We start from the raw sequence: 42,788 nt of genomic DNA on the forward strand, positions 1-42,788 counted from the left end.
AACCGCAACAGCGTGGAGACGTCCCGCTCATCCGGATGCTCCCGCGCCACGGCGGACACTGTGTCGCCGGCCTGCTTCGCCGAGTAGCCCAGTCCGGTCAACGCCTCCGTCACCTGTGCGCGCCAGTCGTCGCCGCCGCCGCGAGCGGCATCCGTGGGTGCGCTCCCCGTGCCCGGGGCGGCGTGGCCGACCTTGTCGCGCAGTTCGAGGACGAGGCGCTCGGCCGACTTCGCACCGATGCCCGGCACGCGAGTCAGAGCCTTCGTATCCCCCTCGGACAGCGCCTTGCGCAGATCATCCGGACCCATGACGGAGAGCATGGCAAGGGCGATGCGCGGTCCCACACCGGAGACGCTCTGCACCGTCTCGAACATGTCGCGCTCGTCGACAGATCCGAAACCGTAGAGGGTGAGGGCGTCCTCGCGGACCACGAGGGTGGTCGCCAAGAGCAGCTGCGACCCGGTCCGGGACGCCGCGGCGGTCGCCGGCGTGGTGTGCACGAGAAGACCCACCCCGCCCACTCCGAGTACCACGCGGTCGAGCGCCGCATGCTCGACGACACCTGCGAGTGAGGCGATCATCGCCCGGCTGCCAGACGCTCTAGCCGCTCGCTCGCCCCACCGCGCCAGGCGTGGCACACCGCGAGCGCGAGAGCGTCCGCAGCGTCGGCCGGCCGGGGCGGCTCCTCGAGGCCGAGGATGCGCTGCACCATCGCCGTGACCTGACGTTTGTCGGCCCGACCCGAGCCGGTGACGGCCGCCTTGACCTCGGTCGGGGTGTGGAACGCGACCGGAAGCCCGGCGCGAGCCGCGACGAGGATGGCGATGGCGCTCGCGTGCGCAGTCGTCATCACCGACGCGACGTTCACGTCGGCGAACACCCGCTCGACGGCGACCCGGTCGGGTGTGAACCGCTCGAGCCAGACCTGGAGCTGCTCCTCGAGGTAGAGGAGCCGCTCCCCTGGCTCGGCGTCGCGTGGTGTGCGCACCACACCGACGGCCACCATGGTGGCTCGGCCGGGCCGGGCGTCGACGACCCCGAGACCACATCGGGTCAGTCCGGGGTCGACACCGAGGACGCGCATACGGGCGACACCACCTTGGTCGAGGAGACGGACTGCACGGACGGGCTAGAACACCTGTTCGGACGACACGCTAGCCCGACACGACGGTTGCGCAGCGCCCAACACGCCGGGTCGATCGGATCGGTCGGCTCGCGGCTTCGTCTGCCGACCGCCGCCGCAGGTCAGTCCTCGTCGTCCAGCTGGGCGAGGACCTCGTCGGGGATGTCGCCGTTGGCGAACACGTTCTGGACGTCATCGGAGTCTTCGAGGGCGTCGATGACCCTGATCATCCTGCGGGCACCCTCGAGATCGAGCGGAACCTGCAGGCTCGGAACCCAGGAGGCCTCGGCTGAGTCGTACTCGACTCCGGCGTCCTGGAGGGCGGTCCGCACGGCGACGACGTCGCTGGCCTCCGAGACCACCTCCCACGTCTCCCCATTGTCTCCGATCTCCTCGGCACCGGCCTCGAGGACGACCTCGAGCAGCCCGTCCTCGTCAGGCGCTGCCTCCTTCGGGACGATCACGACACCCTTGCGGTTGAAGAGGTAGGAGACGGAACCGGGATCGGCGAGTGTGCCGCCGTTGCGGGTGAGCGCGGTACGCACCTCGGCGGCCGCGCGGTTGCGGTTGTCCGTGAGGCACTCGATGAGGATGGCCACACCTCCGGGGGCGTAGCCCTCGTACGTGATGGTCTCCCAGTCCGACCCTCCGGCTTCGGCACCGGAGCCACGCTTGACCGCGCGGTCGATGTTGTCGTTGGGGACCGAGGACTTCTTGGCCTTCTGGATGGCGTCGTAGAGAGTGGGGTTGCCCGCCGGGTCGCCACCACCCGTTCTGGCAGCCACCTCGATGTTCTTGATGAGCTTGGCGAACAGCTTGCCTCGCTTGGCGTCGATCGCAGCCTTCTTGTGCTTGGTCGTCGCCCACTTGGAGTGGCCGCTCATCACTACCTACCTTCGCGCGTCGTCGTGCGTGCGCCGGGCCCGTGCGTTCCGTCCCGGCCAGAGCCGACTGCCGATCCTACCGGCAGGCCCGACACGGTCCCACCACCGTCGCCCCTGTGGTCAGCGGCTGCCGACGAGGTCGTCGACGAACATCCGGTGGACCCGGAGGTCGCCGGTGACCTCCGGGTGGAACGACGTCGCAAGGAGCCGACCCGCGCGGACGGCGACCGGATGGGAGACACCGTCGCGCTCGACGCTCGCGAGAACCTCGACCGAGTCACCGTGGTGCTCGACCCAGGGTGCGCGGATGAAGACCGCCCGCACGGGGTCGGACCCGAGACAGTCGATGACCAGGTCGGCCTCGAAGGAGTCGACCTGCCGTCCGAACGCGTTGCGTCGGACCGTGATGTCGAGTCCACCGAGGGTCCTCTGGTCCGCGCGCCCCCCGACGAGCCGGTCGGCGAGCATGATCATTCCCGCGCAGCTCCCGAAAACCGGCAGACCGGAGCGGATCGCCGAGGTGAGCGGCGCATACAGCCCGAATGCTCGCACGAGCTTGTCCATGACGGTCGACTCCCCCCCAGGGATGACCAGTCCGGCAATTCCCTCGAGGTCGCCGGGCCGGCGAACCGCGCGGGGCTCGGCCCCGACCGCGACGAGCGCGGCGGAGTGCTCGCGAACGTCGCCCTGAACCGCGAGGACGCCGATCTGCGGCCTGCCGGCTACCACCCGCGCTCGGCGAGGCGGTGGGGCACGGGGATCGAGTCCACGCTGATCCCGACCATGGCCTCGCCCAGCCCACGGGAGACCGCGGCGATCACGTCGGGGTCGTCGTAGAAGGTCGTGGCCCGCACGATCGCCTCTGCCCGTTGGGCCGGGTTGCCCGACTTGAAGATTCCGGACCCGACGAAGACGCCCTCGGCTCCGAGCTGCATCATCATCGCGGCGTCGGCCGGCGTCGCGATCCCGCCTGCCGTGAACAGGACGACCGGCAGACGGCCGGCCTGCGCGACCTCACTGACCAGGTCGTACGGCGCCTGCAGCTCCTTGGCCGCGACGTAGAGCTCGTCCTCCGGCAGCGACTGGAGCCGACGGATCTCCTGCCGGATCCGGCGCATGTGGGTCGTCGCGTTGGAGACGTCGCCGGTCCCGGCCTCGCCCTTCGAGCGGATCATCGCTGCGCCCTCGGTGATACGGCGCAGCGCCTCACCGAGGTTGGTGGCGCCGCAGACGAAGGGGACCGTGAAGGCCCACTTGTCGATGTGGTGCTCGTAGTCCGCCGGCGTGAGCACCTCGGACTCGTCGATGTAGTCCACGCCGAGGCTCTGTAGGACCTGGGCCTCGACGAAGTGACCGATCCGAGCCTTCGCCATGACGGGGATCGAGACCGCCTCGATGATCCCGTCGATCATGTCGGGGTCGCTCATCCGCGAGACTCCCCCCTCGGCCCGGATGTCAGCGGGGACGCGTTCGAGAGCCATCACGGCGACGGCGCCAGCATCCTCGGCGATCTTCGCCTGCTCGGGCGTGACGACATCCATGATGACGCCACCCTTGAGCATGTCGGCCATCCCGCGCTTGACGCGGTTCGTGCCCGTGCCGGTGGTGGCGGAGCCGGGAGTGCCGGAACCGGGCGCCGCCGGGTCGGTGGTCGCGAAGCCGGGCGAGGATGGTCCCGCGGAGGCGGTCTGCGGGTCGGTGTGGGTGCTCATGCGATGAAGTGTAGGTCTGAGCAGACTCAGGCCTGGTAGCGCACCTCGTCGTCGAACTCGACGGTCTCGGGAAGGGGTGCCCGGCCCGCGAGCCGGAAGAGCCGGACGGTTCCCTTTCGACGCACGCGCTGGACCTCGGTGACGGCCTGGTTGTGGAACCTGCGGGCCAGCTGGACCCGAAGTGCCGTCGCCTCGATCCGTCCGAGCACCTCCTCCGCCGCCACCCCGCCGCGCACCCGCACGTCCGCGAGGGTCTCCGCGGTCAGGGCGACCGAGAAGGCCTCGGTCAGGTTGGACTCCGCCGCCTCCCGGCCGCTGAAGGTCTGGCCGTGCAGGAGGTCGGACCCGTGCCGCTCACCAGCACGCTCCGCACCGGCCCGCTCCAGCGAGTGGGACGCGGCGTCGACGAGGAGGAGGGACGTGGCCGGGTCCAGCAGACCGGACGTGCCGAGCTCGAGGGCGGACTCCGCGCGACGGATGACCTGCGCATCGAGCGCCGCCAGAGATCCCTCGACCTTGGCGTGAAGCCTGTCGAGCCTGGCCGCGGAGTAGGTGAGGTACCACGCCAGGAGGACGAACCCGACGAGGGCGAGCGCGACCCACGTGATCGTCTCCATCATCCGCGACCACCCTCGGAACGGCGGCGGGGCCGAACGATCCGGGACCACAGCCCGGTCTCCTCGACATCGGCGGCGGCGTCCGCGGTCTGCGTCACCGTCTCGTAGACGGCCAGGATCTGGGCCGCGACGACCGGCCAGTCGTACCTCCGGGCCCGCTGCTGCCCGGCGGAGCGGAGTCGGGCTCGCTCCGCGTCGTCGCCGAGCAGCCCGAGCACGGCGGCGGCGCACGAGTCGGGGTCCCCGGTCGTGAACAGGCGGCCGTTGGCCTGGCCGTCGAGGACGGCGGTGAAGGCGGCGAGGTCGCTCGCCACGACGGGGGCGCCGGCAGCCATCGCCTCGACGAGCACGATGCCGAAGCTCTCACCTCCGGTGTGCGGTGCCACGTAGGCGTCGACCGAGGCGAACAGAGCGGCTTTGTCCTCGTCGCTGATCAGACCGAGGAACGTGCAGGCCGCGCCGACCTGCGGGCTCATACGCTCCCGGGCAGCGGCCACGTCTCCGGGACCGGCGATGAGCAGGCGCGCCCTGGGCCGGTCGCGGAGGATGCGCTCCATGGCCGCGCTGATGACGGGTAGACCCTTGCGCGGTTCGTCGATCCGACCGAGGAACGCCAGGGTGGGCGCGCTGGGTGTCCCGCGCCACTCGTCCCGGGCCTCGGCCCGGGCGAAGTCGTCGACGCACACGCCATTGGGGATCACCACCGCGTCCCCACCCAAGTGCGAGGTGACGGTCCGGCGGGCCGCCTCGGAGACGGCGATGCGTCCGACGATCTTCTCGAGCGAGGGACGCAGGAGGGGGTAGGCCGCCTGCATCGCTCTCGAACGCAGGTTGGACGTGTGGAAGGTCGCGACCACGGGGGCGTCCGTGGCCCAGAGGGTGAGAACCGAGACGCTCGGGGTCACCGGCTCGTGGATGTGCACGACGTCGAAGTCCCCCTGCTCCAGCCACCGCGTGGTGCGCGCCGAGGTCACGGGCCCGAAGGTCAGCCGGGCTACCGACCCGTTGTATCGCACCGGCACCGCCCGTCCCGACGAGGTGAGATAGGCCGGCAGGTCCAGATCGTCGTCCGCAGGTGCGAGCACCTCGACCTCGTGACCGAGTCCGAGGAGGTACTCGGTGAGGTCCCGGACGTGGAACTGCACCCCGCCCGGGACGTCGAACGAGTAGGGGCAGACCATCCCGACCTTCATCGGGCCGGTCTCACGTGCGGGCCGCTCACGATGCGACCCTCGCAGGGTCGAGGTGGCGAACGAACACCCGCTGCATCATGTGCCAGTCGACCGTGTGCATCCGCACCTCGTCGCCCAGGACGGCGGCGCACGACGCCGTCATCGCCTGCACCGCGCGGTGCCTGGACTCCCCCGCCGGCGCCGGAACACGGTCGTGGAACGTGATGACACTGCGCCACCCGCCGGGGCCGTCCGGGGCCGGCTCGTAGTGGATCGAGACCGGGTGCAAGCTGCTCCCGGTGTCGTAGGCGAGGGCGGCCGGACCGATCGCGACCCGGCTGCGATCACCGGCGAAGTCGACCTCGAGACCGCGCCGCGTGAGGTCCCTGTCCGCGAGCAACGGGATGACGACGGGTTCGGCGGCCGCCTCCCGGAGGAGCTCGTAGACGTCGCCACCCCCGGTCAGGGGGATGATGCGCATCCCGAGCCGTTGGCGGAAGTCCAGGAACTCCTCGAAGACCGGTTCAGGTCGCAGCCGCTCGGCGACGGTGACGACCGGCCCGAGGTGCCGTGTGGCCCAGGCGCCCGCCATGTCCCAGTTGCCGAGGTGCCCGAGGAAGCACACGACGGCGCGGCCCTCGTCCAGCGCGCCGCGAACCGGTCCGTCGCCGACGACCCGGACCGCCCGGGTGAGCGCGTCCGGCTCGAGCTCGGGCAGCCGGAAGGCCTCGCACCAGTACCTCAAGTAGGACCGGGCACCCGCGCGAACGAGCCGGTCGAGCTCCTCGTCGCCGAGATCCGGATGAACCGTGCGGTAGTTGTCGCGTAGCCGACGCACGGATCCTCCGTCCTGACGCACCATGGCATCGGCGATCCGGTCGAATACCGCGTATGCGGTGCGCTCCGGGAGCAGTCGGACCGCCTTCCACCCGAGCCGGTACCCAGCGACGACGATCGCGTCCTGGGCCCGGTGGCGCGCGCCGGTCATACCCGCTCGGAGAGCGTCTGCCGTCGCACCTCGAGCATGCGCTGGACGATCGTGACCAGACTGGCCAGGGCGAGCAGCGCGAGCACGACCGTCAGCAGGATCTCGGGGGCGCCGAGGCCGACGAACCCGGTGGCCGCGAGGACGAGCACGAGTCGCTCGGCCCGCTCCGCGATGCCGACGTTGGCCGTCAGGCCCAACCCTTCAGCGCGTGCCCGGGCGTACGACACGACCATGCCCAGGATGAGGCAGGCCAGCGCGAGACCGGCCATGATCGCGTTGTCGCCCGACCCGGCGTACCACAGCACCAGACCGCCGAAGATCGCGGCGTCGGCGATCCTGTCGAGGGTGCTGTCGAGGAACGCGCCCCAGCGCGTGGAGCGGTCGTTCATCCGCGCCATGATTCCGTCGAGCGTGTCGAAGAACACGAACGCCGTGATGACGAGTGTGCCCGTCAGGAACTCCCGGCGCGGGTAGAACGCAAGGGAGCCGAAGCAGACACCGAGGGTGCCGACGATCGTCACGACGTCGGGGCTCACCCCGAGTTTGATGAGGAGCCTCGCGACCGGCGTCAGGAGCCGGGTGACGAAGGCGCGCGCGTACTTGTTCAGCATGACGCTGGTCAGCCTAGCGGCCACCCGTAGGATCGACGCCATGACGACCCCTGAGCGGGACGCGCCCTCCGCCCCGCCGGAGTCCGTCGACGCCAGGGATCTGGCCGGTGTGGCGGACGGCTTCGAGCGGCTGTGGACGCCACACCGGATCGCCTATATCCGCGCGGAGCGTCCGACGTCGGATCCGGGGGACGGCTGCCCCTTCTGCGTGGCGCCGACCCGCGCGGACGGGGACGGGCTCATCGTGCACCGCGGTGAGTGGTGCTACGTCGTGATGAACCTCTTCCCCTACAACCCCGGTCACATCCTCGTGTGTCCCTACCGACACGTCTCGCTCTATGTCGACCTGACCGACGAGGAGACGCGCGAGTTCACCGCTCTGACCAAGGCCGGACTCGTGGCCCTGCAGAGCTCCTCACAGCCGGCCGGCTTCAACATCGGGATGAACCAGGGCGAGATCGCCGGCGCCGGCGTGGCGGCTCATCTGCACCAGCACATCGTCCCCCGGTGGGGCGGGGATGCGAACTTCCTCCCGATCATCGCGCGGACCAAGGCGGTCCCCATGCTCATCGAGGACGTTCGACGTCAGCTCATCGAGGCCTGGCCGACGTAGGCCGACGTGGGACGCCCTCAGGGGTTCGCTGACCGGTCTACACCTGGGCCTTGGCGTCGATGGCCTCGCTCACCTTGGCCACAGCGGCGTCGACGGCGACGCCGTTCTCCTGGGAACCATCCCGGTAGCGGAAGGACACCGTCCCGGCCGCCTGGTCCTCACCACCCGCGATGAGGATGAAGGGCACCTTGGACCGGCTCGCGTTGCGGATCTTCTTGGGGAACCGGTCGTCGGAGGCGTCGAGCTCGACGCGGATGCCATGCGCCGACATCCGGTCCAGCACGTCCTGCAGGTAGGGCTCGTACTCCTCCGCCACGGGAACACCCAGGACCTGCACCGGCGAGAGCCAGGGCGGGAACGCCCCCGCGTAGTGCTCGACGAGCACCCCCATGAAGCGCTCTATCGACCCGAACTTCGCGGAGTGGATCATGACCGGTTGCTTCCGCGCACCGTCGGAGTCCTGGTACTCGAGGCCGAAGCGCTCCGGTTGGTTGAAGTCGTACTGGATCGTGGACATCTGCCAGGTTCGGCCGATCGCGTCGCGAGCCTGGACCGACACCTTGGGGCCGTAGAAGGCGGCCCCGCCCGGGTCCGGGACGAGCTCGAGCCCGGACCCGACGCACACGTCCTCGAGGACCCTGGTCGCCACGGCCCACTGCTCGTCGGTGCCGATGAACTTGTCCTTCTTCTCACCGGTCTCGTCGCGGGTCGACAATTCGAGGTAGAAGTCGTCGAGGCCGAAGTCGCGAAGCAGCGAGAGGACGAAGTCCAGCAGGTGCTTGATCTCGGCCGGCGCCTGCTCGGGGGTGACGTACGAGTGCGAGTCGTCCATCTCGAGACCGCGCACGCGGGTCAGCCCGTGGACCACCCCGGACTTCTCGTAGCGATAGACCGACCCGAACTCGAACAACCGCATCGGCAGGTCGCGGTAGCTGCGCCCGCGCGACCGGAAGATGAGGTTGTGCATGGGGCAGTTCATCGCCTTGAGGTAGTAGTCGCTGCCCTCGAGCTCCATCGGCGGGAACATCGTGTCCGCGTAGTACGGCAGGTGTCCGGAGGTGTGGAACAGCCCCTCCTTGGTGATGTGCGGCGTCCCGACGTACTCGAACCCCTCGTCGATGTGCCGCTGGCGCGCGTAGTCCTCCATCTCGCGCTTGATCACGCCACCCCGAGGGTGGAAGACGGGCAGACCCGAGCCGAGCTCGTCGGGGAAGGAGTACAGGTCGAGCTCGGCACCGATCCGACGGTGGTCCCGACGCTCGGCCTCGGCGAGTCGCGCGAGGTAGGCCGTCAGGTCCGCCTTGCTCGGCCACGCCGTGCCGTAGATGCGCTGCAGCTGCGGGTTCTTCTCGGAGCCGCGCCAGTATGCGGCTGCCGAGCGCATCACCTTGAAAGCGTTGCCGATGAGCTTGGTCGACGGGATGTGCGGGCCGCGGCACAGGTCTCCCCAGGCGACGGTACCGTCCTTGCGCACGTTGTCGTAGATCGTCAGCTGGGCTCCGCCCACTTCGACGGACGCACCTTCTGCGGCATCCTCCGATGCCCCGCCCTTGAGGCCGATGAGCTCGCACTTGTACGGCTCGTGGGTCAGCTCGGCGAGGGCCTCCGAATCGCTGACCTCGCGCCGGACGAACGTCTGACCCTCGTTGATGATGCGCTGCATCGCCTTCTCGATGGCCTTGAGGTCCTCGGGATGGAATGGGACCTCGACGTCGAAGTCGTAGTAGAAGCCGTCGCGGACCGGGGGTCCGATGCCCAACCGGGCGTTCGGGTGCAGCTGCTGGACCGCCTGGGCGAGCACGTGGGCGCAGGAGTGCCGCAGGACGTTGAGTCCGTCCTCGCTGTCGATGGCGACCGGCTCGACCTCGTCACCGTCTGCGAGCGCGTGGGCCAGGTCGACGAGCTCGCCCCCCACGCGCGCCACCACGATCTCCCGGCGTCCCTCGAAGAGCTCGGCCGCGGTCGTCCCGGCCGGCACCGATCGCGCGCTGTCGGCGACGTGGACGGTGATCTCGGCGGACATGGTGCGGTTCTCCTCGCGTCGGGCGACATGACGGTATGCGGCGCACACCGGCCCCCAGCGTAGTCACCCGGGGCCGGGGTGCCGAACCCGTTATCGGCCGCGGTCGGTCCCGGGGGTCAGGCTGAAGTGCCCTGTCTCCCGCCAGTGCCCAAGCCGGTCGACCGTGCGGTCGAGATAGCCGCGCGCCTGCGCCCGGAGGTGCTCGGTGGTGCTTAGGAGGAGGTCGTTGGCGAGGAGGAGCTGACGCGAGGCGACCAGTGCCTCGAACACTGCAGGGGCGACGTCTGGGAGCGACCGGACGTCGCCGTACCCCCCTCGAAGCCGCTCCTCCACCCGAGGAGCGGAACCGCGCAGGTAGAAGGTCGCGATGGCCAGGTCGAGGGCCGGGCTGGCGATGCCGCAGTCGTCGAAGTCGAAGACGGCCAGCTCATCCCGGTGCCACTTGAGGTTGCCACCGTGCAGGTCGCCGTGGACGACGACGGGTGGGCAGTCCCGCTCGGCGGTCAGGATCGCGTCTCGGCACCGGCGCAGGGACCACCGGACCAGGTCGGCCTCCCTGGAGTCCGCAGGAAACGCGTGGCTGAGCCGGTCGTCGTCCCCGAAGAACGGGTCCGTGAAGCTCGACAACCGGCCTCCTGGGGGAAGAGCCCAGCGTTCGGCATGGGCGTGCATGGCCGCCATCGCCCGTCCCATCGCGCGAGCCTGGATCGGGTCGCACTCCCCTACGTCCTCGCCGTCGAGCCAGCTCGCCGCCACGACCACGAACTCCCCGTGTCGGGTCGGCACCATCGTGTGGTCCGCTCCTGCGACCGTTCGCAGCGGAACCGGAAGTCGCAGTGAGGTCTCGGCCGCCAGCGCCCGCATCCAGGCGTGCTGTGCGCGGATGTGCTCCGGCGAGCTGAACGAGTTCGTGTTGACCCGGACCGCGAACCGGTGACCGTCCGAGCCGTCCACCCGGAACGTGGTGTTGAACTCGTGCCGGACCAGTTCGATCCCGCGGACCTCGAGCCCGAAGTGGCCCGCGCCCGTTCGGGCCACCTCACGCAAGAGGTCGACCTGCTCGCCCGAGGCGAGCGACGCATACCCCTCCTCCGGGGTGCGCCTCACCCGTCGCGGCCCTGCCAGGTGCACACGCAGGCCTCGTTGCCGTCGGCGTCAGCGAGCACCCAGAACCGTGGCGCGTCAGCGTCCGAGACAAGGGTGCCCCCTCCCGCGAGCGCGGCCTCGACCCGCGCCTCCGCCTCGTCGTGCGACACGGTGACGTCCAGGTGGATCCGGTTGCGCTGCTCGCGCGGCTCGTCGAGCCGCTGGAACCACAGTGACGGGAGCCGGCCCTCGGGGTCCGAGGCCGCATCCTCCCCGTCGGGGACGAACCCGAGGACGGCAGCCCAGAACGGGATGATCCGGGCAGCGTCCATGGTGTCGACCGCGATCTCGAGCTCGGTGAGCCGCGGGTGCTCGACCGTGCCCCCGTGGTCGGCGACGAGTGGTGTCACCGCGGCCGCGAAGCGAAGGTCGCGGTCGGTGAGGCCCCCCACGTCGTGGCTCGCGACCGCAAGGACGACTCGTCCCCAGCGCAGGTCGATGTCGGGATGGTGCTGCTGCTCCTCGGCGACCGCGCCGACGGCGTCGACGAAGCGCAGCGCCGAGGCGAAGTCGGGGAAGGCCACCGAGAGCATCAGGCGCCCGAGGAGGAGCCGCCACTGGGGCGCGCCCTCCTGGGCCTGTGCGCGGGTCAGGCTCTGGCTCATCTCGCCACTGTAGAACCGGTGGGCCGGTCCGGTCTTCGGAGCGGTCCTCGAACGTGGGAGGGGCGGCGCCGACGGTCTCCCGTCGACGCCGCCCCGTCAGGTGGCTGCCGTCCGGCCTACGGCGTCGCCTCCGCGAGCTCCGAGCTCGTGGACGCGGATCCCGCGGCGGCATCCGGGGCTGCCCAGAAGATGGCGGTGGCCGCCTGGCTCAGGCCGCCCTTCGGGTGCGTCCGGAAGAACACCGAGGTGCCGAAGACCAGCGCCCTGGCCCCGTTGGCGGATTCCGCGGAGATGACCGACGCGTTCCCACCGGCCTCAAGCGGACCGTTGGTCGAGTTGGTCGCCCGCCAGTGCCCGGCGAGCAGCGGGTTGCCGGCAGCGTAGGACTGCTCGACCTTCGTCCCCTCGCCGAGGTCGACGAACGAGACCGCCGGGTAGACGAACGCCGAGTCCTGCGGGTGCGCCGCGAAGACCGAGTCGGCCGGGGTGTCGACAGCCACGATGCCGTTGCCGTCGCCGTTCCCGGATCTGGCGGTCGCCGTGAGCAGCCCGAAAGACCTGGCAGCGGTCAGGGCGCTGGAGCCGCGCCCGATGATCGAGTTGCCTTCGCCGACCCATTCCTCGACCGCATCGCGACCGGCGGACTGGGAGGAGCCGAAGCTCAATCCGCCGCCGAGCCACAGGACGTCGAGGTCGTCCAGGACGCTCGGGTCCGCCGTGATGATCGAGGTCGAGAGCGGAGTCGCATCCGTGAACCCCAGTTGGGCGAGGGACTCGCGATCGTCCTGGTTGCCGGTGTATCCGAGGCGGATGTCCTCGAGAAGCTTCGCTTCCCCGCCCTGGACCGCCGCGGCCTGCGCGGTCGACGAGCTGCGGAAGGCGATGTCGAGGTCGAGCGCGACATCGATCGCGAGCCTGTGCGACTGCGGCGCGACGACCGCTTCCCCGCTGTCCAGGAGCCACACCATGGCGTCCTCGTCGAGCAGGCGGTTCAGGGCCCGGAAGTCCTCGACTCCGGCGACATCGAAGGTGACGTACTGGGCGCGGGCCGGGATGGCCGCCTGCCGCGTCGGCGCGCTGACCAGCTTGGTGCCGTTGATCGGCGCGTCCGTCGTCAGGCCCACCTTGTCCACCGTCGCTCCCCACAGGTAGGAGTACGACCAGGCCGAGATGTCGTACATCAGGGGAACCTTGTCCGAGATGTCCGTGCCGAGATCGAGCAGGGTGTTCGCCAGCGCCCGCTTGGCCTGGTGCATGTCGACGACGTAGGAGCCGCGCGGGTATGTCGTGTCCCCGACTCGGGTGTCGCGGTTGAGCGTGCGCACCTCGATGTCATGGAACAGCAGCTGCTCGACGAGCCGGGTGGCGTCGCTGACCGACCGCTGACCGTCACCCACCGGGATGACATACGCACGCGGCAGGGTGACCGGGTCCTGGTTGTCGGCGACGTCCCACAGCGGCTTCCACTGCTCCGGGCCCGGCACCGAGGCGATGGTCTCGAGCGTCAGCGAGGACTTGGGCTTGCCCTCGACCCCGCGACGGAAGAACTCGATCTGGTTCGCGAGGATGTCGTCGCTGTTCTCCGAGACGTAGTCGACGATGCTCCGGATCGTCTGCTCGGCGACGGCCGTGTTGACGGCGGCACGCTCCGGTGTCTGGACGCTGCCGACGCCCTGGACGTTGACCCGCCGCAGCGGCAGCTCGACGGTGTTGGCGAGGGCGCCGTAGTACGCGGCGTACTGCGCCGTGAAGATCGGCGGGTAGTCGTCCCACCCGGTGGGGGTGTCGCGGTACGGGATGCGGATGCCCCCGGCCGACGACAGCGGGTTGTCCGGGATGGCGGCCGCCACGACGTCCTCCTCGACCTGCAGGGCGGCTGCGTAGGCGTGCGGGATGAAGAGGTCGTACTCGTAGTTCTCACCGTGCGGAGGACCGCAGGGCTCCACCTGGAGGATTCCCGTGTACCCGTGGAGGTCCGCCTGGTACAGCGGCAGGATCGACTGCGTGCTGCGGACGAAGGACGCCGCCTCGGGGTTGACGTTGGTGATCATGTCGCGGTTCGCGTCGAACCCGAGCGAGGTGGCCCGGGTGCCAAGGACACGACCGTCGGGGTTGAGGCTGACGGAGAAGTACAGGCGGTGTGTGGTCAGCAGGTCGCTCACCTCGGACCAGGGTGCCGAGACGAGGTCCTCGATGTAGTTCAGCGAGGCGTCGGTCCCCTCCCACTCATTGCCGTGGATGTTCGCGGAGAACCAGATCGGCTTCTTGTACCCCGCCTTCAGGCGGGCATCGCGGGAGGCCTTGGCCGGCTCGGTCTGGATCATCTCGCGCCAGGCGGTCTGGCGTCGCGTCTCGGCTGCCGTCTCCGGGGCGGTGACGGTGATGAGGTAGAGGTCCTTGCCGAGGGTCGACTCGCCGACCAGCTGGACCGAGACCCGGTCGCTCTCGGCCATCAGCTCGTTGAGCCGGGGAGCGATGTCGGCATACCCGATGAGGTCCGCGACGTAGGACCGGTCGGTCTCGTCCTCGGGAAAGACCTCGAGCGTCGGCTGGAACGGATACGACGAGGGCATGTCGAGCCCCGAGACGAGTGGGACCTCGGGGCGTGGGCCGCGGGCCTCCCGGCGCTCGGCGGCGTTGATGTTGAGCTCCGGCCCGCGGCCCTGGCTGGTCTCGGGCGGTCCGCCCGGTGGTTCGCCTGGCGCCGGTTCGGAGACCGCTGTCGGCGACATGATGAGCGCCGCCGCGAGGGCGGCGGCGGTCGTCGCGAACCAGCGGGAGGCATGACGTGACTGCATGGGACCTCCTGATGTGGAGCCGGGATGAGAGTCCGACCCGACTCCGCCTGATGATGGTGGCCGAAACCTAGCAGCCATCACCCCATGGCGGGGCGGATCCCGACCGAGATAGTTCCGGACACTGAACGATCCGCGTCCTCCCCTGAGCTGCCTTGTCCCGCACACTTTCGGCGGACCGACATGCGAAGGTGATGCCATGCGCACCGCTTCCTACGGAACCTGGCCCTCGCCGATCACCCCGGCCTCCCTCACCGAGGGACAGGTTCGGATCGACGAGGTGCGGATCGACGGGCCCCACACGTGGTGGCTCGAGTCGCGACCGTGGGAGGGAGGGCGTTCGGCGCTGGTCCGGCATGACTCACGCACCGGCGAGCGCCACGACGTCCTCGCACCCCCGTGGAACGTGCGCTCTCGGGTCCACGAGTACGGCGGCGGCGCCTACGCGGTCGGCGACGGCGTGCTGGTCTTCTCCGACTTCTCCTCCGGCAGGCTGTTCCGCGTCAGCACGCACGAGCGCGCCACACCCCTCGAGCCGAGCCCGATCACCCCGGATGTCGCTGTGCGGTACGGAGGGCTCGTGCTGCACGACCACCATGTCTACGGAGTGAGAGAGGACCATCGCAGGGAGGGCGAACCGGTCAACGAGCTCGTCCGGCTCACCGTCGACGGGCCGAACGACGACTGCGGGCAGGTCCTCGCCAGCGGCACCGACTTCGTCTCGCGGCCGGCGGTCTCCCCCGACGGCACCGAGATCGCCTGGATCGCCTGGGACCACCCGAACATGCCCTGGGACTCGACGACTCTCATGGTCGCCGAGGTCACCCATGACGGCCTCGAGCACGTCAGAGCACTGGCGGGCGGCGAGGGGATCTCAGTCGCGCAGCCGCAGTTCGCCGGCGATGGCACCCTCTTCTTCGTCTCCGACGAGGGCGGGTACTGGAACCTCCACCGCCGCGACGGCACCATGACACGGCCGCTCCACAGCCTGGAGGCGGACATCGCCCAGCCCCAGTGGGTGCTCGGCATGGTCGACTACGCGCTGCGGCCCGATGGTTGCGTCCTCGTCAGGCACTGGGTCGACGAGATCGCCCGACTCGGGCTACTCGATCCCGCGACGGGGCGGCTGACCGCGATCGAGGACGAGGGCTCTATGTTCGAACACCTCCAGGCGGCGGGTGACGACCTCGCCTACCGACGGCTGCTCCCCGACCGCCTTCCGGAGGTGGTGCGCGGGCCTATCGACGGTCCCCGCACGGTCATCGGCCGGTCGGCCGAGGACGAGCCTGACCCCGAGCTGGTCTCCGTTCCGGAGCCGTGGACCTGGACCAACTCCTCCGGTGAGGAGGCGCACGGCCTGCTCTACCGACCCCGCACCCCGGATTACCGCGCACCGGACGGCGAGCTGCCGCCGCTCCTGGTCAGCGTGCACGGCGGTCCCACGAGCAGGGCCGAGGCGGCCTACTCCTCGCAGACCCAGTTCTGGACGACCCGAGGGTTCGCGGTCCTCGACGTCAACCACGGCGGCAGCACCGGGTATGGCCGGGCCTACCGGGAGCGGCTGCGCGGTCAGTGGGGTGTCGTCGACATCGACGACTGCATCACCGGGGCGGCCTCACTGGCCGAGGCCGGGATCGTCGACGGCGACCGGCTCGCCATCCACGGCGGCTCAGCGGGCGGCTACACGGTCCTGCGCGCCCTCACGACCTGCACCCTGTTCAGCGCCGGCACGAGCTACTTCGGCATCAGCGACCTCACCGGCCTGCTCGTCGACGACCACAAGTTCGAGTCCCGATACACGTTCGGCCTGGTCGCACCGTGGCCGGAGGGTCGGGAGGTGTATGCGGAGCGCTCGCCCCTGCACCACGTCGAGTCCCTGCACGGTGAGCTCCTCCTGCTCCAGGGAGCCGACGACATCGTGGTCCCGTTGAGCCAGGCGCAGCAGATGGCCGATGCGATGACGGCGGCCGGCAAGGACGTCGAGCTCGTCGTCTACCCGGGCGAGGGGCACGGCTTCCGCTCCGCCGAGGCGATGGTCGACTGCCTCGAGCGTGAGCTCGCGCACTACCTGCACGCTTTCGGGCTCACTGCCGACGCGCCGGGGTCCGACCAAGGGTGATCGACGTCGTCGAAGCGACCATCGCCGGGCTGCGCAGTGCCTTGGAGTCGGGCCGCGCGACGTGCGTGGAGATCGTGCGGGCGCACCTGGCCAGGATCGAGGCCTACGACCGGCCGGGGACGCCGACGGCACTGAACGCCGTGGTGGTCGACAACCCGGACGCGATCGAGGAGGCTCGGGCGGCGGACGAGCGCCGCGGCGCCGGCCACGTGCGTGGCCCGCTCGACGGCATACCCTTCACGGCCAAGGACAGCTTCCTCATGCGGGGCCTGACGGCGGCTGCGGGCAGCCCGGCCTTCGCAGGTCTGGTCGCCCAGCGTGATGCGTTCGCCGTCGGGCGACTCCGGGCGGCCGGCGCCATCTGCCTCGGCCTGACGAACATGCCGCCGATGGCCAACGGCGGCATGCAGCGAGGCCTGTACGGACGGGCCGAGAGTCCATACACCCCCGCCTACCTCACCGCTCCGTTCGTCTCGGGGTCGTCCAACGGTTCGGGCACGGCGACGGCTGCGTCCTTCGCGGTGTTCGGCCTCGGCGAGGAGACCTGGTCCAGCGGTCGGGGGCCGGCCTCGCACAACGCGCTCTGTGCATACACCCCCTCCCGTGGCCTGATCTCGGTGCGGGGCAACTGGCCGCTCGTGCCCACCATGGACGTCGTCGTCCCCCACACCCGCACGATGACGGACCTCCTCGAGGTGCTCGACGTCGTCGTCGCCGACGACCCAGACACCCGCGGCGACCTGTGGCGGACCCAGCAGTGGGTGCCGCTCCCCCGCGCCTCGCGGATCCGCCCCGAGTCGTATGCGGTGCTCGCCTGCCCCGACCGGCCCACCGCGGTGCGTCGGCTGGCCGGGCGCCGCCTCGGCGTGCCCCGGATGTACATCGGCGCGGACCCGGACGCCGGCACCGGCGTGGGGATCGGCGGACCGACCGGCCGGCGCATCGAGACCCGGCCGTCCGTGCTGGAGCTGTGGCAGGCCATGCGGCGTGACCTCGAGGAGGCGGGAGCGCGGGTCGTCGAGGTCGACTTCCCGGCGGTCAGCAACTACGAGGGCGACCGGGCCGGTGCACCCACGATCCGGTCCCGCGGCCTGGTGCCGCCGGCTTTCCTCGACGAGGAGCTCCTCTCGCTGTCCGCCTGGGCCTGGGAGGACTTCCTGGCCGCCAACGGTGACCCTGCACTCAGCACGCTCGCCGGCGTCGACGGGAGTCTCATCTGCCCTGTGCCGAACGGGGCAGTCACCGGCTTCGCCAGCGGCGCCGGCGACGACATCTCGAGCTATCCGGGGTGGGTTCGCGACCATCCGGGCTGGAGCTGGGACGACCTGCCCGAGCTCGCCGACGGCCTGCGCGGCCTCGAGCGGACTCGCACGGTCGACGTCGAGGGGTGGATGGACGGGCTGGGGCTCGATGCCGTCGTCTTCCCCGCCGTCGCCGACGTGGCGCCCGCCGACGCCGACGTCGAGATGGACTCGGCTCGGCTCGCCTGGCGCAACGGAGTGTGGGTGGCCAACGGCAACCTCGCGATCCGACACCTCGGCATCCCCACGGTGACGGTGCCGATGGGCACGATGGCCGACACCGGAATGCCGGCCGGCCTCACCGTCGCAGGGCGGGCCTACGACGACGCGGCCCTGCTACGCCTGGCCGCGGCCGTCGAGGCGCTGCGGCCCCGTCGCACTGCGCCTCCGAGGACCCCACCTCTGCGCTGAGGCGCCTCAGCCGACCTCGAGGGTGAGGACGAGGTGCTCGGTCTCGGGGTTGCGCGCCGATCGGAGCCCTGCGGTGCGCGACCCGTCGTCGCCCCTGTCGACGACGAGCTCGACGGAGCCCGGCAGGAGCACGGGCTTGCGGAACCACACGTGCGAGGTCGACGGGCCGTCCGCAGCGGGCCCCAGGGCGGCCATCGTGCGCGCGTAGGTCCACATGCCGTGCGCGATCGCACGGGGGAACCCCATGGCTTTGGCGGTGAGCGGGTACAGGTGGATGGGATTGACGTCGCCGCTCACACCGGCGTACGTGCGGCCGAGGTCACCCGGCAGACGCCATCGGGAAGCGGGCGGCCCCTGTGGCATGGCCGGAGCAGCAGTGCCCGGCTCGGCGTCCGGTGTCGAGCGGCCGCGGGAGAGGTAGGTCGAGCGCCCGTGCCAGACCGGCTCACCGTCGCAGTGCGCCTCCGTGACCAGGTCGACGACGGTGCCCTTCGGGTGCGGTCGGAGGTCCTCGGCGTGGACCGCGATCGTCAGCGGGTCGTCGGCGGTGAGCCGCTGGCGGACGGTGATGACGTTCTCGAGGTGGACCAGGCCGGCGAGGGGCAGCGGGAACCCGCGCCGGGCCATCAGCTCCGCCTGGAGCGGGAAGCCGAGGACGTGCGGATAGGTGTGCGGCAATGTGTCGCCCACCGGCATGCCGCAGACCCCCTGGTAGTCGGCGAGGTCGTCCCGGTCGACAGCCAGGTCCGAGAGCTCGAGGACGGTCTCGGGCAGGGGACCCTCTCCGGAGCGGCCGCGAGCGGTGAGCACGGCCTTGAGGAAGGTAGCCGCCAGCGAGGGTGGCGCGGCGAGGGTCTCGACCGCCTGCGCGGAGGTGGCGCTCATGCTCCGAGCCACCCCTGGCCGCAGACCCGGACCACGTTGCCGTTCACCGCGGCGCTGGCGTCCTGGGCGAAGTAGGCGATCGTCTCGGCCACGTCGATGGGCAGCCCGCCCTGGGACAGCGAGTTGACCCTGCGTCCCAGCTCGCGGGTCGCCACCGGCATCCGGGCCGTCATCTCCGTCTCGATGAACCCCGGCGCGACCGCGTTGACGGTGATCCTCCGCGCGGCGAGGTCCTCCTCGTGCGCCATCGTCTCGACGACGCCGATGATGCCGGCCTTGGACGCGGCATAGTTCGCCTGACCACGGTTGCCGGCGATCCCGGAGGTGGAGGAGACGAGGACGATGTGCCCGCCGTCGCGCACGCCGCCCTCCCCGAGCAGGGCCTCGTTCATCCGCAGGATGGAGAGGAGGTTGACGTCGAGGACCGAGCGCCAGCGGTCCTCGTCGGTGTTGACGAGGAGCTTGTCGCGGGTGATGCCGGCGTTGTGGACGACGATGTCGATGCCGCCGAAGCGTGCGCAGTGCTCGACGATCCGGGCGCCGGCGTCCTCGGCCGTCACATCGAGCTGCAGGGCCGTGCCGCCGATCCGGTTGGCGACCTTCGCGAGTGCGTCGCCGGCCGACGGGACGTCGACGCAGACGACCTTGGCGCCGTCCCGCGCCATGACGTCCGCGATCGCGGCGCCGATACCCCGGGCCGCTCCGGTGACGACCGCGACCTTGCCCTCCAGGGGCCGGTCCCAGGAGTCGGGGACGGGTGCAGCCGTGGCGCCGGTGGCGCCGACGGTGAAGACCTGCCCGGAGACGTATGCGCTGCGTCCCGAGAGCAGAAAGCGGATCGTCGACTCGATGGCGCCGTCCGCACCGTCGGAGACGAGGACGAGGTTGGCGGTGCCGCCGCCGCGCAGCTCCTTGCCCACCGAGCGCGTGATGCCCTCGAGGGCGCGGCGGACCGCGCCCAGAGCGGGGTCCTTGTGCCCGTCGAACGGCGGGCGGCCGAGCACGATGACCCGGCCATGCTTGCCGAGCGCCTTCAGGCCCGGCGCGAGGACGGCCCGCGCGGACTCGAGGTCGGCGGGTGTGCGCACCTCGGACAGGTCGAGGATGACGGCGCCGAGCCGGTGCTGACCGGGGTCGGAGAGGACCTGCACGTTGTGCGTCGAGAGGACGGCGCCGATCTTGACGGCGAGCGGCGCGGCGCCGTGGCCGCCCAGCAGAACCGGCCCGGGAACGATCGGCGCGCCGGGCTCGTAGCGCCGCAGCTCGGTGGGCTTGGGCAGTCCGAGGGCGCCGGCGATACGGGCGCCGATCGGCGAGTTGACGAGGGAGCTGTAGGTGTCGGACATCAGGTTCTCTTCCGTTGGTGTGCTGTGCGTGAAGACCCGGCGGTTCCGCTCACGCAGGTCTGGCTCAGGTAGGTCTGGCTCAGGCGCCTTCGAGGATGGCGACGACGCCTTGACCACCGGCAGCGCAGATTGACACGAGTCCTCGGCTCCCAGGCCCCTGGGCGTGGAGTGTCTTGGCGAGCGTCGCGACGATGCGGCCGCCGGTCGCGGCGAACGGGTGGCCAGCCGCCAGCGATGAGCCGTGTACGTTGAGCCGGCTGCGGTCGATGGAGCCCAGCGGGGCGTCGAGACCGAGGCGGTCGCGGCAGAAGTCCGGGTCCTCCCAGGCCTTGAGGGTCGAGAGGACCGTCGCGGCAAAGGCCTCGTGGATCTCGTAGTAGTCGAAGTCCTGAAGGGTCAGCCCGTTGCGAGCGAGCAGGCGGGGCACCGCGTAGGCGGGCGCCATGAGCAGTCCCTCGTCTCCGTGGACGTAGTCGACCGCCGCCGTCTCGCCGTCGACGAACCAGGCCTGGGGGGCGAGGCCGCGCTCGGCCGCCCACTCCTCGGTGCCGAGGAGCACCGTGGAGGCGCCGTCCGTCAGAGGCGTCGAGTTGCCGGCGGTCAGCGTGGCGCCCTCACCCTTGCCGAACACCGGCTTGAGCGCGCCGAGCTTGTCGATGGAGGACTCGGGGCGCAGGTTCTGGTCCTTGCCGAGGCCGAGGAAGCCGGTCATGAGGTCGTCGAAGAAGCCCTCGTCGTAGGCGCGAGCGAGGTTCTGGTGGCTCGCGAGGGCCAGCTCGTCCTGCTCCTCGCGGCTGATGCCCCAGGTCTGCGCGGTGATGGCCATGTGCTCACCCATCGACAGCCCCGTCCGCGGCTCGCTGTTCTGCGGCTGCGCCGGCACGAGGTCGGACGGGCGGATGCCGGCCAGGGCCTTGGCCCGGGTCGCGGGGGTCTTGGCGAAGCTCGCGGCGAGGATCGACTTGCGCAGCCGTTCGCTCAGCACGAGGGGCGCGTCGGAGGAGGTGTCCACTCCCCCGGCGACGCCGACGTCGATCTGGCCGAGGGCGACCTTGTTGGCGATGTAGATCGCCGCTTGAAGCCCGGTCCCGCACGCCTGCTGCAGGTCGCAGGCCGGGGTCGCGTGGTCGAGCGAGGAGCCGAGCACGGTCTCGCGGGTGAGGTTGAAATCGCGGCTGTGCTTGACGACCGCACCGGCGGCCACCTCCCCGAGCCGCTCACCCGCCAGGCCGTACCGAGCGATCAGGCCCTCGAGGGCAGCGGTGAGCATGTCCTGGTTGGACGCCTTGGCATAGGCCCCTCCCTGTCGTGCAAACGGTATGCGGTTGCCGCCGATGACGGCGACCTTGCGGACGGTGGTGGTCACGTCGGTCTCCTTAGGTCACGTGCACAATCGGTGCGTCGGCGCGAGAAGGCGACCGCGGCCGCGTGAGGGCACGGAGCAGCGACGTCGTGCGCGCGAGGGATGGTGGTTGCTCCGAAGGTATCAGGTACCGGCAGTACCTGCTAACGTCGTCGACGTGAGCGCGACCACACCCGCCGCGGGTGCCGACGAGGCCCAGGTGACCACGGTCGACGGGCGCAGCCGGCGCTGGGACGAGCACCGCGCAGCCCGGCGGCAGGAGCTCGTCGACGCCACGCTCCGCGCGATCCGCGTCCACGGTGCCAAGGTGGGGATGGACGACATCGCCGCCGTTGCCGGCACGTCCAAGACGGTCTTCTACAGACACTTCACCGACCGGTCCGGACTGTACGCCGCGGTCTCCGCGCGCGTGGACGCGAACATCATGCGCGATGTCACCTCGGCTGCGGGTGACCGCAGCGGGTCCCACCACGGAGGGCGCGCCGTCATCGCGGCGGCGATCGACGCATACCTGCGAATGGTCGAGGAGGAGCCCGAGATCTACCGGTTCGTCGTCACCGCTCCCCTGCTCGAGCGGGGCGCCGTCGGTGACCCCAGCGCACCCGTCAGCGCTCACATCGCCGAGCAGATCAGCGCGCTTCTCGACGCCACCCTGGCTGCGGGCGTCAGCGAGCCGGTGCGCTCGCGCGTCTGGGCGCACGGAGTGGTCGGCATGGTCCGGGCCGCAGCGGACGACTGGCTCACCCGTGGCGGTGCGCACTCAGGGCTGGACCGGACCGAGCTCGCCGATCTCCTCACCGACCTCGCCTGGTCGGGCCTGTCCGGCGCCTGGTCCTGATGCGAGAGGTGGAGGGCGTCAGCCGGCGGTGACCGAGGGCGACGCTGGCGTATCAGCCGAGCCCGGCGGCACTCTTATGTGATGAGAGCTCCGCTGGTGCGGGGTCGACCACAGAGGAGGACACCATGAACACGAAGCCATGGAAGACGGCCGGATCGGGAACGGTCTCGCCGGCCGTGGCGGGGATCCAGTACCTCCTGCGAGCCCGCGGCCACCTCGTGACGCCGGACGGTTCCTACGGGCCGGCGACGATGGCTGCGGTCACGGCCTTCCAGTCCGCCGCAGGTCTGTCGGCCGACGGTGTGGTCGGACCCCAGACCTGGCCGGCGCTCGTCATCACGACGCGCGACGGATCGACCGGTGACGCCGTCCGTGCCGTCCAGCAGTTCGGGCTCATCCCCTCCCCCGGCCTGGAGCCGTTGGTCGTGGACGGTTCCTACGGGCCGGCCACCACGGACCGGGTTAGGCAGTTCCAGCGGTCGTGGGGGCTGGGGCTCGACGGCATCACCGGCCCGGAGACGTGGTCGTTTCTCAGCACCCTCGCACCCGGCCCGCGGCCGTGGCCGTTGGTCAAGCAAGGAGCCACCCAGGCCACGAACTGGCGGGTGCTCGCCGCCCAGCGCCTCCTGCGCGCGAGAGGCGCGACGATCGTTGCAGACGGCGACTTCGGAGCGGCCAGCGGCGCGGCGGTCCAGGCGTTCCAGCACACCTTGCGAACCACGGAGATCGGCTCCACCCTGGGCCAGTTGGACTGGCCTTCCCTGATTCTCACCGTTCGCACCGGTGACCATGGCGAGGCGGTCAAGGCCCTCCAGACCCTGCTCCCGGGAGGCCTCACCGTCGACGGCTCCTTCGGCCCCGCGACCGAGGCGGCCGTCCGTGAGTTCCAGTCGATGTTCGCTCCACCTGTCGACGGAGTCGTCGGACCGGTCACCTGGCACGCTCTCACCCAGCCCATCTTCGACTGACCGGCTGCCGTGTGAAACGCCGGCCTGCCGCCCTGAGGAGGCTCGAGGAGGACGGGAGACCACTCCACACGCCGCCGCTGCGTTCCGCGACGGCAATCGCTGGAGACCCGAGACCCGCATACCCGGGAGGGGCCACCCTGATGACCTGAGGGGCACATCGCCTGCGGACGGTCTCGCTGCGCCCTCCGAACGGAGAGCGCCGGAGAGGCTTCAGGAGTAATGTCCGAAGCTACGGTTCACGATGTGGGGAGGTCGGAATGGGTGTGGTGTCCTCAGTGGCAGGGCGGCTGGCCGCCGGCGCCGCGGGTGGTGCGGCAGGGACGTTGGCGATGGACCTGGTCTGGTACGCCCGCTACCGCCGCGGTGGCGGCACCCAGGGATTCGCAGACTGGGAGACCGCCGCGGGAACGACCTCGTACGACGACGCCCCGGCTCCCGGTCAGGTCGCTCGAAAGCTGAGTGTCGCTGTGCTCGGGCGGGAACCGTCTCCGTCGTCGGCCCGCGCGATGACGAACGTCATGCACTGGGCGACCGGAGTGCAGTGGGGGGTGGCCGGGGGCTTGGCGGCGCCCCTTGTACGCCGCGTCGGCCCGATACCGGGAGGTGTTGGACTTGCCTCCGTCGCCTTCGGTACCGCGTACGTCGTCCTTCCCCTGCTCGGGGTCTATAAGCCGATCTGGGAGTACGACCGCAAGGTGATCCTGCAGGACGCGACCGCCCATCTGGTGTACGGCATCACCGGGGCGATAGTGATCTCCGCGGTCGCTCCCCGCTGAACGCGGCGGAGGGCCGGCGTCCATGGGGCCGGATCTGCAGGTGCGAGCTCGACGACCCAGAGCGAGTCACTTGGCCGGCCGCGGCTCCACGGCGCGAGGAGCGCCGCCCCACAGAGCACCAAGACACGGAGGCAGCGTCTGACCCGCACGTGACACCGCATCCGATCAGCGGCGGTTCCCCGCGACCTGACCACACATCAAGAAACGGAGATCAGGGCTCGCGGTTCGAGATCGACGCGTTGCACTGTCGCCCCTGGCCTTTGGAGTCAAGGGAGGATCCGACGTCTTCCTCATCCTTGAGCGCGGCACGCGGCGACGAGCGGACTAGGAGATCAGGATCTTCGACGGGTCATTGGTTCACTAGACCCTTCGTACTCCCCCACTGCTCTCGGCTACTCCGGTGAGCGTCACAGCGCCCACAAAGGGCTACTGCTGGAATGGGTTGATGAGGGCAAGCCCGGAGACGATGGCGAAGTCATCGATATTGCGGGTGGCCAGTTCATGGCCGCCGGACCGGCAGATGCCGGCGATCTGAGCGTCGGCCAGAGACATGGGCCGCCCGGCGGCCTGGGCGGCTACCAGGATCGCGGCGGTCTCTTGAGCTGCAGGCAGGTCGTAGACCACAACGGCGTCGGCGAAGGTGTCCACCAGGTCGTGCCACTGGCCCTCGAGTTCTCGTCGCCGCCGCCCGGCCGGGAGGAGCCCGAGGCCTCGTTCGATCTCCTCCACGGTCACAACACAGATGCTCAGGTCAGCCGGCGCGACGGTGCGCGCCCAGGCTATGACCACCGGATCGGGGTCGTCCCGCATGAACTCGGACACCACGTTGGTGTCAGCGATGATCACGACAGGTCCACCGGCCGGGGCTGGTCGGTCCGAGCCGGAACCTCGAGCTCGACGCCCCCTGCCTTCGCCATTGACGCGTGCAGCGAGAGGAGGAAGTTGTGCTCGGGGACGTTGACCGCAGCGTCGAGGATCGCGCGGACCTCGGCCTCGACCGAGCGGCCGTGTTCCGCCGCTCGCCCCCGGAGCCGGGCATGCGTGCGTTCATCGAGTTGCCTGATCGTCAAGGTACTCATCACTCACCTCCTAGTGACAGCAATGCTAGCACTCCGTGGTCCACGAGTCACAGCCCCGCAAGTCGGCGTGGTGGGTTAGGTCGTGATGTTGACGGCGTGCGTTGTTGTGGTGTGGGCGCGTTGCTGTCGGGCCATGAGGATTGATGCGGCGATGAGCCAGAGGGGCAGGAGGAGGTAGGTGACGAAGCCGCCGGGTGGGATGCCGGCGGTGCCGAGGGCGCCGAGGGCGCCGAAAATGATGGTGGGGATGGTGAACCACTTCGGCAGCAGGGCCCCGCGGTGTCCGCCGAGCCCGGTCGCGATGAATGCGGTGGCCAGGCCGATGCCCATTCCGGCCCAGCCGAAGAAGTGCACGTAGCTCAGGGCCTTTAGTGCCGCGTCGTCCGCGGCGACCGCGGCGCCGTTGATCAGGCCCCAGTTCCAGGTGACCATCTGCGAGATGCCGGCCACGACCACGAGCCAGCCGCCATAGGCGATGTGCGAGAAGGTCGCCTCGCCGGGTTCGCCCGAGCGCAGCAGGTTGCGCACGGCCGTGGCGAAGATCAGCAGGCTCATGCCCATCAGGACCAGGCATGCCACGCTTGCGTAGTTGGTCGCGAGGTTGTCGCGGACGACGCTGGTGGTGGCTGCTCCTGGCGCGTCACGGGTTGTGGTCCTCTGCAGCGCTGACTGGCCGATCCAGCACAGGCCGGCGACCGCGCCGCTGTATGGCAGGAGGCTCTCGAATGTGTTGCGCGGCATGGTCTGTTCCCTCGCGTTCGTGTACCGGCGTCTCTCACCGGCGGGACAACCTTCGACCGTGACCAGACCCAGCCGCATGATGCAGCCGTCCCGCTCGGGTCGGGAACAGTTCCCGGGAAGGCTGACGGCTGCGGGCACTGCCGCCACAATGGCGACATGGTCTATGGAGCCGTCGCGGTGGGCGCTGGGGTCCCGCTCGCCTTGGGGATTCTCCTGGCGTTGCGCAGTGCCCAGCGTCGGATCGCGTGGCTGCTGCTCGCACATGGCGTATCGGTCGGGTTGCTGCTGGGTGCCTCTCGGACCACGGGCACAGGCACGAGCGCGCAAGCGCTCGATCAGCTGGCGCAAGGCGGCTGGATTCTCCTCTTCCTGTGGCTGGTGCTGTTGGCCTACCTGGTGCCAGATGGCCACCTTCTTTCCGCGGGCTGGCGGTCGTGGGTGGGCGCCGGTGTGGTCGGGGCGGTGCTGTTCGTGGTCGGGGCCGCCGGTGACGCGGACAGCTTCCGAGAGGAGCACCCCGGCCAGGATCCTCCCCTGGGCGCGCTTCCTCAGCCGCTCGCCGACGTTCTCGGTGTGGTCGGTCTCGCTCTGGTGGTGCTGCTGTTCATCGGCTCCGCGATCGCAGTGGGCGCCAGGTTGAAGAGCGCTGTCGGCGTCGTGCGGACGCAGCTGCTGTGGCTGGTCTGGGGTGCTGTGGCTGTTCCGCTCGGACTGATGGTGGGCTGGACCAACCACTTCCTCCTCGGTGACCACGACTGGCTGACTTATGCCGCGTTGACCGTTGTGGCCGTCGCGTTGCCGAGCGTCATCGCCATCGCCGTCCTGCGGCATCAGCTCTTCGACATCCAGGTTGTGTTGAGCCGAACGCTGACTTATGCAGCCCTGATGGTGGGCCTGGTCGTGGTGTACGCCCTGGTGCTCTTCGCCGCCGAGAGGGTCGGCGGCACGAGCACCCTTGGCGGCCTGCTGGCGGTCGGTGTCGTCGCGGTCGCGGTCTCCCCGGCCCACTCCTGGCTGCGTCGGCGAATCGAACGTGCCGTCTACGGCTACCGATCCGATCCACACCGGGCACTGCGGCTGCTGGCCGACCGCGCCGAGGCCGCTCACGCCGAGACGCTCTCCGCGTCCATCACCGACGCCGTGGCGGAGGCGCTGCGCGTGGAGAAGGTGTGGGTCGACACCGGCAACGCCATCCACGAGGAGCACGTCGTCCGGGTCCCACTGCGACACCGCGGTCAGGAACTGGGCGACCTGGCGCTCGAAGTGCCACCCGGTCGGCGACTCTCGTTAGCCGACATGTCGCTGCTCGATGACCTAGCGAGATACGCCGCGGTCCTGGTCAAGGCAAGCCAGGCGGGCGACCAGCTTCGCGTGTCCAGGTCCCGGATCGTCGCCGGCCGCGAGGAGGAACGTCGCCGGCTTCGCCGCGACCTGCACGACGGAATCGGCCCGTCGTTGGCGGCCATCGTGCTGATGCTCAACGCGGCCGGATCCCGCACCGACAGCACCGAACGCAGCGCGCTGCTGGACGAGGCCCGCGCAGAGGCCAAAGACGCCATCGCCGAGGTTCGGCGGCTCGTCGACGACCTGCGCCCGGCCGCGATCGACGAGGTCGGCCTCCTCGGCGCGATCCGCCAGCGCGCCATGGGCCTGTCCGGCGAGCTTGCCATCGAGGTGACCGGACCCACAGCTCTGCCCGCCCTGCCCGCGGCGGTCGAGGTCGCAGCGTACCGGATCGCATCCGAGGCCATGACCAACGTCGCCCGGCACTCCGGGGCGTCCCGCTGCCGAGTCACCATCGCCGTCAACGGCTCGTTGGAGCTCACCATCGCCGACAACGGGCACGGCGTCGAGCAGCCCATACACGGCGGTCTCGGATGGACCTCCATGCGGGAACGTGCCGCCGAGCTCGGCGGCACGTGCACCATCTCCTCTCGCACCCCCAACGAAGGCCTCATCGTGCACGCCATCCTCCCGCTCCACGACACACCGCACCAACCAGCCGACATCAAGGCCGAGCGATGATCCGCCTCCTCGTCGCCGACGACCACCCCGCCTTCCGGCGCGGACTCCAATTCATGCTCGCCGACACCGACGACATCAGCATCGAGGGTGAAGCAGCCACCGGCGCTCAAGCCGTCGAGCTCGCCAACCAGCTCGCTCCCGACGTCATTCTCATGGACCTTCGCATGCCCGACCTGGACGGCATCGAGGCAACCCGTCGGCTCAGCCGCAACAACCCCGCTCCAGCGATCGTCGTCCTGACCATGTTCGAGGACGACGACTCGGTCCTCGCCGCGATGCGAGCCGGCGCCCGCGGCTATCTCCTCAAAGGCGCCGAGCAAGACGAGATCGTGCGGGCGATCCGCGCAGCCGCTGCAGGCGAGGCGATCTTCGGCCCACAAATCGCCCAGCGCGTCATCGACCACTTCACCCACAGCGCCCGCTCGACAACCACGGCGTTCCCCGCTCTGACCGAACGCGAACGGCAGGTCCTCGAACTCATCGCCGCCGGAAAGGGCAACGCCAGCATCGCCCACGAACTGATGATCAACCTCAAGACCGTACGCAACCACGTCTCGAACATCTTCACCAAGCTCCAGGTCTCCGACAGGTCGGCCGCCATCGTCAGAGCACGACAGTCAGGACTGGGCGGCACCTAATCTGGGCGACGGAGGGCACGAGATCAGGTCCGAGCGATTCAAGGAAGCCGCCCATCCGAGCGGCGATGTGTGGATGCACCACCCCGAGCTGCGCAAGGTCGCCGAAGTCGATGACGAGGTCCGTCAGTGGCTAGCCGAGACCTATGCCAACGCGAGAACGTCATCGCCCCACATGCTGCGCGACGCCAACCACAGTGCTGCACTTCGCCGGAAGTCGCGGGGCAAAGCAGCGTTCAGCACCCGGGACGGATGAGCGCTTTGTGTGCCGGTTTTGGTGCGTAGAGATGGTGCAGGTGACCCATGCGTCGGCCTATCTGATCGGGCGACGATGAGTCAGCCCGGGCAGACGGCCCGGCCGATAGGAGGACACCCGCATGACCGCACAGCACCTTGCCGCCCCCGCGGAGCTGAACGAGATCCAAGCCCTGGACACCCGGCCGCCGCTTTCCCGCGCCGCCCAACTGGCCGTCGCAGCGAGCCTGATCGCGGCCGGCCTCCTCAACGGAGGTACCCAGTTCGTCGGCCATCTCGTCATCGATGACGGCAGCGGCGACTTCAGCGACCAGATCCGCTGGGGCGTCGAGCACCCCGTCTTCCACGGCGTGGAGCAGTTCGCGCTCTTGGCGAGCATGGTGTTCCTGCCGGTCGCCGTCCTCGGTCTGGCCCAGGTGACGCGGCACCGGGCGCCGCGGCTGACCGCCGCCGGGATCGTGCTCACCTTGTGGGGCTTCTGGGGTTTTCACAACATCCTCGCGCTGGGCTACACCGCCGGGACGATCGCACCGTCCGCGCTCGGGGTGGATGCCGCGGTCCGGCTCAATGACGCCTTTATGGAGGACCCCGGTTCGGTGTTCGGAGCGTTGGTGCCGCATCTGCTCGGCTCGTTCCTGGGCCTGATCCTGTTGGCGGCGGCGGGCTGGCGTGGCAGGAGTCTGCCGCGCATCCCGCTGGTCCTGCTGGTCGCGTTCCTGCTCTGGGACTTCCTCCTGCCGCCGGCCGGGCCGCTGGAGGCACACCTGCTGCTGCTGATCTGCTTCGGTTGGCTCGGAGTGCACGTGGCGCGGATGTCGTGGCAGGAGTGGAGCGGGACGGCGGAGGTCGGAACATACTGATCCCGTGAGCGGGAGCACTCCGGCGAGGGTGGGGCCATGGTCGGCGGCGGCGGCTACCATCGCCCTCTCCCTCGGCGCCGCGTGGGTTGCCGGGACCGGGTCCGGCGGGGCGGCGGGGCTGGACGGGGTCGGTCTGAAGCTTCTGGTGATGCCGCTGCTGTGGGCCATCCCCGGGGCGCTCATCGCAACCGTCGGCCCGCGGCTGCTCGGCTGGTCGATGATCGCGGTGGCGGCACTGTTCGCCCTCTCCGCCCTGGCAGGTGCGAGCCTGCAGGCCGGCGTCACCTCGGGTGCACCCTGGTGGATCTGGTATGCCGACCGGGCCTCGGCACTGATCGTGCCGCTGACGCTGGTGGTGCTGCTCTTGCTGCCGGACGGACGGCTGCCATCGCGGCGCTGGCGACCCTGGGCTACGGCTGCGGTCGGGCTCCAGGTTCTGGCCGTGGCCGCCTGGGCATCCCTGCAGGGTCCGGCGGCGGCCTCGGACTCCTCGCTGCCGGCCTGGACGGGTGAGCTCGCGAACCCGGTCGGACTCCTCCCCGGCGGTTGGGGCGAGCCCTTACAGAGCTGGGCCGAGGTCGCGATCCAGGTGCCGTTCCTGCTCGTGCCGGTCGCGGTATACGGGAAGCTGCGCGGCGCCCACGGAGATACCCGCCGGCGGGTGGTGAGCGTCCTACTCGCCGTCGTGACCTTCACGCTCCTCATCGTCGTAGGACGCTGGCTCTGGCCGGCCGGCGGCGATCTGCTCGACATCGTCGCAGGCGGGCTGCTGGCTCTGACCGTGACGGCGAGCGTGCTCCGCTTCCGCCTGGGCTGGGTGGACCGGGTCGTGGGCCGGCTGACCGTCTTCCTCGTGCTCGCCACGGTGCTCGCGCTCGGGTATGCCCTAGTCGTCTCCCTCGCGTCCACTGCTGGGTCGCAGCTCTCACCGGTCGCGGTCGGCCTCATCGCCGCCGCGGTCACCCTCGCCCTAGCCCCGGCCCGGGCCCGCCTCCAGGACGCGGTCGACTGGGCCCTCTACGGCGACTCGCGCGAGAGCGCCCGGGTGCGGCGCCTGACCGAAGAGCTGGCCTCCAGCCGGCACCAGCTCGTCACCGCCCGGGAGGAGGAGCGGGTGCTGCTGCGACGTCAGCTCCACGACGGCCTCGGGCCGACGCTTGCAGGAGTCGCGATGCAGCTGCGCGACCTGGACCAGATCGTCCAAGAGGATCCCGACCTGGCGCGGAGCAGACTGGACCGCCTGGCGCAGGCGACCCATCAGGCCCTGGACGAGGTGAGACAGATGAGCCGGCAGCTGCGCCCGCCGGCACTGGACGAGCTCGGGCTGGTCGGTGCCCTCGAAGAGGTCGCCGAGAGCCTGGGCCTCGACTGCGTGGTGGTCAGCGAGAACCTCGGCGTGCTCCCGCCTGGACCCGAGGCCGCCGCATACCGGATCGGGCGCGAAGCGTTAACCAACGTCGCCCGCCACTCCGGATGCACGTCGGCGCAGCTAACGATCGCCCGACACCGCGACGGCGTGCAGCTCGAGGTGCGTGACCATGGTGCCGGGCGCAGCGGCCCAACCGGAGTGGGGACGCTGTCCATGCGGGAGCGGGCACACGAGCTCGGCGGGTCGCTCTCGATCGAGGACACCGACGGCGGAGGGACCACCGTCCGCGCCTGGCTTCCCCTCCCCGCGCAGGGAGGGATCCGATGAGCCCAATCCGGGTCGTTCTCGTCGACGACCACCCCATGTTCCGAGAGGGCGTGCGCTTCACGCTCCACCGAGCCGACGACATCAAAGTGGTCGCCGAGGCCGCAGACGGAGCCGCCGCGATCGCCGCCGTCGCCGACACCGCTCCGGACGTCGTTCTCATGGATCTCGCGATGCCGGGGATCGGCGGCCTCGAAGCGATCACGAGGATCCTCCACGACCACCCGAGCGTCGCCGTCCTGGTACTGACCATGTCCGAACACGACACAGCCCTCTTCGCTGCGCTGCGGGCCGGTGCACGCGGATACCTCGTCAAAGGTGCACCCGGTCAGGAGATCGTCTCGGCGATCCGCTCGGTCGCCGCAGGTCACGTCCTGATCGGCGCGCCCGTCGCGGCCCGCACCCTCGAGGTTCTCACCGACCCCGGCCCGCCGGGGTCCGCGGACTTGGGCATCGACTACGGACTGACCGAGCGCGAGCATGAGGTGCTCGGACTCCTCGCCCGCGGCCTGACGAACCAACAGATCGCAGACCGACTCGTCATTTCACCAATAACCGCCCGAAATCACGTGAGCAACATCTTGACGAAACTCCAGCTACGCAGCCGCCGCGACGTCATCCGCCGTTTCGGACGCCACGAAAGATCCTGAGCACAGGCCCCACGTCTGCAGCGCGGGCATGGATCGGCCTGCGCTCCTGCGCGATACGTGAGTCACTTCGCCGGGTGCCGGGCTGGGTGCCGGCCGCGTGGGACTGCGACGGACCGGGTCAGTTGGGGGCGGCGGTGTCGGTGATGCGGCCGATTTGGTCGACGACATCGGCCGCCTCTGGTAGTGCCGCGATCTGCTCGGCGATCTCGCGGGAGCGGATGCTGAATGATGACTCCGCGAGCACTCGCGAGACAGCCGCTGCCATGGCCGGTGTCGCCTCGGGCCCGCCGTGGATGGTGACTCCGGCACCCATGGCCGAGACCGCCTCGGCGTTCAGGTACTGGTCGGTGCTGAACAGGGGTATAACGACTTGGGGTAGACCGGCCGAGAGCGCGGACATAGTCGTGCCGAACCCGCCGTGGCTGACAACGGCAGCGGCGAGCGGCATGAGATCGTCCTGGGGCCAGAACTGCTCGACACGGGCATTGCCGGGAACGTCGGCGAGGGCGACTTCTCCGCTGGCGCCTGTAGTCAACAGCACGCGCACGGGTAGGGCGGACAGTGCGTGCAATGTCGAAGTGAACACCTCCCGCAAGTGGTCCAGACCCCCCGCGACGGTTCCGAAGGTGACGTACACCAGTGGGGCCTCCGGGTTACCCCACGAACCCGGGAGGCGGCCCGGCCCTGTCTCACGCCGGGCCCGGAAGCGAACCACGTCACGCACCGCCGACGCGGCGCCGGTCGAGTGGCCAGCGGCTCGATCCATGGCTTCGGGAACCAGCGTGAACACCGGCGACGCTGCGGCCGCCTGCAACAGAGTCCCGTGGGTGAGCCCCGCCACCTCGTCCAGCTCCGCCAGAGGGTCAGTCAGGTGCACCAATCCCCACTCCATCAGGGCCGCCACCGCAATGGCCACCTCGATGTGGGCGATCCCAGCCGCTTCTGCGGCAGCCAGCGAGGCGAGCTCGGCCGGATCTCGCAGTACGACATCCGGACGCCACGCCCTCACCATTCTCTTGACGTCGGGGAACGCTGCCTGAGCGTCCAGCCGCCCGAACACCTCGGCCATCACGGTGCCGTTCGCCTCCTCTGTGCTCATCCGCGCCAGCGAGGCAAAGACAGCGTGCATAGCCTCGGGGGACGGTTCAGCAAAGGGAACATGCTCCAGGCCGGCCCGCTGCACCGCACCGGCAAACGAGGCGGGGGCGGCGACCCGCACCTCGTGCCCGGCAGCCCGGCAAGCTTGCGCGAGCACCCGGAGCGGCCCGAAATGGCCCTCGCCGGCGGTCGTCGAGCAGAGCACCCGCATCTCCGCAGTCTCCCACCGCCCGCGCCCAATAGGCAGCCCCCTTCCGCCGGGTATCGCTCGTCAAGCACACGGCCTGATCCCAGATGGTATCGTTTGATATCGGAGGTGGTTTCGATGGCCGATGTGCTAATCCGCGATATCCCGGAATCGGTGCTCGCGGCGGTGGATGCCCACGCGTCCCGGTTGGGGCTGTCGCGGGTGGAGTACATCCGGCGACGACTGGCCGCGGACGCGGCGACCTCGGGAGCCTCGGTCTCCGCCGCTGATCTGCGTTCCTTCGCCGACAAAGTCACGGACCTGGCCGATCCGCAGGTGATGAGCGCGGCGTGGCAGTAACCGAATGGCTGATCGACAAATCGGCCCTGGTGCGCCTGGCGGACAGCCCCGACACCGAGCTGTGGGCAGAGCGCATCGAGCGAGGCCTGGTCCGGATCACGACCGTGACGCGTCTCGAAGTTGGCTACTCCGCCCGCAGCGGCCACGACGCTCGCTCGATGTTTACCAGCCCACCCGTCTCGGCGATGCCGGTGGAGTACCTCACCCCGAGCATCGAGGACCGCGCCGTACAAGTGCAGCTGCTGCTAGCCGGACAGGGTCAACACCGCGCGCCCTCCATCCCCGACATCATCATCGCCACAACAGCCGAACTGGCCGGGCTGACCGTCCTACACATGGACAAAGACTTCGAGCTCATCGCCACCATCACCGGCCAGCCCACCGAGCGACTCCGGACATAGGGCACTGCGCCGGAAGCCGACCGCTGCTTAAGAAGGATTCGAACTCGCTGGGTTCTTCGCTACGGGCCGACCACATAGCGGGTGGTGGGTCGCCTAGGGGTTCTGGATCAGTCTCAGGAGGGTGCAGTCGGGGTCAACGAGTGCGCCGATGCGTAGGCCGGAGTCCTCGAGCACGGGCCGGTGTACGCGTGGCCAGCCCGTCGTCGATTCGGGTATGCCCGCCGCCAGACAGGTCTCGAAGAACCCGTCCACGTCGTCGAGGCGAAGGCAGCAGGAGAACGCGCTCGACTTGGGATCGAGCTCGGCGTGGGGGAAGAACTCAAGGGCGACATCGCCTCGGGCGAGGATCATCCACCCCGGGTCGCGGTAGGCCGTGGTGAAGCCCACCGCGGCGAAGAACGCCGCCGTCGTCTCGAAATCTCGCGACGGCAGGTTCGGCGTGGCCCTATCCACCATGACCCGAGGCTAGTGCTTGACCCCGGCGGTCCGCTCGGGCGAAACAGACCCGGCGTAGAGCTGGCGAAAGGCGCTGCACTCCGCCGGCTGTTGCATGACCATTGCCCTGCCAAGATCCGTACCTCGGGCGGTGGAGCCCCGTCACAACCGCTCTCTCGGAGCTCCGAGTTCCCACCAGTCCTGGAGTGGCTGGTCCTTGATCATCGCCGCTGCGACCTCCACGTGAAGGTGGTTGCAGAACTTCCACAGCTCCTTCGCCGCTCGCGAGTACTGGAAGAGGACACGATCGATCTCGAAGGCATCCATTTCACCGACACGGTAGCGATCGACAGCCTCCCCGACGCGAGCAACAAGCGCGCCCAGCTGCGCGGCGTGATAGTCCGCGACCACCGCACGCGCAGCTTGCCGCTCCGACTTGCTGGACACGGAAACGAGGCTACTCACGACCGGCCCACAAGGGTCGCCTTCCCGTAGCCACACTCGCTCGACTGCGAGACCATCGACCTGACCCACTTCGCCGGCTGCTGGGCGCCACTCGGAGGCCGTCCCGATACCAGTGGCACTACGTCGCGATACGGGTTGACCAGGTACGTCGGGGCTGGCGGGGTGGGGATCGGTCGAACCAAACCGATCGGGGGTCGCTCGGAGTCGCCTCCGCACCCCCTGCGTGAACAGTCAGGCCATAGGGTTCCGGATGTGGGACGCACCTACGCCGACGCCGAGCAGCTCCGAGCGGTCTTCTCCGAGATGTTCGACGACGTCGCCGACGCCGATGGGATGGACGGACTCGTCGCACAGCAGATGGTGATCAACTTCCGCTTGCACGATCCCTCCGTCGACATTTGGGTCGACGGCAGGACCCGGCCTGTCGCCACGACCTTCGAACCCATCGGTGTCGATGCGACGCTCACCGCCGAACTGAGCGCCGACTCGATGCACAACCTGCTGCTGGGCACGCTGCCGTTGGGCAAGGCGGTGCTCTTCCGCAAGCTGAAGGTATCGGGTTCCAGGTCAGGAGCACTCAGGCTCGAGCCACTCCTGCACGCTTGCCAGGCCGTCTACCCCGGGATCGTCGACAGGCGCCTGTGAGGTGCCCTTAGGGTGAAAGCGACCTCATCGGTTGGGGCCCCAGGCCCGGGCCCGGAGATCTCGAGGCTAAGGTCGAGCGCATGCACGAGCACAAGGGATTTGACACCGAGGCCGCGACCTGGGACGACGATCCCAGCCACGAGGAGCGGCAGGTGGCGGTGGCCCGGGCCATCGTGGAGGCACTGGACCTCAACCCCCGGATGAGCGCGCTGGACATCGGCGGCGGCACGGGTCGGTTGACCATCCTGCTTGCCCACCGGATCGGCTCGGCGGTCGTGACCGACCCGTCCGCCGGAATGGTGCAGGTCGCACGGCAGCGGATCGAGGAGGCCGGACTCGGCGACCGGCTGCGCGCTGTCCAAGCCGACCTAGCAACAGACCGGCTCAGTGGGTCCTACGACGTGGCGTGGAGCTCCATGGCTTTGCACCACGTGCAGGACCTGGATGAGCTGCTGCGGTCTGTCGCCGAGCTTCTCGTCGACGGTGGCCGGCTGGCCATCGCGGACCTTGACGAGGATCCCGACGGCGCCTTCCACGCCGACAAGGTCGACTTCGACGGACACCACGGATTCGACAGGGAACGCCTCACCGAGCAGCTGACCCGCGCCGGCTTCGCCAACGTCAGCTTCGTTGACGCCACGACCATCCTCAAGGACGACCGGGACTTCGGCGTCTTTCTGTGCACCGCCACCAAGGATGCATGAACCCCGGGGAGATCAGTGCGTCGGACGGCAGGCTCGAGCGGGGTATGGCATACCGGGTGCGTCATAGCGCCGGGTGACGCGCGCGGTGTTTCAGCACGCGCTCGGGGCACTCGTCGTGACCTGACCCTCCCATCGCGAGGGCGCAGCGCCCCTGACGCTGCGGCCGTGCCGGTGCCACCGATCATCCGTCCTTGAGCACCTCGCGGGCGACGACGGCCATACCGACAGCGGTCAGGCTCCAGGCGAAGAAGTCTAGCTGTGGGCTGCCGAAGACAACGAGGGCGACGAAGTGCAGTGGCTGGGAGACGGCGATGGCCCACGCGGCCCAGGCGGGGATGCGTCCTGAGCGCAGCAGCGCGAGGCCGAGCAGGACGGTGCCGATCACGTGTCCGAGGACGAAGACGCCGAGTGCGACGTCGATGACGGGGTGTCCCGCCTCGACTACTGCGACGGCCTGGTCGGCGGTAAGCCCGGCGGTGGTGGCTCCCCAGAGCAGGTGGTCCGCGCCGACGAACATCCCGAGGGAGAGGTAGCCGGGCACGGCCAGTGCGACTGCCCACGTGGTCAGTCTGGGCGCCCCGGCCCTGGCGATCCCGGCGGCTGCGATCAGACCTGGGACGAGGGTGAGGACGCCGATGTAGGCAAGCCACAACACAGCGCTCTGCTGTCCGGGCTGGGCCTGGACGGCGTCGACCATCCCGGGGGTGTCGCTGGCCTTGAAGTACGGCAGGACGAGCCGGAGCACCGCGATCGCGGCCGGGCCGACCGGCATCAGTAGGGCCACGCCCCAGGTGGTCAGGGGTATGCGTTCGGTGCGGGGTGGCGCGAGCGTCGCGGTCATCATGCCACCGCCGGCTGGCTGGCGCGGGCCGTGAGGAGCACGGCCGCTGCGGTGAGGACGACGATGGCGCCGGCAGCCGCCTGGGCGCCGCCCGGAGCGTCAACGAAGAAGGCCGGCAGTGCGGTGACCGCCGCCAACACGCGCAGCCCGATCAGGAGACGCAAGGATCTGGCGGGGTCGCGGTAGCCCTGGACCACCAGCGCGAGCGAGGCGGCACCGAGCAGAGCCGCCAGGGCGGCTACGGCATACGGGGGCGACTCTCCGTCGGTGAGGGCGAGGGTGGCGATGTCCCCGAACGAGAGAAGCGCGAAGATCGCCAACCCGAGGTTGCGAGTGGTCAGAGCGGAGTGATTCATGGCAGCGGTCCCTTCATGCGGTGGTTGTCGTCCACAACGATGCAGTCGCTCGGTTCCCGCAGAGGAGAGGAGAGTTCCCGACCTGCCCCGGACTTCCCCGGGTCGGTCGGGAAGACTTCCCGGGCCGGGGGCCGGTAGCCGGCGGTAGTCTCGGCCCAGGCCGCAGGAGGTGTCCAGTGCGTAGTAGGTTCATCGCCGGAACGCTCGGTTGCGTCACGGTCCTGGCCGCCGTGGGGGCGGTCGTCTGCGTCGTAGCGCTCGGCTGGACCTTCACAGTCGCCCTTGAGTCGTTCGTGATCAGCAACATCGTCATCGGCGTCAGCTTCGGGCTGTGCGGAGCGCTGATCGCGTGGCACCGGCCACGCTCTCCGCTCGGCTGGATGTATGCCGTGGGCGGCACCCTGCAGACTCTGAGCGCGCTGGCACTCCCGTTGGCGGAGGTGCTCGCCGAGCGCGGCGTCGCCGAGTGGAGCATCCGACTGTCCGTGACCGTGTTCCAGTGGGCATGGCCGATCAACATCACCATGATCCCCATCTCGCTCCTGCTCCTGCCCGACGGGCGCCTGCCCTCTCGGCGATGGCGACCGGTGGCCGTCGCCCTGGCCATGCTCACCCCGCTCTTCGTGCTCGGAAGCGGACTATGGCCGGAGCGACCGCCCGGCCTGCCGTCGGCCTACCTGACCGTGAGCGAGAGCACCTATACCTCGATGTCGTGGCTGTGGACCGCCAGTGAATACTGGTGGTCCCTCTCCGTAGTGATCGGGGTGGTGTGTCTTGGCCTGAGGTATCGACGCGGCGACGAGGTCGTTCGCCGTCAGCTCATGTGGCTGGTCGCCGCGATGGCGGTGATCGTCGTCGCGGTCATCCCGTGGTCCCTCGTCGCGGGCACGCCGTTGGCCGTGCTCTTCACGATCCCGCTCCTTCCCGCGGCCATCGCCGCAGGGGTGCTTCGCCACCAGCTCCTCGACATCCGGCTCGTCGTGGCACGAGGGCTGACCTATGCCCTGCTCTCAGGACTGGTGCTGGCCGCATACGTCGCTCTGGTCGCGGTGCTCTCGGGCGTGGTGTCCGCGTTGGTCGTGGCGCTCCTGGCGCTCCCGCTGCGATCGCGGCTCCAGACGGCGGTCGACCGGCTGCTCTACGGCGAGCGCGGCGACCCGCTTGAGGTGGCCACGCGTGTCGGCCGCTCTCTGAGCGCTGGCCTGCCGGAGACTCTGGAGGAGATCAGGAGGACGCTGCGCCTGCCCTATGTGGGCGTCGTCAGCGACGGTGTAGAGCTCGCGGCCGGGGGCGAGCTGACGGGGCCATCTGCCGAGCTGCCGCTGGCAGAAGGCACGCTGGTCGTCGGCCTGCGCAGCGGCGAGAGCCGTCTCGACCCGGCCGACCGTCGCGTGCTGGTGCTACTGTCCGGACCGCTGTCGACGGCGGTGCACGCGACCACGTTGCTCGAGCAGCTGCGCGTGTCTCGCGAACGGCTCGTCGTCGCCCGCGAGGAAGAGCGGCGTCGGCTCCGACGCGAGCTGCACGACGGTCTCGGACCGCTCTTGACCGGGGTGGCACTCTCGGCCGACACCGCCGCCAACCTCGCCGGCCCGGCAGCCAACCCTGCGCTCACGGCGCGGCTCTCAGCGGTACGCTCCGACACCCGCTCCGCGATCCAGGAGGTGCGCCGGATCGTCGACAACCTCGGCTCGCCTGCCCTGGACGAGCTGGGCCTCGTCGAGGCGCTACGCATCCGGGCCGACCAGCTCAAGCGGCGCTCCGATGGTGCGGCACTGCGCGCCGCTGTCGAGGCAGACCCGCTCCCTCCGCTGCCGCCCGCCGTCGAACAAGCCGCCTATCGGATCGCCACCGAGGCCCTCACCAACGTCATTAGACACTCCCGCGCATCCTCGGTCCTGGTACGCCTCCACGCCGACGACACCGGCCTGCACTGCGAGATCCTCGACGACGGCGTCGGCACATCGGTCTGGCGCCCCGGCGTCGGCATCGCCGGGATGCGCGAGCGGGTCGCCCAGCTCGGCGGCAGCTGCGCGGTTGGTCCCAGTGCCCGTGGTGGGGAGGTGAGGGTGTGCCTGCCGATGGCTCTGGTGTGATCCGAGTCCTCGTGGCCGACGACCATCCGGTCGTCCGCTCCGGCCTCGTCGGAGTCCTCACATCCCTGGGCGGGTTCGAGGTCGTCGCCGTGGCCGTCGACGGCCGCGAAGCGGTGCGCGAGGCCGTGCTGCACCGACCGGACGTGGTCCTGATGGACCTGAACATGCCGGAGACCGACGGATTCACCGCAATCCACCAACTGGCCCGAGCCGCACCGTCGGTGCGGGTCTGCGTACTCACCATGTACGACGATGACGACTCCCTCTTCGCCGCCGTCCGCGCCGGCGCACACGGCTACCTCCTCAAGGGCGCCGAGCAAGAAGAGATCGCCCGCGCCGTCCGCGCGATCGCAGCCGGCGAAGCCATCTTCGGTCCAGGCATAGCCGTCCGGGTACTCCACCAGCTGACCGCACCCACAGCCGCGCCAGCCCCGAACCCCTTCCCCGACCTGACCGGCCGCGAGCTCGAGATCCTCGACCTACTGGCCAGCGCGACACCCACTGTCGTCATCGCACAACGGCTCAACGTCACCCCCAAGACAATCAGCAACCACGTCTCCAACATCCTCACCAAGCTCCACGCCAACGACCGCACCCACGCCGCGATGCTCGCGCGCGACGCGGGACTAGGACAGACCGACACCTAACCCAGCGGCGGGCTTGGAAACGCCAGCCAGGTCACGCCCAGTAGGGATGGGCGACAGGTCCGGAAGCGACGATGTAGTTGAGTCACACCGCCGGGAGCCGACCGATCAAGCCGATGGGGGGTGGAGCATAAGGGCTGGCACGCTGGTTGTGTGATCCTTTCCGAACACCGCGACCCGCGGATGGTGACGATTCGTCGTGGGGGGCTGCTCACCGATGCCGAGCACCATCTGCTGGCACTGTGGGCCGCCGAGTGTGCGGAGCACGTGTTGCCTCTGTTCGAGGCCGAGCAGCCGATGGACACCCGTCCGCGCGACGCCATTTCTGCGGCACGCGCGTGGGCCGACGGCGAGATGAGGATGATGGAAGCACGAGCGGCGGGTGGTCACGCGATGGGTGCCGCTCGACCTCTGCGAGGAGCTTCCCGATTAGCTGCATACTCAGCCGGTCAGGCAGCCTGCGTGGCGCACGTGGCTGAGCACGACCTGGGTGCCGCCGCGTACGCCATCAAGGCGGCACAGGCCGCCGAACCGGACAACCCCGGCGCTGGTCGGCTGGAACGTGACTGGCAGCGCGCTCACCTCCCAGAACGAATCAGAGCTCTCGTTCTGGAGGATCAGACCCGCCGCAACCCGATCTGCTGGTACGCCTTCAAAGACTGACCGTGACCCAACTTGCCAGCTGCCCCCCTACCGCCGGCTGCTGGCCGGAGGCTGCGGTGGCCGTCAGTGCGACACTTGGGCATGAGCGCAGGCACACGGGGAGAGCCTGGACCGGTCGTGCTCGCCTATCCATTCTCTGGTCGCTGGCTGACGCGAAACAGCCCCGCCCGCCGGGTGCCCAGCCACGGAACACACCTGATGGGCACCACGTACGCCATCGACTTCATCCCCGTTAATGAACATGGGCGCTCGGCGCCGTGGAACTGGCGGGCGGCCGTGGCAACGGAGGCGCCAGAGACCTTCGTCGGCTTCGGTGCACCCATCCTGGCACCATGCAGAGGCGTGGTGGTGATCGCCCACGACGGCGAACCGGACCATCGGGCCAGACGCTCGCAACTGACCCTGCTGCCGTACATGAGGTTCCCCCCGAAGTGTGGAGGCATCGACAATGAGGATTGCGATGTCAAGGAAGAGAACGAAGTACGACCGGGAGTTCCGTGAAGGGGCTGTGCGGATCGTCGAGGAGACGAAGAAGCCGATCGCTCAGGTCGCCCGTGACCTCGGGATCAACGAGGGCACGTTGGGCAACTGGGTCCAACGCGCCCGCGCCGAGCGTGAGGGCCGCGGTGAGCTGTCCGAGGCCGACTTCGTTGAGCTGAAGGCGCTGCGGGCTGAGGTCGCTGAGCTGCGGATGGAGCGTGATGTGCTCAAGCGATCCGTGGTCCTGTGGGTGAAGGAGGCGACGAGGTGAGCGTGGCACGCTTCATCGCCGACCAGAGGACCAGCTACGCCGTGCCCGTCGCGTTCACGTGTGCCCTGCTGGGGATCTCGCTGTCGTGGTTCTACAAGTGGANAGCGGGCGCAGCGTCCCGGCGCCGACCATGGCCTGTTCACCACCCGCGACCTGCGCCGGGATGTCATCGACCGGGCCGTGAAGGTCATGTTCGTCAGGCAGCGTGGCCTGCACGGCTCGCCACGCCTGGTGACGGACCTGCGCGAGGACGGCTGGGTCGTCTCGGAGAAGACGGTCGCGGCCTCGATGCGCCGGCAGGGTCTGATCGCCCGGAAGATCAAGCGCCGCAACGGGTTGACCCGCCAGGACAAGACCAAGGCGCCGTTCCCTGACCTGGTCAACCGGGACTTCACCGCGGCCGCGCCGAACCAGCGGTGGGTCGGTGACATCACCGAGATCCCCACCGCCGGCGGCAAGCTGTACCTGGCCACCGTGATCGACCTGTTCAGCCGTCGCCTGATCGGCGCGGCGACCTCCCGCCACCCCAACGCCGAGCTCGCCAAGGCCGCGATCACGATGGCCGTCACGGTCCGTGGCGGCAAGGCCGCGATCTGGCGGGAGGAGGAGTCCGAGAAGGTCATCTTCCACACGGACAGGGGCTCGACCTACACCGCGGAACTGTTCACCAAGGCCTGCACGATCCTCGGGATCCGCCAGTCCATGGGCAGGGTCGGCTCGTGCTTCGACAACAGCGCCGCGCAGGCGTTCTTCTCCACCCTGGAGTGGGAAGTCCTCTCCCGCAACGAGTTCGAGACCACGACCGCCGCCGCGACCGCGGTCATGGACTGGTGCTTCAACTTCTACAACACCACCCGCCGGCACAGCTCCGCTGCGATGATGTCACCCATCGCCTACGAGACCGCGGC

General features: G+C 69.7%; 44 protein-coding genes (1 of these 44 cut by a window edge). 20 read left to right on the forward strand and 24 right to left on the reverse strand.

The genetic code is table 11. The annotated features are described in order from the left end of the window. The 9 genes from ruvA to pgsA all read right to left on the reverse strand — a co-directional run. Positions 1-581, reverse strand: partial view of a Holliday junction branch migration protein RuvA gene (ruvA, locus tag GA707_RS15590; RefSeq protein WP_152179357.1) — the 5' portion only. The gene continues 25 nt to the left of window position 1, outside the view; 581 of the gene's 606 nt are visible here — the first part of the coding sequence; it begins with the start codon at positions 579-581; its stop codon lies beyond the left edge, outside the window. Continuing rightward, a complete protein-coding gene (gene ruvC / locus GA707_RS15595; RefSeq protein WP_152179358.1) occupies positions 578-1,084 on the reverse strand; it encodes a crossover junction endodeoxyribonuclease RuvC in 507 nt (168 codons plus the stop codon). Before ruvC ends, ruvA begins: the two co-directional genes overlap by 4 nt. A 161-nt stretch (positions 1,085-1,245) precedes the next feature. Then, positions 1,246-2,007, reverse strand: a complete 762-nt coding sequence (locus GA707_RS15600) for a YebC/PmpR family DNA-binding transcriptional regulator (RefSeq protein WP_152179359.1) — start codon at positions 2,005-2,007, stop codon at positions 1,246-1,248. Between the two features lie 120 nt (positions 2,008-2,127). Further along, complete coding sequence (gene pdxT, locus GA707_RS15605; protein ID WP_152179360.1) at positions 2,128-2,736, reverse strand: pyridoxal 5'-phosphate synthase glutaminase subunit PdxT; 609 nt, start codon at positions 2,734-2,736, stop codon at positions 2,128-2,130. Next, positions 2,730-3,719, reverse strand: a complete 990-nt coding sequence (pdxS, locus tag GA707_RS15610; protein ID WP_152179361.1) for a pyridoxal 5'-phosphate synthase lyase subunit PdxS — start codon at positions 3,717-3,719, stop codon at positions 2,730-2,732. Before pdxS ends, pdxT begins: the two co-directional genes overlap by 7 nt. A 26-nt stretch (positions 3,720-3,745) precedes the next feature. Next, complete coding sequence (locus tag GA707_RS15615) at positions 3,746-4,339, reverse strand: hypothetical protein (protein WP_152179362.1); 594 nt, start codon at positions 4,337-4,339, stop codon at positions 3,746-3,748. Then, positions 4,336-5,529, reverse strand: coding sequence for a glycosyltransferase family 4 protein (locus GA707_RS15620; protein WP_152179363.1), 1,194 nt, complete (start codon positions 5,527-5,529; stop codon positions 4,336-4,338). The genes GA707_RS15615 and GA707_RS15620 overlap by 4 nt, the downstream gene beginning before the upstream one ends. A 25-nt stretch (positions 5,530-5,554) precedes the next feature. Next, a complete protein-coding gene (locus GA707_RS15625) occupies positions 5,555-6,496 on the reverse strand; it encodes a phosphatidylinositol mannoside acyltransferase (protein ID WP_152179364.1) in 942 nt (313 codons plus the stop codon). Further along, complete coding sequence (pgsA, locus tag GA707_RS15630) at positions 6,493-7,107, reverse strand: phosphatidylinositol phosphate synthase (protein WP_152179365.1); 615 nt, start codon at positions 7,105-7,107, stop codon at positions 6,493-6,495. Before pgsA ends, GA707_RS15625 begins: the two co-directional genes overlap by 4 nt. Before the next feature lie 40 nt (positions 7,108-7,147). Here pgsA and GA707_RS15635 point away from each other — a divergent pair, with 40 nt between their 5' ends. Continuing rightward, complete coding sequence (locus tag GA707_RS15635) at positions 7,148-7,720, forward strand: HIT domain-containing protein (protein ID WP_152179366.1); 573 nt, start codon at positions 7,148-7,150, stop codon at positions 7,718-7,720. 37 nt (positions 7,721-7,757) lie between these two features. On the opposite strand, the gene thrS is transcribed toward GA707_RS15635, so the two are convergent. The 4 genes from thrS to GA707_RS15655 form a co-directional block, all read right to left on the reverse strand. Next, positions 7,758-9,743 (reverse strand): threonine--tRNA ligase, encoded by a 1,986-nt coding sequence (gene thrS / locus GA707_RS15640; protein WP_152179367.1) that lies wholly within the window; start codon positions 9,741-9,743, stop codon positions 7,758-7,760. Positions 9,744-9,833: 90 nt separating this feature from the next. Beyond that, positions 9,834-10,850 (reverse strand): phosphotransferase enzyme family protein, encoded by a 1,017-nt coding sequence (locus GA707_RS15645; protein ID WP_193315367.1) that lies wholly within the window; start codon positions 10,848-10,850, stop codon positions 9,834-9,836. Continuing rightward, entirely contained in the window at positions 10,847-11,494 is a 648-nt protein-coding gene (locus GA707_RS15650; protein WP_152179369.1) for a VOC family protein, read from the reverse strand. Before GA707_RS15650 ends, GA707_RS15645 begins: the two co-directional genes overlap by 4 nt. A 116-nt stretch (positions 11,495-11,610) precedes the next feature. Then, positions 11,611-14,292 carry a M14 family zinc carboxypeptidase gene (locus GA707_RS15655; protein WP_193315368.1) on the reverse strand — a complete coding sequence of 894 codons (2,682 nt, stop codon included), beginning with the start codon at positions 14,290-14,292 and terminating at the stop codon, positions 11,611-11,613. 196 nt (positions 14,293-14,488) lie between these two features. On the opposite strand from GA707_RS15655, the gene GA707_RS15660 reads away from it, so the two are divergent. After that, positions 14,489-16,408: a S9 family peptidase gene (locus GA707_RS15660; protein ID WP_152179371.1), complete on the forward strand. Its 1,920-nt coding sequence runs from the start codon at positions 14,489-14,491 to the stop codon at positions 16,406-16,408. After that, positions 16,405-18,120 carry an amidase gene (locus GA707_RS15665; protein ID WP_152179372.1) on the forward strand — a complete coding sequence of 572 codons (1,716 nt, stop codon included), beginning with the start codon at positions 16,405-16,407 and terminating at the stop codon, positions 18,118-18,120. The genes GA707_RS15660 and GA707_RS15665 overlap by 4 nt, the downstream gene beginning before the upstream one ends. Before the next feature lie 6 nt (positions 18,121-18,126). On the opposite strand, the gene GA707_RS15670 is transcribed toward GA707_RS15665, so the two are convergent. From GA707_RS15670 to GA707_RS15680, 3 genes are all read right to left on the reverse strand, one after another. Beyond that, complete coding sequence (locus GA707_RS15670; RefSeq protein WP_152179373.1) at positions 18,127-19,005, reverse strand: MaoC/PaaZ C-terminal domain-containing protein; 879 nt, start codon at positions 19,003-19,005, stop codon at positions 18,127-18,129. Further along, positions 19,002-20,351, reverse strand: coding sequence for a 3-oxoacyl-ACP reductase (locus tag GA707_RS15675; protein WP_152179374.1), 1,350 nt, complete (start codon positions 20,349-20,351; stop codon positions 19,002-19,004). The genes GA707_RS15670 and GA707_RS15675 overlap by 4 nt, the downstream gene beginning before the upstream one ends. Positions 20,352-20,430: 79 nt before the next feature. Then, positions 20,431-21,717: an acetyl-CoA C-acetyltransferase gene (locus tag GA707_RS15680; RefSeq protein WP_152179375.1), complete on the reverse strand. Its 1,287-nt coding sequence runs from the start codon at positions 21,715-21,717 to the stop codon at positions 20,431-20,433. A gap of 154 nt (positions 21,718-21,871) precedes the next feature. On the opposite strand from GA707_RS15680, the gene GA707_RS15685 reads away from it, so the two are divergent. The 3 genes from GA707_RS15685 to GA707_RS15695 all read left to right on the forward strand — a co-directional run bounded on the left by GA707_RS15685 (position 21,872) and on the right by GA707_RS15695 (position 24,296). Beyond that, positions 21,872-22,552 (forward strand): TetR family transcriptional regulator, encoded by a 681-nt coding sequence (locus GA707_RS15685; RefSeq protein ID WP_226963851.1) that lies wholly within the window; start codon positions 21,872-21,874, stop codon positions 22,550-22,552. A 125-nt stretch (positions 22,553-22,677) separates the two neighbouring features. Beyond that, on the forward strand, positions 22,678-23,520 hold the full coding sequence (locus GA707_RS15690; RefSeq protein WP_152179377.1) for a peptidoglycan-binding protein: 843 nt from the start codon (positions 22,678-22,680) through the stop codon (positions 23,518-23,520). A 257-nt stretch (positions 23,521-23,777) separates the two neighbouring features. Beyond that, positions 23,778-24,296: a hypothetical protein gene (locus tag GA707_RS15695; protein WP_152179378.1), complete on the forward strand. Its 519-nt coding sequence runs from the start codon at positions 23,778-23,780 to the stop codon at positions 24,294-24,296. A gap of 426 nt (positions 24,297-24,722) precedes the next feature. Here the strand turns inward: GA707_RS15695 and GA707_RS15700 are convergent, their stop codons facing one another. The 3 genes from GA707_RS15700 to GA707_RS15710 all read right to left on the reverse strand — a co-directional run bounded on the left by GA707_RS15700 (position 24,723) and on the right by GA707_RS15710 (position 26,116). Continuing rightward, positions 24,723-25,142 (reverse strand): type II toxin-antitoxin system VapC family toxin, encoded by a 420-nt coding sequence (locus tag GA707_RS15700; RefSeq protein ID WP_061620102.1) that lies wholly within the window; start codon positions 25,140-25,142, stop codon positions 24,723-24,725. Next, positions 25,139-25,375 (reverse strand): toxin-antitoxin system antitoxin subunit, encoded by a 237-nt coding sequence (locus GA707_RS15705; RefSeq protein ID WP_152179379.1) that lies wholly within the window; start codon positions 25,373-25,375, stop codon positions 25,139-25,141. The genes GA707_RS15700 and GA707_RS15705 overlap by 4 nt, the downstream gene beginning before the upstream one ends. 75 nt (positions 25,376-25,450) lie before the next feature. Beyond that, on the reverse strand, positions 25,451-26,116 hold the full coding sequence (locus GA707_RS15710) for a hypothetical protein (protein ID WP_152179380.1): 666 nt from the start codon (positions 26,114-26,116) through the stop codon (positions 25,451-25,453). Positions 26,117-26,272: 156 nt separating this feature from the next. Here GA707_RS15710 and GA707_RS15715 point away from each other — a divergent pair, with 156 nt between their 5' ends. The 5 genes from GA707_RS15715 (at position 26,273) to GA707_RS15735 (ending at position 32,234) form a co-directional block, all read left to right on the forward strand. Next, positions 26,273-28,141 (forward strand): histidine kinase, encoded by a 1,869-nt coding sequence (locus tag GA707_RS15715; protein ID WP_152179381.1) that lies wholly within the window; start codon positions 26,273-26,275, stop codon positions 28,139-28,141. Beyond that, the gene (locus GA707_RS15720) at positions 28,138-28,779 is read left to right on the forward strand and encodes a response regulator transcription factor (RefSeq protein WP_152179382.1); all 642 of its coding nucleotides are present in this window, start codon (positions 28,138-28,140) and stop codon (positions 28,777-28,779) included. Before GA707_RS15715 ends, GA707_RS15720 begins: the two co-directional genes overlap by 4 nt. Before the next feature lie 374 nt (positions 28,780-29,153). Then, positions 29,154-29,891 carry a hypothetical protein gene (locus GA707_RS15725; protein WP_152179383.1) on the forward strand — a complete coding sequence of 246 codons (738 nt, stop codon included), beginning with the start codon at positions 29,154-29,156 and terminating at the stop codon, positions 29,889-29,891. Between the two features lie 4 nt (positions 29,892-29,895). Then, a complete protein-coding gene (locus tag GA707_RS15730) occupies positions 29,896-31,587 on the forward strand; it encodes a sensor histidine kinase (protein ID WP_152179384.1) in 1,692 nt (563 codons plus the stop codon). Then, the gene (locus GA707_RS15735) at positions 31,584-32,234 is read left to right on the forward strand and encodes a response regulator transcription factor (RefSeq protein ID WP_152179385.1); all 651 of its coding nucleotides are present in this window, start codon (positions 31,584-31,586) and stop codon (positions 32,232-32,234) included. The genes GA707_RS15730 and GA707_RS15735 overlap by 4 nt, the downstream gene beginning before the upstream one ends. Before the next feature lie 118 nt (positions 32,235-32,352). Here the strand turns inward: GA707_RS15735 and GA707_RS15740 are convergent, their stop codons facing one another. Beyond that, on the reverse strand, positions 32,353-33,543 hold the full coding sequence (locus GA707_RS15740) for a glycosyltransferase (RefSeq protein WP_152179386.1): 1,191 nt from the start codon (positions 33,541-33,543) through the stop codon (positions 32,353-32,355). 114 nt (positions 33,544-33,657) lie between these two features. Between GA707_RS15740 and GA707_RS15745 the strand changes: the two genes are divergently transcribed. Together GA707_RS15745 and GA707_RS15750 are read left to right on the forward strand one after the other, a co-directional pair. Next, on the forward strand, positions 33,658-33,879 hold the full coding sequence (locus tag GA707_RS15745; RefSeq protein WP_152179387.1) for an antitoxin: 222 nt from the start codon (positions 33,658-33,660) through the stop codon (positions 33,877-33,879). Next, a complete protein-coding gene (locus GA707_RS15750) occupies positions 33,870-34,280 on the forward strand; it encodes a PIN domain nuclease (RefSeq protein WP_152179388.1) in 411 nt (136 codons plus the stop codon). Before GA707_RS15745 ends, GA707_RS15750 begins: the two co-directional genes overlap by 10 nt. A 93-nt stretch (positions 34,281-34,373) precedes the next feature. On the opposite strand, the gene GA707_RS15755 is transcribed toward GA707_RS15750, so the two are convergent. Further along, positions 34,374-34,736: a bleomycin resistance protein gene (locus GA707_RS15755; RefSeq protein ID WP_152179389.1), complete on the reverse strand. Its 363-nt coding sequence runs from the start codon at positions 34,734-34,736 to the stop codon at positions 34,374-34,376. Positions 34,737-34,877: 141 nt separating this feature from the next. Then, the gene (locus GA707_RS15760; protein WP_152179390.1) at positions 34,878-35,162 is read right to left on the reverse strand and encodes a hypothetical protein; all 285 of its coding nucleotides are present in this window, start codon (positions 35,160-35,162) and stop codon (positions 34,878-34,880) included. 270 nt (positions 35,163-35,432) lie between these two features. Here GA707_RS15760 and GA707_RS15765 point away from each other — a divergent pair, with 270 nt between their 5' ends. Then, complete coding sequence (locus GA707_RS15765) at positions 35,433-35,825, forward strand: SCP2 sterol-binding domain-containing protein (protein ID WP_152179391.1); 393 nt, start codon at positions 35,433-35,435, stop codon at positions 35,823-35,825. Positions 35,826-35,905: 80 nt separating this feature from the next. Beyond that, the gene (locus GA707_RS15770) at positions 35,906-36,529 is read left to right on the forward strand and encodes a cyclopropane-fatty-acyl-phospholipid synthase family protein (protein ID WP_152179392.1); all 624 of its coding nucleotides are present in this window, start codon (positions 35,906-35,908) and stop codon (positions 36,527-36,529) included. 181 nt (positions 36,530-36,710) lie between these two features. Here GA707_RS15770 and GA707_RS15775 read toward each other — a convergent pair whose 3' ends face one another. Beyond that, positions 36,711-37,373, reverse strand: coding sequence for a hypothetical protein (locus GA707_RS15775; protein ID WP_226963852.1), 663 nt, complete (start codon positions 37,371-37,373; stop codon positions 36,711-36,713). After that, positions 37,370-37,726 carry a hypothetical protein gene (locus GA707_RS15780; RefSeq protein WP_152179394.1) on the reverse strand — a complete coding sequence of 119 codons (357 nt, stop codon included), beginning with the start codon at positions 37,724-37,726 and terminating at the stop codon, positions 37,370-37,372. Before GA707_RS15780 ends, GA707_RS15775 begins: the two co-directional genes overlap by 4 nt. Positions 37,727-37,902: 176 nt before the next feature. On the opposite strand from GA707_RS15780, the gene GA707_RS15785 reads away from it, so the two are divergent. From GA707_RS15785 to GA707_RS15810, 5 genes are all read left to right on the forward strand, one after another. Beyond that, positions 37,903-39,822, forward strand: coding sequence for a sensor histidine kinase (locus GA707_RS15785; RefSeq protein WP_152179395.1), 1,920 nt, complete (start codon positions 37,903-37,905; stop codon positions 39,820-39,822). Continuing rightward, positions 39,819-40,469, forward strand: a complete 651-nt coding sequence (locus tag GA707_RS15790) for a response regulator transcription factor (RefSeq protein WP_226963853.1) — start codon at positions 39,819-39,821, stop codon at positions 40,467-40,469. The genes GA707_RS15785 and GA707_RS15790 overlap by 4 nt, the downstream gene beginning before the upstream one ends. Before the next feature lie 150 nt (positions 40,470-40,619). Continuing rightward, positions 40,620-41,129, forward strand: coding sequence for a putative immunity protein (locus GA707_RS15795; RefSeq protein WP_152179397.1), 510 nt, complete (start codon positions 40,620-40,622; stop codon positions 41,127-41,129). Between the two features lie 460 nt (positions 41,130-41,589). After that, on the forward strand, positions 41,590-41,880 hold the full coding sequence (locus GA707_RS15805; protein ID WP_152179398.1) for a transposase: 291 nt from the start codon (positions 41,590-41,592) through the stop codon (positions 41,878-41,880). 189 nt (positions 41,881-42,069) lie between these two features. Further along, positions 42,070-42,788: IS3 family transposase (locus GA707_RS15810; RefSeq protein ID WP_255425095.1), on the forward strand; the 719-nt coding region annotated here is incomplete at its 3' end.

The organism is Nostocoides sp. F2B08 (assembly GCF_009184895.1).
GTDB lineage: Bacteria > Actinomycetota > Actinomycetes > Actinomycetales > Dermatophilaceae > F2B08.

Coding starts and splice junctions, on each gene's coding strand:
- GA707_RS15655 (WP_193315368.1), bottom strand. CDS start 14,292: ATGCAGTCACGTCATGCCTCCCGCTGGTTCGCGACGACCGCCGCCGCC.
- pgsA (WP_152179365.1), bottom strand. CDS start 7,107: ATGCTGAACAAGTACGCGCGCGCCTTCGTCACCCGGCTCCTGACGCCG.
- ruvC (WP_152179358.1), bottom strand. CDS start 1,084: ATGCGCGTCCTCGGTGTCGACCCCGGACTGACCCGATGTGGTCTCGGG.
- GA707_RS15650 (WP_152179369.1), bottom strand. CDS start 11,494: ATGAGCCAGAGCCTGACCCGCGCACAGGCCCAGGAGGGCGCGCCCCAG.
- GA707_RS15675 (WP_152179374.1), bottom strand. CDS start 20,351: ATGTCCGACACCTACAGCTCCCTCGTCAACTCGCCGATCGGCGCCCGT.
- GA707_RS15780 (WP_152179394.1), bottom strand. CDS start 37,726: ATGAATCACTCCGCTCTGACCACTCGCAACCTCGGGTTGGCGATCTTC.
- thrS (WP_152179367.1), bottom strand. CDS start 9,743: ATGTCCGCCGAGATCACCGTCCACGTCGCCGACAGCGCGCGATCGGTG.
- GA707_RS15725 (WP_152179383.1), top strand. CDS start 29,154: ATGACCGCACAGCACCTTGCCGCCCCCGCGGAGCTGAACGAGATCCAA.
- GA707_RS15770 (WP_152179392.1), top strand. CDS start 35,906: ATGCACGAGCACAAGGGATTTGACACCGAGGCCGCGACCTGGGACGAC.
- GA707_RS15625 (WP_152179364.1), bottom strand. CDS start 6,496: ATGACCGGCGCGCGCCACCGGGCCCAGGACGCGATCGTCGTCGCTGGG.
- pdxS (WP_152179361.1), bottom strand. CDS start 3,719: ATGAGCACCCACACCGACCCGCAGACCGCCTCCGCGGGACCATCCTCG.
- GA707_RS15660 (WP_152179371.1), top strand. CDS start 14,489: ATGCGCACCGCTTCCTACGGAACCTGGCCCTCGCCGATCACCCCGGCC.
- GA707_RS15690 (WP_152179377.1), top strand. CDS start 22,678: ATGAACACGAAGCCATGGAAGACGGCCGGATCGGGAACGGTCTCGCCG.
- GA707_RS15720 (WP_152179382.1), top strand. CDS start 28,138: ATGATCCGCCTCCTCGTCGCCGACGACCACCCCGCCTTCCGGCGCGGA.
- GA707_RS15710 (WP_152179380.1), bottom strand. CDS start 26,116: ATGCCGCGCAACACATTCGAGAGCCTCCTGCCATACAGCGGCGCGGTC.
- GA707_RS15775 (WP_226963852.1), bottom strand. CDS start 37,373: ATGATGACCGCGACGCTCGCGCCACCCCGCACCGAACGCATACCCCTG.
- GA707_RS15635 (WP_152179366.1), top strand. CDS start 7,148: ATGACGACCCCTGAGCGGGACGCGCCCTCCGCCCCGCCGGAGTCCGTC.
- GA707_RS15715 (WP_152179381.1), top strand. CDS start 26,273: ATGGTCTATGGAGCCGTCGCGGTGGGCGCTGGGGTCCCGCTCGCCTTG.
- GA707_RS15615 (WP_152179362.1), bottom strand. CDS start 4,339: ATGATGGAGACGATCACGTGGGTCGCGCTCGCCCTCGTCGGGTTCGTC.
- GA707_RS15755 (WP_152179389.1), bottom strand. CDS start 34,736: ATGGTGGATAGGGCCACGCCGAACCTGCCGTCGCGAGATTTCGAGACG.
- GA707_RS15805 (WP_152179398.1), top strand. CDS start 41,590: ATGTCAAGGAAGAGAACGAAGTACGACCGGGAGTTCCGTGAAGGGGCT.
- GA707_RS15670 (WP_152179373.1), bottom strand. CDS start 19,005: ATGAGCGCCACCTCCGCGCAGGCGGTCGAGACCCTCGCCGCGCCACCC.
- GA707_RS15705 (WP_152179379.1), bottom strand. CDS start 25,375: ATGAGTACCTTGACGATCAGGCAACTCGATGAACGCACGCATGCCCGG.
- GA707_RS15620 (WP_152179363.1), bottom strand. CDS start 5,529: ATGAAGGTCGGGATGGTCTGCCCCTACTCGTTCGACGTCCCGGGCGGG.
- GA707_RS15745 (WP_152179387.1), top strand. CDS start 33,658: ATGGCCGATGTGCTAATCCGCGATATCCCGGAATCGGTGCTCGCGGCG.
- GA707_RS15600 (WP_152179359.1), bottom strand. CDS start 2,007: ATGAGCGGCCACTCCAAGTGGGCGACGACCAAGCACAAGAAGGCTGCG.
- GA707_RS15695 (WP_152179378.1), top strand. CDS start 23,778: ATGGGTGTGGTGTCCTCAGTGGCAGGGCGGCTGGCCGCCGGCGCCGCG.
- GA707_RS15740 (WP_152179386.1), bottom strand. CDS start 33,543: ATGCGGGTGCTCTGCTCGACGACCGCCGGCGAGGGCCATTTCGGGCCG.
- GA707_RS15735 (WP_152179385.1), top strand. CDS start 31,584: ATGAGCCCAATCCGGGTCGTTCTCGTCGACGACCACCCCATGTTCCGA.